The organism is Duganella sp. GW822-FHT06D06 (assembly GCF_058799615.1).
Genome location: NZ_JBXALQ010000002.1, coordinates 141,132 through 198,221 on the forward strand (window position 1 = coordinate 141,132; position 57,090 = coordinate 198,221).

Annotated in this window: 51 protein-coding genes, 1 pseudogene and 1 riboswitch (2 of these 53 running past the window's edge); of the genes and pseudogenes, 24 read left to right on the forward strand and 28 right to left on the reverse strand. The window is 64.1% G+C overall.

The window, feature by feature from the left end; genetic code table 11:
• Both AC1RMD_RS03855 and AC1RMD_RS03860 read left to right on the forward strand, forming a co-directional pair.
• Nucleotides 1-650, forward strand: partial view of an aminotransferase-like domain-containing protein gene (locus tag AC1RMD_RS03855; protein WP_492923810.1) — the 3' portion only. It extends 544 nt beyond the left edge of the window; 650 of the gene's 1,194 nt are visible here — the last part of the coding sequence; its start codon lies off the left edge, out of view; it ends in the stop codon at nt 648-650.
• A 265-nt stretch (nt 651-915) separates the two neighbouring features.
• A complete protein-coding gene (locus AC1RMD_RS03860) occupies nt 916-2,280 on the forward strand; it encodes a diguanylate cyclase domain-containing protein (protein ID WP_492923812.1) in 1,365 nt (454 codons plus the stop codon).
• Here the strand turns inward: AC1RMD_RS03860 and AC1RMD_RS03865 are convergent.
• Nucleotides 2,258-3,421: a hypothetical protein gene (locus AC1RMD_RS03865; RefSeq protein WP_492923814.1), complete on the reverse strand. Its 1,164-nt coding sequence runs from the start codon at nt 3,419-3,421 to the stop codon at nt 2,258-2,260. The two genes, AC1RMD_RS03860 and AC1RMD_RS03865, sit on opposite strands and share 23 nt — an antisense overlap.
• Before the next feature lie 173 nt (nt 3,422-3,594).
• Here AC1RMD_RS03865 and AC1RMD_RS03870 point away from each other — a divergent pair, with 173 nt between their 5' ends.
• Nucleotides 3,595-4,650, forward strand: coding sequence for an AraC family transcriptional regulator (locus AC1RMD_RS03870; RefSeq protein ID WP_492923816.1), 1,056 nt, complete (start codon nt 3,595-3,597; stop codon nt 4,648-4,650).
• A 7-nt stretch (nt 4,651-4,657) separates the two neighbouring features.
• On the opposite strand, the gene AC1RMD_RS03875 is transcribed toward AC1RMD_RS03870, so the two are convergent.
• From AC1RMD_RS03875 to AC1RMD_RS03885, 3 genes are read right to left on the reverse strand one after another with little or no spacing between them, the layout of a single operon-like run.
• Nucleotides 4,658-5,524: an SDR family NAD(P)-dependent oxidoreductase gene (locus AC1RMD_RS03875; protein ID WP_492923818.1), complete on the reverse strand. Its 867-nt coding sequence runs from the start codon at nt 5,522-5,524 to the stop codon at nt 4,658-4,660.
• A gap of 11 nt (nt 5,525-5,535) precedes the next feature.
• The gene (locus tag AC1RMD_RS03880; RefSeq protein ID WP_492923820.1) at nt 5,536-7,053 is read right to left on the reverse strand and encodes an aldehyde dehydrogenase; all 1,518 of its coding nucleotides are present in this window, start codon (nt 7,051-7,053) and stop codon (nt 5,536-5,538) included.
• Between the two features lie 11 nt (nt 7,054-7,064).
• Nucleotides 7,065-8,462 carry a flavin-containing monooxygenase gene (locus AC1RMD_RS03885; protein WP_492923822.1) on the reverse strand — a complete coding sequence of 466 codons (1,398 nt, stop codon included), beginning with the start codon at nt 8,460-8,462 and terminating at the stop codon, nt 7,065-7,067.
• A 251-nt stretch (nt 8,463-8,713) separates the two neighbouring features.
• Between AC1RMD_RS03885 and AC1RMD_RS03890 the strand changes: the two genes are divergently transcribed.
• Complete coding sequence (locus AC1RMD_RS03890; RefSeq protein WP_492923824.1) at nt 8,714-11,140, forward strand: TonB-dependent receptor; 2,427 nt, start codon at nt 8,714-8,716, stop codon at nt 11,138-11,140.
• On the opposite strand, the gene AC1RMD_RS03895 is transcribed toward AC1RMD_RS03890, so the two are convergent.
• The gene (locus AC1RMD_RS03895; protein WP_492924683.1) at nt 11,141-11,458 is read right to left on the reverse strand and encodes an ester cyclase; all 318 of its coding nucleotides are present in this window, start codon (nt 11,456-11,458) and stop codon (nt 11,141-11,143) included.
• Between AC1RMD_RS03895 and AC1RMD_RS03900 the strand changes: the two are divergent.
• Together AC1RMD_RS03900 and AC1RMD_RS03905 are read left to right on the forward strand one after the other, a co-directional pair.
• A pseudogene (locus AC1RMD_RS03900) lies at nt 11,447-11,494 on the forward strand (hypothetical protein); the annotation flags it as partial. The gene AC1RMD_RS03895 and the pseudogene AC1RMD_RS03900 overlap by 12 nt on opposite strands.
• Nucleotides 11,495-12,160: a LysR substrate-binding domain-containing protein gene (locus tag AC1RMD_RS03905; RefSeq protein WP_492924685.1), complete on the forward strand. Its 666-nt coding sequence runs from the start codon at nt 11,495-11,497 to the stop codon at nt 12,158-12,160.
• A gap of 172 nt (nt 12,161-12,332) precedes the next feature.
• Here the strand turns inward: AC1RMD_RS03905 and AC1RMD_RS03910 are convergent, their stop codons facing one another.
• The 8 genes from AC1RMD_RS03910 to AC1RMD_RS03945 all read right to left on the reverse strand — a co-directional run bounded on the left by AC1RMD_RS03910 (nt 12,333) and on the right by AC1RMD_RS03945 (nt 19,906).
• A complete protein-coding gene (locus tag AC1RMD_RS03910; protein WP_492923826.1) occupies nt 12,333-12,686 on the reverse strand; it encodes a hypothetical protein in 354 nt (117 codons plus the stop codon).
• 63 nt (nt 12,687-12,749) lie between these two features.
• Nucleotides 12,750-13,178 (reverse strand): hypothetical protein, encoded by a 429-nt coding sequence (locus AC1RMD_RS03915; protein WP_492923828.1) that lies wholly within the window; start codon nt 13,176-13,178, stop codon nt 12,750-12,752.
• A gap of 186 nt (nt 13,179-13,364) precedes the next feature.
• Complete coding sequence (locus AC1RMD_RS03920) at nt 13,365-13,601, reverse strand: type II toxin-antitoxin system Phd/YefM family antitoxin (protein WP_492923830.1); 237 nt, start codon at nt 13,599-13,601, stop codon at nt 13,365-13,367.
• Nucleotides 13,602-13,682: 81 nt separating this feature from the next.
• Nucleotides 13,683-13,892: a hypothetical protein gene (locus tag AC1RMD_RS03925; RefSeq protein WP_492923832.1), complete on the reverse strand. Its 210-nt coding sequence runs from the start codon at nt 13,890-13,892 to the stop codon at nt 13,683-13,685.
• Between the two features lie 93 nt (nt 13,893-13,985).
• Nucleotides 13,986-15,095 (reverse strand): DUF5694 domain-containing protein, encoded by a 1,110-nt coding sequence (locus tag AC1RMD_RS03930; protein WP_492923834.1) that lies wholly within the window; start codon nt 15,093-15,095, stop codon nt 13,986-13,988.
• A gap of 14 nt (nt 15,096-15,109) precedes the next feature.
• Nucleotides 15,110-16,672: an FGGY-family carbohydrate kinase gene (locus AC1RMD_RS03935; protein WP_492923836.1), complete on the reverse strand. Its 1,563-nt coding sequence runs from the start codon at nt 16,670-16,672 to the stop codon at nt 15,110-15,112.
• 31 nt (nt 16,673-16,703) lie between these two features.
• Nucleotides 16,704-18,305, reverse strand: a complete 1,602-nt coding sequence (locus AC1RMD_RS03940; protein ID WP_492923838.1) for a glycerol-3-phosphate dehydrogenase/oxidase — start codon at nt 18,303-18,305, stop codon at nt 16,704-16,706.
• Nucleotides 18,302-19,906, reverse strand: coding sequence for an FAD-binding oxidoreductase (locus AC1RMD_RS03945; RefSeq protein WP_492923840.1), 1,605 nt, complete (start codon nt 19,904-19,906; stop codon nt 18,302-18,304). The genes AC1RMD_RS03940 and AC1RMD_RS03945 overlap by 4 nt, the downstream gene beginning before the upstream one ends.
• A gap of 122 nt (nt 19,907-20,028) precedes the next feature.
• Here AC1RMD_RS03945 and AC1RMD_RS03950 point away from each other — a divergent pair, with 122 nt between their 5' ends.
• Nucleotides 20,029-21,048 (forward strand): AraC family transcriptional regulator, encoded by a 1,020-nt coding sequence (locus AC1RMD_RS03950; protein WP_492923842.1) that lies wholly within the window; start codon nt 20,029-20,031, stop codon nt 21,046-21,048.
• Here AC1RMD_RS03950 and AC1RMD_RS03955 read toward each other — a convergent pair.
• From AC1RMD_RS03955 to AC1RMD_RS03965, 3 genes are read right to left on the reverse strand one after another with little or no spacing between them, the layout of a single operon-like run.
• On the reverse strand, nt 21,045-21,485 hold the full coding sequence (locus AC1RMD_RS03955) for a hypothetical protein (RefSeq protein WP_492923844.1): 441 nt from the start codon (nt 21,483-21,485) through the stop codon (nt 21,045-21,047). The two genes, AC1RMD_RS03950 and AC1RMD_RS03955, sit on opposite strands and share 4 nt — an antisense overlap.
• 18 nt (nt 21,486-21,503) lie before the next feature.
• Entirely contained in the window at nt 21,504-22,028 is a 525-nt protein-coding gene (locus AC1RMD_RS03960; protein ID WP_492923846.1) for an SRPBCC family protein, read from the reverse strand.
• Nucleotides 22,029-22,061: 33 nt separating this feature from the next.
• Entirely contained in the window at nt 22,062-23,498 is a 1,437-nt protein-coding gene (locus AC1RMD_RS03965; RefSeq protein ID WP_492923848.1) for a cytochrome P450, read from the reverse strand.
• A gap of 81 nt (nt 23,499-23,579) precedes the next feature.
• Between AC1RMD_RS03965 and AC1RMD_RS03970 the strand changes: the two genes are divergently transcribed.
• Nucleotides 23,580-23,972: a VOC family protein gene (locus AC1RMD_RS03970; protein WP_492923850.1), complete on the forward strand. Its 393-nt coding sequence runs from the start codon at nt 23,580-23,582 to the stop codon at nt 23,970-23,972.
• Between the two features lie 132 nt (nt 23,973-24,104).
• On the forward strand, nt 24,105-26,141 hold the full coding sequence (locus AC1RMD_RS03975) for a M13 family metallopeptidase (protein WP_492923852.1): 2,037 nt from the start codon (nt 24,105-24,107) through the stop codon (nt 26,139-26,141).
• 67 nt (nt 26,142-26,208) lie between these two features.
• Here AC1RMD_RS03975 and AC1RMD_RS03980 read toward each other — a convergent pair whose 3' ends face one another.
• Nucleotides 26,209-27,057: a hypothetical protein gene (locus tag AC1RMD_RS03980; protein WP_492923854.1), complete on the reverse strand. Its 849-nt coding sequence runs from the start codon at nt 27,055-27,057 to the stop codon at nt 26,209-26,211.
• A gap of 804 nt (nt 27,058-27,861) precedes the next feature.
• On the opposite strand from AC1RMD_RS03980, the gene AC1RMD_RS03985 reads away from it, so the two are divergent.
• Nucleotides 27,862-28,641 (forward strand): EAL domain-containing protein, encoded by a 780-nt coding sequence (locus tag AC1RMD_RS03985; protein WP_492923856.1) that lies wholly within the window; start codon nt 27,862-27,864, stop codon nt 28,639-28,641.
• A gap of 3 nt (nt 28,642-28,644) precedes the next feature.
• Here the strand turns inward: AC1RMD_RS03985 and AC1RMD_RS03990 are convergent, their stop codons facing one another.
• Together AC1RMD_RS03990 and AC1RMD_RS03995 are read right to left on the reverse strand one after the other, a co-directional pair.
• Entirely contained in the window at nt 28,645-28,845 is a 201-nt protein-coding gene (locus tag AC1RMD_RS03990; protein ID WP_492923858.1) for a hypothetical protein, read from the reverse strand.
• Nucleotides 28,846-28,899: 54 nt separating this feature from the next.
• Complete coding sequence (locus AC1RMD_RS03995; protein WP_492923860.1) at nt 28,900-31,725, reverse strand: M16 family metallopeptidase; 2,826 nt, start codon at nt 31,723-31,725, stop codon at nt 28,900-28,902.
• A 95-nt stretch (nt 31,726-31,820) separates the two neighbouring features.
• Nucleotides 31,821-31,962, forward strand: a riboswitch (FMN riboswitch).
• A gap of 96 nt (nt 31,963-32,058) precedes the next feature.
• Here AC1RMD_RS03995 and ribB point away from each other — a divergent pair.
• Nucleotides 32,059-32,721 carry a 3,4-dihydroxy-2-butanone-4-phosphate synthase gene (gene ribB / locus AC1RMD_RS04000; protein ID WP_492923862.1) on the forward strand — a complete coding sequence of 221 codons (663 nt, stop codon included), beginning with the start codon at nt 32,059-32,061 and terminating at the stop codon, nt 32,719-32,721.
• Here ribB and AC1RMD_RS04005 read toward each other — a convergent pair.
• Nucleotides 32,718-34,106, reverse strand: coding sequence for an MFS transporter (locus tag AC1RMD_RS04005; protein ID WP_492923864.1), 1,389 nt, complete (start codon nt 34,104-34,106; stop codon nt 32,718-32,720). The two genes, ribB and AC1RMD_RS04005, sit on opposite strands and share 4 nt — an antisense overlap.
• 110 nt (nt 34,107-34,216) lie before the next feature.
• Between AC1RMD_RS04005 and AC1RMD_RS04010 the strand changes: the two genes are divergently transcribed.
• The 5 genes from AC1RMD_RS04010 (at nt 34,217) to AC1RMD_RS04030 (ending at nt 38,072) form a co-directional block, all read left to right on the forward strand.
• Nucleotides 34,217-35,083: a LysR family transcriptional regulator gene (locus tag AC1RMD_RS04010; protein WP_492923866.1), complete on the forward strand. Its 867-nt coding sequence runs from the start codon at nt 34,217-34,219 to the stop codon at nt 35,081-35,083.
• A 50-nt stretch (nt 35,084-35,133) separates the two neighbouring features.
• Nucleotides 35,134-35,922 (forward strand): MlaE family ABC transporter permease, encoded by a 789-nt coding sequence (locus tag AC1RMD_RS04015; RefSeq protein ID WP_492923868.1) that lies wholly within the window; start codon nt 35,134-35,136, stop codon nt 35,920-35,922.
• Nucleotides 35,923-35,935: 13 nt separating this feature from the next.
• Entirely contained in the window at nt 35,936-36,904 is a 969-nt protein-coding gene (locus tag AC1RMD_RS04020) for an MlaD family protein (RefSeq protein WP_492923870.1), read from the forward strand.
• Nucleotides 36,901-37,584, forward strand: coding sequence for a hypothetical protein (locus tag AC1RMD_RS04025; protein WP_492923872.1), 684 nt, complete (start codon nt 36,901-36,903; stop codon nt 37,582-37,584). Before AC1RMD_RS04020 ends, AC1RMD_RS04025 begins: the two co-directional genes overlap by 4 nt.
• A 137-nt stretch (nt 37,585-37,721) precedes the next feature.
• Nucleotides 37,722-38,072, forward strand: a complete 351-nt coding sequence (locus tag AC1RMD_RS04030) for a translation initiation factor Sui1 (protein WP_492923874.1) — start codon at nt 37,722-37,724, stop codon at nt 38,070-38,072.
• Here the strand turns inward: AC1RMD_RS04030 and AC1RMD_RS04035 are convergent.
• A complete protein-coding gene (locus tag AC1RMD_RS04035) occupies nt 38,069-38,686 on the reverse strand; it encodes a cysteine hydrolase family protein (RefSeq protein WP_492923876.1) in 618 nt (205 codons plus the stop codon). The genes AC1RMD_RS04030 and AC1RMD_RS04035 overlap by 4 nt on opposite strands.
• Before the next feature lie 107 nt (nt 38,687-38,793).
• Here AC1RMD_RS04035 and AC1RMD_RS04040 point away from each other — a divergent pair, with 107 nt between their 5' ends.
• Nucleotides 38,794-39,783 carry a GlxA family transcriptional regulator gene (locus AC1RMD_RS04040; protein ID WP_492924687.1) on the forward strand — a complete coding sequence of 330 codons (990 nt, stop codon included), beginning with the start codon at nt 38,794-38,796 and terminating at the stop codon, nt 39,781-39,783.
• A gap of 12 nt (nt 39,784-39,795) precedes the next feature.
• Here AC1RMD_RS04040 and AC1RMD_RS04045 read toward each other — a convergent pair whose 3' ends face one another.
• Nucleotides 39,796-41,049 (reverse strand): DEAD/DEAH box helicase, encoded by a 1,254-nt coding sequence (locus tag AC1RMD_RS04045; protein WP_492923878.1) that lies wholly within the window; start codon nt 41,047-41,049, stop codon nt 39,796-39,798.
• 119 nt (nt 41,050-41,168) lie between these two features.
• Between AC1RMD_RS04045 and AC1RMD_RS04050 the strand changes: the two genes are divergently transcribed.
• The 3 genes from AC1RMD_RS04050 (at nt 41,169) to AC1RMD_RS04060 (ending at nt 44,967) form a co-directional block, all read left to right on the forward strand.
• Nucleotides 41,169-42,158, forward strand: coding sequence for a dipeptidase (locus AC1RMD_RS04050; protein ID WP_492923880.1), 990 nt, complete (start codon nt 41,169-41,171; stop codon nt 42,156-42,158).
• A 180-nt stretch (nt 42,159-42,338) separates the two neighbouring features.
• Entirely contained in the window at nt 42,339-42,713 is a 375-nt protein-coding gene (locus tag AC1RMD_RS04055) for a DUF2946 domain-containing protein (protein WP_492923882.1), read from the forward strand.
• A 145-nt stretch (nt 42,714-42,858) separates the two neighbouring features.
• Nucleotides 42,859-44,967 carry a TonB-dependent receptor plug domain-containing protein gene (locus AC1RMD_RS04060; RefSeq protein WP_492923884.1) on the forward strand — a complete coding sequence of 703 codons (2,109 nt, stop codon included), beginning with the start codon at nt 42,859-42,861 and terminating at the stop codon, nt 44,965-44,967.
• On the opposite strand, the gene AC1RMD_RS04065 is transcribed toward AC1RMD_RS04060, so the two are convergent.
• On the reverse strand, nt 44,951-45,364 hold the full coding sequence (locus AC1RMD_RS04065) for a hypothetical protein (protein ID WP_492923886.1): 414 nt from the start codon (nt 45,362-45,364) through the stop codon (nt 44,951-44,953). The genes AC1RMD_RS04060 and AC1RMD_RS04065 overlap by 17 nt on opposite strands.
• Nucleotides 45,365-45,442: 78 nt before the next feature.
• Here AC1RMD_RS04065 and AC1RMD_RS04070 point away from each other — a divergent pair, with 78 nt between their 5' ends.
• On the forward strand, nt 45,443-45,811 hold the full coding sequence (locus tag AC1RMD_RS04070; RefSeq protein ID WP_492923888.1) for a MerR family transcriptional regulator: 369 nt from the start codon (nt 45,443-45,445) through the stop codon (nt 45,809-45,811).
• Here AC1RMD_RS04070 and AC1RMD_RS04075 read toward each other — a convergent pair.
• From AC1RMD_RS04075 to AC1RMD_RS04085, 3 genes are all read right to left on the reverse strand, one after another.
• Complete coding sequence (locus AC1RMD_RS04075; protein ID WP_492923890.1) at nt 45,798-48,740, reverse strand: hybrid sensor histidine kinase/response regulator; 2,943 nt, start codon at nt 48,738-48,740, stop codon at nt 45,798-45,800. The two genes, AC1RMD_RS04070 and AC1RMD_RS04075, sit on opposite strands and share 14 nt — an antisense overlap.
• Nucleotides 48,741-49,094: 354 nt before the next feature.
• Nucleotides 49,095-49,556 (reverse strand): DUF3806 domain-containing protein, encoded by a 462-nt coding sequence (locus tag AC1RMD_RS04080; RefSeq protein ID WP_492923892.1) that lies wholly within the window; start codon nt 49,554-49,556, stop codon nt 49,095-49,097.
• Nucleotides 49,557-49,644: 88 nt separating this feature from the next.
• Nucleotides 49,645-51,462, reverse strand: coding sequence for a DUF4153 domain-containing protein (locus AC1RMD_RS04085; protein ID WP_492923894.1), 1,818 nt, complete (start codon nt 51,460-51,462; stop codon nt 49,645-49,647).
• 160 nt (nt 51,463-51,622) lie between these two features.
• Between AC1RMD_RS04085 and dapC the strand changes: the two genes are divergently transcribed.
• The 3 genes from dapC to AC1RMD_RS04100 all read left to right on the forward strand — a co-directional run bounded on the left by dapC (nt 51,623) and on the right by AC1RMD_RS04100 (nt 54,882).
• Nucleotides 51,623-52,837 (forward strand): succinyldiaminopimelate transaminase, encoded by a 1,215-nt coding sequence (dapC, locus tag AC1RMD_RS04090; protein WP_492923896.1) that lies wholly within the window; start codon nt 51,623-51,625, stop codon nt 52,835-52,837.
• An 11-nt stretch (nt 52,838-52,848) separates the two neighbouring features.
• Nucleotides 52,849-53,676 (forward strand): 2,3,4,5-tetrahydropyridine-2,6-dicarboxylate N-succinyltransferase, encoded by an 828-nt coding sequence (dapD, locus tag AC1RMD_RS04095; RefSeq protein ID WP_020702223.1) that lies wholly within the window; start codon nt 52,849-52,851, stop codon nt 53,674-53,676.
• Between the two features lie 63 nt (nt 53,677-53,739).
• Nucleotides 53,740-54,882, forward strand: a complete 1,143-nt coding sequence (locus AC1RMD_RS04100; protein WP_492923898.1) for a PilT/PilU family type 4a pilus ATPase — start codon at nt 53,740-53,742, stop codon at nt 54,880-54,882.
• 6 nt (nt 54,883-54,888) lie between these two features.
• On the opposite strand, the gene AC1RMD_RS04105 is transcribed toward AC1RMD_RS04100, so the two are convergent.
• Nucleotides 54,889-55,407, reverse strand: a complete 519-nt coding sequence (locus tag AC1RMD_RS04105; protein WP_492923900.1) for a YfiR family protein — start codon at nt 55,405-55,407, stop codon at nt 54,889-54,891.
• On the reverse strand, nt 55,404-57,090 hold the 3' portion of the coding sequence (locus tag AC1RMD_RS04110) for a TonB-dependent receptor plug domain-containing protein (protein WP_492923902.1). It continues 272 nt past the right edge of the window; 1,687 of the gene's 1,959 nt are visible here — the last part of the coding sequence; the start codon falls outside the window, past its right edge — the gene reads right to left on this strand; its stop codon occupies nt 55,404-55,406. The genes AC1RMD_RS04105 and AC1RMD_RS04110 overlap by 4 nt, the downstream gene beginning before the upstream one ends.

Genomic DNA, 57,090 nt, shown 5'->3' on the forward strand with positions numbered 1-57,090 from the left:
CCGGCCGCACCCTGTCCGTCGAGCGCCGCCTGGAGCTGGTGGAAACCTGCGCCCGCCTCGGCCTGCCGCTGATCGAGGACGACCCGTACGGCGCCCTGAGCTACAAGGGCGACCCGCTGCCGAAGATGGTGGCGATGAACCCGGACGGCGTGATCTACATGGGCTCCTTCTCCAAGGTGCTGACCCCCGGCATCCGCCTGGGCTACGTGGTCGCCCCGCTGCCGCTGGTGCGCCGCCTGGAGCTGGCCAAGCAGGCCGCCGACCTGCACACCTCGCAGCTGACCCAGATGGTCGTGCACGAAGTGATCAAGGACGGCTTCCTGGAGCGCCACATCCCGAAAATCCGCACCCTGTACGGCGACCAGTGCCAGGTCATGCTGGACGCCATGGCCCAGCACTTCCCGGCCGGCGTCGAATGGACCAAGCCGGAAGGCGGCATGTTCGTCTGGGTCACGCTGCCCAAGCACATCGACGCCATGAAGCTGCTGGACGAAGCGATCGCCCAGAAGGTCGCCTTCGTGCCGGGCTCGCCGTTCTACGCCAACGAGCCGGAGACCAACACGCTGCGCCTGTCCTTCGTCACCGTGGCGCCGGACCGCATCCGCACCGGCATCGAGATCCTGGGCAAGCTGATCGCCGCCAAGATCTAAGTCATCATACCTTTCGTGGGCGGCGTTCGCCGCCCACGCCCCCGCCGCGAATACAACACCGCCCCGCCAGCTTTATCACCAAAAGTAACGAAAACCGGGCAAAGCAGTAACATCCCATCAACAATAAGCAAGCCAGTCCCCGGTTGGTGTCGCATCGCCGTCACTTCCGAAGAAATCCTCAAATATCGGCATATTTTTTTTCACCCACAGCCGAGCTGAAGCGTTATGATTTGAACGGATAGTCACTCTCAGATCAGGCCAGCCTTTGTTCAACCCAGTTCCCCATCCCATCCTTGCCACGCGGCGCGATGCCGCGATACTCATAGTGGACGACGCGCCGGAGAACCTGAGCGCACTGCGCAAGCTGATGGTCCAGCAGGGCTACCAGACCTTCGTCGCCACCTCCGGCGAACGGGCGCTGAAGATCGCCCGCCGGGTCCATCCCGACCTGATCCTGCTCGACGTCATGATGCCCGGCATGGACGGCTTCGAGACCTGCCGCCAGCTCAAGAGCCACGCCGCCACCCAGCGCATCCCGGTCATCTTCATGAGCGCGCGCACCGAGACCGAGGACGTGGTGGCCGGCTTCGACATCGGCGCGGTCGACTACATCGGCAAGCCGCTGCGCATGGCCGAAGTGTGCGCCCGCGTGCGCACCCAGCTGCAGATCCGCAGCAAGAGCGAGACCCAGGAAGAACAGGCCGAGCGCCTGCGCACCATCGTCAACAACATGGCCGAGGGCCTGCTGATCATCGAAGCGGACGGCCGCATCCAGTTCACCAACCCGGCCTGCGACAAATACCTGGGCTACCAGGAAAACGAACTGGCCGGCCGCGCCATCGCCGACCTGCTCAACCCCATGGTGGCGCAGGAATACCTGGACTACTTCGACCGCTACGCCGCCGCGCCGGAGACGGCGCACAGCCACGGCACGCGCGAAGTGATCATCCGCCACCGCAACGGCAGCTCGGTGTGCATGGACCTGACCTTGACGCCGATGTACCTGCGCCAGCCGCTGTTCATCGGCCTGCTGCACGACATCACCCACCACAAGCAGTCGGAGGACGCGCTGCAGCGGGCCGCCATGGTCGATCCGCTGACCATGATCGCCAACCGCCGCCACTTCGACACCTTCCTCGAAAAGGAATGGCAGCGCGCCATGCGCAGCGGCCAGCCGCTGTCGCTGGTGGTGCTGGACGTCGACCACTTCAAGCTGTACAACGACACCCTGGGCCACCCGGCCGGCGACGCCTGCCTGCAGCAGGTGGCGCAGGCGATCGCCTCGCACGCGCTGCGCCCGACCGACCTGGCGGCGCGCTACGGCGGCGAGGAGTTCGTGCTGCTGTTCGCCGAGACCGACGGCGACTCGGCCCACCTGCTGGCCGAATCGATCCGCGCCCACGTCGAATCGCTGCAGATCCCGCATCCGCGCTCGACCACCTCGGCCTGGCTGACGGTGAGCATCGGCGTGGCCACCATCGTCCCGCACCAGCTCGACAACACCGAATCGCTGTTCGTCGCCGCCGACCGCGCCATGTACGTCGCCAAGGAAGGCGGCCGCAACCAGGTGCAGGCCACCCGGACCGGCAGCGCCGCGATGGAGGCGGTCAAGGCGCTGGTGATGCGCTGATCCGGCCGTGGCCGCGCAGGGCCTTGAGCCCGAGCGGCACGCTGGCCGCCAGCGCCAGCAGCGAAAACAGGATCACGCCCCAGCCGCCCAAGCCCTGGAACAGCGCCCCGGCGCCGACCGTGCCCAGCGCCACCGCAGCAAACGTCACCACCACCGATTGCGACAGCAGCGTGCCGTTGCTGTCGCGCGCCGAAATAAAACTGTTCAGCACCGCCATCACGGTATAGAAGGCGGCGTTCAGCGCCAGCTGGGCGATGAAGAAAGCCGCCGCGCCGTGCGCGGTGAAGAAACCGGCCACCGACGCCGACATCACCGCCAGCGCCGCCATCACCGTCAAGCCACGTCGCGCCGCCAGCGCCGGTATCGCCGGCACCACCGCGCCGAAGAAACCCAGCAGCGACGACAGCGACAACAACATCCCCGTGGTCGGCAAGGACAGGCCGATACGCTCGCCCTGCAAGGCCGACACCGCCCACACGCCCGCTTGCACGCTGTAGACGCCGACGAACACGCCCCACGCCAGCCAGATCTCCGCCCGGCCGCGCCGCCGGCCCGCATACACCTCCGGCAGCGGCGCCGGCATCAGCACCGGCACGCGCACCGCCCCTGCTCCCAGCACCGCCGCCAGCAGCGCCAGGCCGTACCAGATCCCGCTGCCATCGGCCACGCCGGGCAGCAGCGACAGCAGCGTGAACACCCCCGCCACCGCCAGCCCGGAAAGCAGCAGCACCACGCCCCACAAACGTTCCGCATCGCGATGGCAGGCCAGGCAGATGCCGACCATGACGATCATCTGCGCCTCGCAGAACCCGGCCGCGAAGCGCGCCGCCGCGAACGCCGGCGCCGACACGATCAACGCCGACAGCACCTGGCTCCACACCAGCAGCACCAGCGCGGCGGCCGTGAGCCGGGACGGCCAGCGCCGGGCCAGCGCCGGCAGCACGATGCAGCCGGCCAGCATGCCCAACATCTCCGCCCCGGCCAGCATGGTGGCCTGGCCCTCGTCCAGCCGCAGGCGCGCCATCGCATTGGTCACCAGCAGCGGCATCATGGTGGTGCCGCCTATGCCCAGCGCCCAGCAGCAGGCCAGGATCAAGGTGGGGCGGGCAGGTCGCGCGGGCTGCGCTGGCGTGATGATCATCGGTTCTCCAAGGTATGCGGCGACTCCGCGCGCCGTAACCAAGCATACGACGGCGCCGCGCCGTGGCAGGTCCAAAACGGCCAGAAAGAGACATCCAAACGGCCATTTCCGCCCGGGACGCCCCACGCGCGGCGATCCATACTATGCTGGCTGCATCTTCAAAAGGAGCACCCGTGAAGGCGAAGTCCCACCACCCCGATGCCGATGCCGACGTACCGCCCCACGTGATCCGCCAGGTGCTGCAACTGGTGGCCAGCCGCGGACACTCGCCCGAACGCCTGTGCAAGGGCCTGGGCTTCACGCCCGAGAACCTGTGCGACGCCAACTTCCGCGTCTCGTATCGCCAGACCAGCCAGCTGGTCAAGCGCGCCATGCAGCGCTGGGGCGACCCGGCCATCGGCATCGCCACCGGCGCCCGCCAGACCGTGGTCTGTTTCGGCCTGCCGGGCCTGGGCATGCTGACCTGCGCCACGCTGGGCGAGGCGTTCCACTACCTGATCCGGCACCAGCGCGCGGCCGGCGCCTTCACCGTCAATGAACTCGGAGTCCTCGACGAGCACCACTTCGTCGCCGAGGTCACGACCCGCTTTCACGATCCCGAGCTGGAGCCATTTTTCATCGAGGAGATTTTCGTCAGCAGCGTCGAAGTCTCGCGCGCGCTGGTCGGCTCGCACTTCCGCCCGGCGCGGCTGGAGCTGCGCTACCCGCGCCCCGCCTATGCCAGCGCCTACAACGAGTACTTCCGCTGCCCGGTGGTGTTCAACGCGCCGTTGAACCGCTTGATCTGCGACATGGCCTGGTTCCACTGCCCGCTGCCCACCCACGACCGCTACATGCAAGCCACGCTGCAAGCGCAGATCGACCAGCTGCTGGCCGTCGACCAGCCGCGCAACGACCTGGTGGAATCGATCATGAACCTGCTGCGGGCCTCGGTCGACGAAGTGCCCGGCCTGGCCGCGATCGGCGCAGCGCTCAATCTCAGCGAACGCACGCTGCGCCGCCGTCTGTCGGACCTGAACACGTCCTACCAGCGCCTGGTCGACCAGGTGCGCTACGAATGCGCGCTCGACCTGCTCAAGCGCAGCGACATGCCGCTGGTGGAAATCGCCATGGCCACCGGCTTCACCGACGCGCGCAACTTCCGCCGCGCGTTCAAGCGCTGGTCCGGCATGCTGCCGAACCAGGTACGGCAAGGCGCCGTCGCGCCACGCCTGAACGCCTGGGCCTAGGCCCTCGTCAGGACAACTCCCACTTCCCTTCCCGGGACACCGCCAGCCCGCGCTTGCGCAGCGACTCCAGGTAGCGCGCATGGCCGCGCACTCCCTTCTTGCGGAACATCGGTATCAATCGCGGCAGAAAATTCGGCGCCAGCATCGCCAGCCGCACCGACCATGACTCGCTCCAGCGCGGATAGCGCTCCAGGCAGGGCCGGTCCAGCATCAGCATCACCTGCCGCGCCACGTCCGCCGGCTGCTGCGGCGGATCCATGAACTGCAAGGTGTTGCCGCCTTCGACCGCCTCGCGCATCAGCATCGGCGTCTCCGTGGCCGAGGGCAGCACGTTGCCGACATGGACCCCGTGCCGCTCGCGGTCCATGCCCAGGCACAGCATGGCGCCGCGCAGGCCGAACTTGGTGGCCGAATAGACTCCGGTCTCCGGCAGCGGGAAGATGCCGCCCAGGGACACGGTGTTGATCACGCGACCGTCGCCGCTGCGTTGCAAGGCGGCGAAGGCCAGCCGCGTCAGCACGATCGGCGACAGCAGGTTGATGTTCAGCTCCGCCAGGATGTTATCCACCGGCCTATCCTCGAAGTGCCCGGTGCCGGTGATGGCGGCGTTGTTGACCAGGATGTCGAGCCGCCCATAGCGCGCCTGCACGAAGGCCAGCAAGGCGGCCAGCTTGTCGAAATCGGTCAGGTCGACCGCCACGCCCACCGCCGCCGCCCCCAGCTCGGCGGTGGCGCGGTCCAGCGCCGCCTGGTTATGATCGGCCAGCACGCAGATGATGCCGCGCTCGATGAAGCCACGGCAGATCTCGCGGCCGATGCCGCCGGCGCCGCCCGTGATGAGGGCGATCCGGCCGCCCTTCGATGTTGTAGCCATGTGTATTCCTCTCAAATGTTGATGCCGCCGGCCGCGCCCAGCTGCATCCAGATGGTCTTGGTCTCGGTGTACTGGTCGTGCGCCATCAGCGACTTTTCGCGTCCGCCGAAGCCGGACTCCTTGTAGCCGCCGAACGGCACGCCGGTGTCGCCCTCGGAGAAGCAGTTGACCGACACGGTGCCGGCCCGTATCGCCCGCGCCACGCCGTGCGCCGCATCCAGGTTGCTGGTGTAGACCGAGGACGCCAGGCCGTAGTTGGTGTCGTTGGCCATCGCCACGCCCTCGGCCAACGTATCGAAGCCCAGCACCGACAGCACCGGCCCGAAGATCTCCTCGCGGGCAATGTTCATCCCCGGCTGCACATTGTCGAAGATGGTCGGCTCGACAAAGCTGCCGCCAGACTCGCGCCGCACCTGCGCACCGCCGTGCACCAGCGCCGCGCCCTGCGCCTTGCCGCCGTCGATGTAGGCCAGCACGCGCTGCATATGGCCAGGTTCGATCAACGCCCCCACCCGCGTGGCCGGATCGAGCGGATCGCCGACCCGCCACTCGTCGAACGCGCCCTTCACCAGCTCCAGCAGCTCATCCTTGCGCGAACGGTGCACGATCAGGCGCGAACCGGCGCTGCAGTTTTCGCCCTGGCAGAACAGCGCCCCGGTGGCCACCTGCTGCGCCACGCGCGGCAGGTCGGCGGCGTCGGCCAGCACCAGCGCCGGGCTCTTGCCGCCGCATTCGAGCACCACCCGCTTCAGGTTCGACTCGGCCGAGTATTTCAGGAACAGCCGCCCCACCTCGCCCGAACCGGTGAAGCTGATGCAGTCGATGGCGCGGTGCCGGCCCATCGCCTGCCCCACCGTCTCGCCGTAGCCCGGCACGATATTCAGCACGCCCTCCGGCAGGCCCGCCTCCAGCGCCAGGCGGCCCAGCATCAGCGCCGTCAGCGAGGTCTGCTCGGCGGGCTTGATCACCATCGAATTGCCGCTGGCGAGCGCCGGGCCGATCTTCCAGCCGGCCAGATACAACGGGAAATTCCACGGCAGGACCGCGCCCACCACGCCGATCGGCTCGCGCACGATCATCGCCACCACATCGGGCGCGGTCGGCGCCACCTGGTCGTACAGCTTGTCGGCCGCCTCGGCATGCCAGCGCAGGCTCTCGATCATGTCCGGCAGGTCGGCCCCCAGCGCATCGCGTATCGGCTTGCCGGAATCGAGGCTCTCCATCAAGGCCAGCGTTTCCAGGTTGGCCTCGACTAGGTCGGCCAGCCGCAGCAACACCTTCTTGCGATGCTTGGGCGAGGCCCCCGACCAGTGTCCGCGTTCGAAGGCCAGGCGCGCCGCGCTGACCGCGTCGTCCACCTCGACCGCGCCGCAGCGGGCGATGCCGGCCAGCCGCCGCCCGGTGGCGGGATTGATGGAGTCGAACTCCTCGGCCGATACGGCGTTGACGAAACGGCCGCCGATCAGCGCGCGGGTTTCAAAATCCAGCTGCGTCGCCTGTTGCTGGTAGTACTGCACTGTCTTGTCCACGGGTGTTCCTCTCAAGCTGCCGCGCGCAGCGCAGGCGATGGTTGCGCCGCCGCCTTGGTGCGCAAATGGTCGTAATAGGTTTCGCTCAGTTCCGGCCAGCCCATCTTCTTGCGCAGCTGCTTCAGGTAGGACTTGAGCGCATGCGCCTCCAGATACACCTCGTGCCGCTGCGACTTGACGAATTTCAGGCCGCCCGACAGGTCCGGATCATCCTCGGCGATCAGCGCGTCGAAGCGGCTGGCGCCACCGGGGTTGTCCAGCTGGTCGCGCAGATAGGCGGCGATCATGAAGGCTTCCGTGTCGAACAGCTTGTAGGCGCTGGAATTGGTTTCGACATAGCCGATGCCGAACAGGTTGTGGTGGTCGCGGCTGAACATCGACAGGTAAAGCTGCGGCCTGCCACCGCGCCACTCGAAATAATCGGCCGCGTATTTGCAGCTCCACTTGTAGCCGGTGGCGTAGATCACCAGGTCCAGCTGCTCGCGGCTGCCGTCCTTGAAGACCACGTCGTCGCCGTCGTAGTAGGCGATGTCCGGCTTGACGGCGATGTTGCCGTGCTGGAGATTGTGCAGCAGCTGTGAGTTGAGCAGCGGATGGCTCTCGAACAGGCGGTGGTCCGGCTTGGGCAGGCCGAAGCGGGTCAGGTCGCCGGTGAACATCTTCAGCAGCAGGCCCATGACCGGCCGCGCGATCCACATCGGCAGGTGCGGGCCGCTCTCGCTCACCTGGTCGGCCGGCAGGCCAAACAGATGCTTGGGGATGAAGTGGTAGCCGCGCCGCAGGCTGATGAAAGCCTGGTCGGCGCGCGCCGCCGCGTCGCAGCCGATGTCCGCGCCCGAGTTGCCGGCGCCGACGATCATCACCCGTTTGCCGGCGAATTCGTCGCTGCTCTTGTAGGTGACGGAGTGGCGGATCTCGCCGTTGAACTGGCCCTTCAGCTCCGGCATATTGGGGTCCCAGTTGCAGCCGGTGGCGCAGATGACGGCGCGATATCGGCGCCGGCTGCCGTCGCCCAGCGTTACCAGCCAGGTGCCGCCGTCTTCCTTGTGCACGTTGCGCACCGCCGTGTTGAAACGGATCGCGCCGCGCAGGCCGAAGGCGTCGGCATAGCTGCGCACATAGCTCAGTATCTGCTGGTTGGTCGGATAGTCGGGGAAGGACTTCGGCATCGGGAAGCCGATGAATCCCGACAAATCGCGCGACGAAATGAAGTGGGCCGATTCATAGATCGGGCTGCCGGGATTGCTCATGTCCCAGATCCCGCCCACGTCCGAATGGCGCTCGAACTGCTCGTACGCCAGCTTCATGCCCTTCAACGCCCGCGCCGCCGACAGGCCGCCGGGCCCCGCCCCCACCACGCACACCGCGTTGCCGCAATCGATAATTTTATCCGTCTGTTGGTCCGCCATGTTCACTCTCCCATTTTATGAAATTACAGGATTCATTGTGCAAACAAAGGCGGCGGTGCACGGGGGCCAAAAGGACAGGCAGGGAGCAATTCCGGCCAAGGCGGCCCCACGGGCGGCCCAGCAACACCGGGGCCGGCTTGGCCTCGCCGGCATCCCCGGCTGTCCGATCCAGCCCCCCTCGCCGTCCGGCGCGCGTCTACAGTCCGTTCGCAAGCCAGCAAAAAAACACATCCATTAACCCGGGAGATATCGTGAAGACACCAGCAACACAGCCACCGTCCAGCCGCATGCGCATCCTCGCGCGCCACATCGCCATTGCCTTCGCCGGCGGCGCGACGCTCGCCGCGCACGCCGCCAGCGACGACATACAGAAAGTGGTCGTCACCGCGCAATCGCGCTCGCAGTCGGCGCAGGACGTGCCGATCTCGATGGAGGTCGTCACGGCCAAGGATATCCAGAACCTGGGCGCCAAAAACCTCGGCGACCTGACCGGCTACCTGCCCGGCCTCCAGGTGGACGCCACCCAGGCCACGCAACCGGTGTTCGGCATACGCGGCGTGCAGCCGGGCGATTTCGGCATCGGCACCGACACCCCGGTCGGCATCTACGTGGACGGCGTCTACACCGGCAAGACCGGAGGCGCCCTGATGAACTTCATCGACATCCAACGGGTCGAGGTGCTGAAAGGGCCGCAAGGGACTCTGTTTGGCCGCAACAGCGCCGCCGGCGCGATCTCCGTCGTCACCAATGAGCCGGACGAAAATTTCGACATGGCCGGCCACATCAAGGTCGGCAACGACAACCGCGTCAACCTGGACGCGATGCTCAATCTCCCGTTGGGGAAGGACACGGCGGCGCGCCTGGTGGTGGTGCGTGCAGCGAGCGATGGCTGGGTGCGCAACGCCACCACCGGCACCCGCACCGGCGGCGACAACTCGTGGGCCACCCGACTGTCGCTGAAGCAGAAGATCAAGGACGCCACGCTCAACCTCTCATGGGAACACGAGCAACTGCGCCAGCACGGCTGGCCGGCGTTCGGCGTGATCAAGGACCCTGCGCTGCCACAGGGCGGCTACACCGGCGTCTATGATGCCGCCTACATCGCCAACTTCGTCGATCCGCGCAAGGCGCCGCTGGAGAACGACACCGACGGCCGCGAGCGGCGCGTGTTCGACGGCGTCACCCTGCGCGCCGAAGTGCCGCTGGGCGGCGTGACGCTGCGTTCGACCACCGCCTTCCGCACCTTCTCCTCATCCAACCTGACCGACAACGACGGCGCCAGCCGGGCCGACTTCCGGCTGTCCACCGACGATCACAAGAACGCTTACAACTGGCAGCAGGAGTTCAAACTGTCCGGCAAGACCGATAAGCTGGATTGGATCGCCGGCGTCAGCTTCTACGACAACCGTGAGCGCCAGACCTCTTCCGCCATCGTCAATACGGCGACGCTGGACACCATCAGCCGGATGCAAGGAGGCGCCGCCGATTTCGCCACGCTGTACGCCGGCCTGGAGCAAGCCGGCGTGCCCGGTATCGACGGCTCGTCGAATTTTTCATGGGGCGAGAACACCTACCCCAAGCTGCGCAGCCGCGCCGTGTCGGTCTACGAGGACATCATCTGGCACGTGACGCCGAGCACCAACCTGACCACCGGCGTGCGCTGGAGCCGGGACCGCAAGACAATGCAGTGGTACGTGCCAGCGCGCCAGTCGCCGGAACTCGACGCCCTGCTCAACACCTACGGCCCAGCTGCAGGGCTGGACGCGACATCGCTACCGGCCAACGTGGTGTTCGGCGCGGCGGGACAACTGGCCGCCGCGCCGGTCAACGCCTCGCACAGCTGGAGCGACTGGAGTCCGCGCGTGGTGCTGGACCATAAGCTGACTGGCGATCTGCTGTTGTTTGCATCGCTGTCGCAAGGCTACCAGGCCGGTGGCTTCAACGTCTTCACCCCGCCGAATCCGGCGTCGGCCGATGCCAAGGCGCGCGATCCGAGCTTCGCGCCCGAGAAGATGACCAACCTGGAGCTGGGTTTCAAGCTCTACCTCCCGAGCATCCGGGCCACGCTGAACGGCTCCCTGTTCGCCTACCGCTTCAAGAACCTGCAAGACATCAAGCTAGGAGGCACCGGCGCCATCTCGACCTACAACATCGTCAGCAGCGACCAGCAGGCCAAAGGGCTGGACCTCGACGGCCGCATCCGCGTCGCTCCCAACGTCACGCTGTTCGCCGGACTTGAGCTGATCGACCAGACCTATCATCGCTACCAAACCACCGGCAGCGACGGCACCACGCTGAACCTGTCCGGCCAGCCGGTCGGCACGCCCGTCTTCAGCGGCATGGCCGGCGTGAACGGCAGCTGGGAAGCGCCCGGCGGCAGGATCAGCGCGACGCTGCAAGGCAGCTACCACAGCAAATCGCGCTGCAACGACGACACCCGCGCGCTGCAATGCATGAACGCCCCGGCCTTCCGCACCGGCACAGCGGTCAGCAAGACGGACCTGCGGCTGGCCTGGGACGACGCCAGCGGCAAGATCGGCGTGGCGCTACTGGTCAACAACCTGTTCGACAAACGCTACGTCTACAACCTCGACGGCCAGACCAAGCCGCTCGGCATGCCGTTCGCCAGCATCACCCCGCCGCGCATGATCGGACTGGAGTTGCGGGGCAGCCTGTAGTTATTGCGCGGGGAGCCCGCCGATCTGCTGGAGCAGGCCAAGCAGATCCGGCTGCCCCAGTTCCTCGAGAATCTGGCCATTGGACATGCGATAGATATTCAACGCTTGCACGGCAATCTTCTTGCCGGTGGGCGGCACTCCCATAAAAGCGCCTTGATGAGTGCCGCGCATGGTGTAGCGGGCCACAATATTGTCGCCTTCTACTATCGGTTCCTCCAACGTCCATTGGATGTCGGGGAAAACGGAACGCATCATGTTGATGATCTCCAGATAGGCTCGTTCTCCGCAGCCGCCGACGCGCTGCGCATGTCGCCACAGCTGGTCGGCAAGCACATTCAAACGCTTGAGCAGCACATGGGGGTTCGCCTTCTGAACCGGACCACCAGGCGCCAGAGCCTGACCGATATCGGGCAGTCGTTCTACGAACGGGCCAGGATCATTCTGGCGGAAGTGGAAGCGGTGGATAGTCTGGTCGCAGAAACCCGTTCAGTGCCACGAGGCCGGCTGAAGATCAATGCGCCGGCCACGTTCGCCATTCACGCATTGGCGCCGAGGCTGCACGAATACCTGAGCGCCAATCGCGAGGTGTCGATCGACTTGACGATGACGAATCGCTTTGTCGATCTGATCGACGAGGGATACGACGCCGTTTTCAGAGTCGGCGAGCTATCCGATAGCGGCCTGATCGCGCGCCCCTTGGCCCCCTATCGACTGGTCCTCTGCGCTGCCCCCGCGTACCTGGCTACGCACAATCCCATCAGGACGCCGATGGATCTGCAGCAGCATGAGTGCCTCGGTTTTTCACACACCACGTTGCGAACCCATTGGCCATTCGACGGGCCGGAAGGACGCGTTTCGGTGCCGATTTCCGGGCGCCTCATGGTGAATAACGGTGAAGCGCTGCTTCCTGCCGCCGTTGCCGGCTTGGGGGTAATGCTACAGCCAGCGGAACTGGTGGAGGCAGAGTTGGAATCCGGGCGTCTGGTGCCGGTCTTACCGGAGTACAGCATTCCCACCTAGCCGATGCATATACTCTATGCGCCAGATCGGCGTCTCACCCCGAAATTACGGAGCTTCATAGACTTCGCGGTTGAAGTCTTTGGACCCAAGGTGTACTAGCTCCGACCTGACCTGACACAACGCGTCAGATAAGAGGCGGCTTCCGCCCCGTTGCTGCCAGTGAGCCCTACCGTCAAAAGTCGACAAATTTTGCCCAAATCATGCCTAAATACCCAAGCACAGCACCAATAAGGCTTGCGAGTGCAACGCCTTCAAGCGGCCAGCGCCATAAAGCGGACAAGATTAACGAGGCTATGACTCCGAATGATACCCGACCGATTGCGCAAGACTTGATCTTCAAGTCGGATTCCGGATCGAACGCGAGGATACCTCCGAGTAAAAACCCGAAACAGCCAAAGGAACCAATACCAAGCAATGCGCGCCGCCACGATATGTCCGTCCATGGTGCCGCATATGACAGCGCTGCGACAGCGCTTGTCATCGCAAAAAAGAGTGCCAGAATAAATGCTTTACGCAATGTGGTCATGATCGGGCTGTGCGAAAAAGTTCTTTGAGGAGCTGGTCAACGTCCGGAAGTGGCCGGATTCGGCTATTGGATTTTCTTCAAGTTGAAGTAGCCAAGTTTGCGGCTAGCGCCGATGCTTACTGCATTGTAAGTACCTTCGATATTTGATGCCTTTGACTTGCCAGACAAGAACAGATATCCATCGCATATTGTTGTTCGACCGAGTGTCAAGTTACCCCCAACAAGCGCATAGGCTAGCTGCCCAGCCAACGGAAAGAACGTCTCATCCTGAGCAGCCTTTTCCTCAACAATGACGCGCTTCCATGTACCACTCATGCAAGATTCGGTAGCAGCTTCCCCAACGAATCGAATCATTGCTTCGACCTTAATTTCGTGTTTCAGATCCTCTACCTGCAATCGCCACCGAGTATCCATTCCCTGCGCTTGGCCCAAAGCCATCACACCGAACGTAAGTACACTAACGAAAAATGTGTACGAAGAATAATTGCGCATTGGACTGACTCTTCAAGTTAGCTTGTGGCCGTTTTGGAATGGTGACTTTGATCGAACGTCGTCAATTTCCGAAAATTTTTCGAAGCACGAATAACAGTGCCGCACCAGCAAAAGCGCCGGCTAAGGCCATGCCGATATATTGCATCGCCAGTGCGTCAACCACACCAAACCATGCACAACCTCCGTTTAGCGGCGACCTTTGACACGCATCGCGACGAATTCGGCATCCGTGATTTTTCCCGTACGCGCGTTCTTGATCGCCGTGATCGCGTCCAACGTCTGCTGTTCAGTACCACTGGCGCTGGGCACCAGATCCGCAACCGGGGTGCCCCGGTTTGTGATCGTAATACGCTCCCCTTGCTGGGCCCGCTTAATCAGGTCTGCAAATTTCGTCTTCGCCTCATAGACTCCATATACGCGCATGACGCCATCCGATGCATTTCATGCAATACAATCTAGTCTATACACCCGACCAACTCCATGCAAGGCGATTTTAAAGCCAGGTCAATCGGGGTTATCGGCCCGCAGCCGTGCCACGAAAACCTGGGCGGCGCTGCGCAACATCGGCATGGCATCCTTTTGCGCCGGCGTCGTCGAACTGATCACCATCGCGACGCGTCCGTTCACGTTGAGCAGTTCGGTGTAAGCCTCGTCGTTCCACGTCGTATTCAGTTCACCGGCGAGACGACGAGCTTGTAGTGCACCTCGCCGCAAGTGCCCGCATAGTCCATCTCCAACTGCGTAGTCTGCGGAATATACGACGCAGTAACAGTCCGTAAGCGCTACTCATCGGCGTAGCGATGCAGTTTACTTCAGCACGCCGATCGTATCGACGATATCCACGCCTGCCAGCTGCCCCAGCCAGTTGTCGAACCAGGGTTTGTGCGACTCCCCCACGATAGAGAGCACGCGTGCGCCAGGACGCTCACGGAACGCCTCCCGGATGTTGGCAATCATGCGAAAGTTGCGGATTTCCCAGCCGGCCACCCACATCTGCGGGTAGCCTTCCATCGACCTGGCGCGCAATTGCGACCCCACATTGGCATCGGCATCCAGGCGCAACTGTTGCGGGTCGTTGATGAATCGATACAGCGGCAAAAGGTCTGCTTCCTTCCGCAGCGCCTGCACCCGTTTTTCCCACTGCGTCCATTGCGCCCCTCTTTGCGCCCAGGCCGCCTTGAGAGACCCGGCGAACGCTTTTCCGTCCACCACATCAATGTTGTCGCCGGTGTGGTCGTCTATGGCAACCACACCGGACAAGCCCAGTCGTGCCGCCAGGCGAGCGCCCACTTGAAAACCCTCTTCCTTGCGGGCGGCCAGCGATCCCAGTATGTCAACCAGTGCAGCATTCAAGTTGTCGTCCGTGCGGCGCTCGGCCTCGGGCAACTGCAACCATTGCACATAGGCCGAGGCGTGGTTGCCAGCGGCCAGATACAGGGCCGCCAGTTGACGCCTTTGCGCCGCAGTCGGTTGAACCGGCCACGTCTTGAGCGTCTTGTCCACGCGCGCAATGGCGGTGGGCAGATCCAGTCCGGTGGCGGCTTTCGCCACGTCCGTCGGGTCGCAGTTATAGGCAGAACCGAGTTTATCCGGGTGGCGCGCCAGCAAATCACACGCGAGGCCGGGTTCCTGTTCGATCGTGATGATCTGCGGCTTGAACGCCGCCAGCCGATCCAGCAAGTTGTTCAGCGAAGCAGGGTTGAAGTCATCCGGCATGAACCGCAGATGCACCGAGCCCAGTACGAGCACCTGCGCGCGTGGCCCTGTCATGTCACGATCAAGTGCCTTCAAGTCGACCTGCGCGTGCGCCAACAAGGGCAACGCCGCGGCCCATCCCCAGAACCATGTCTTCAATTTGCCCACGCTGTACCGCTTTCTGTATTGTGAAAGTTCGTCAAAGAGGCAATTGTAGGGCATACGGCGTCCGGAGTTCAGAGCTGTTCCGGATAACCCGTGATGTCGGCGATCTCCTGGTACATCGGCTGCAGTTGCTTGTACATGTTCAGGTACACGCGCCGATACAGCTTGTCGTAGATCTGCCGGTTGGCCTCGATCGGATGGAACACCCGGCCCGGCCGCGTCATCGCGCGCGTGGCGCTGTCGAAGTCCTTGTGCAGCCCCAGTCCCGCAGCCACCGCGATGGCCGCTCCCAGTCCCGACGTCTCATACACATGCGCGCGCGCCGCCGGCAGGCCGAAGATATCGGCCGTCAGCTGCATCGCCGCGTCGCTCTGCGAACCGCCTCCGGCCACGCGCAATTCCGTCACCGGCACGCCGCTGCGCTTCTCGATCCGCTCTCTTCCTTCGCGCAGCGCGTAGGCCAGGCCTTCGAGGATCGCCCGGTACATATGGGCGCGAGTGTGGACGTCGCCGAAACCGATCATCGCCCCCTTGGCCTCCGGGCCCGGCGTCTTGATGCCGGGACTCCAGTACGGTTGCAGCATCAGCCCCATCGAACCGGGCGGCACCTCGTTCACCAGCAAATCGAACATCGCCTCCGGCGACCTGCCCTGCTCCGCGCCGGCCATCTGCTCGAAATGTCCGAACTGCTCCTTGAACCAGTTCACCATCCAGTAGCCACGGAAGATCTGCACCTCCGTGCTGTAGGCGCCGGGAATGGCCGCCGGATAGGGCGGTATCAACGGCGTGACTTCGACATACTTCTTGGTCGTGGTGTTGATGGTCGCCGTGGTGCCGTAGCTCAGGCAGGCGATGTGCGGCTCCAGTGCGCCGGCGCCGATCACCTCGCAGGCCTTGTCGGCGGCCGCCGCCACCAGCGGCGTGCCTTCCGGGATGCCGGTCGCCTCGGCGGCGGCGGCGGTGATCGCGCCGATCACCGTGCCCGGCGCCACCAGCTCCGGCAGCATCTCCGGCTTCACCGCCAGCGCTTCCCATTTCCAGTCGCGCGCGCCGGCCCACTTGTGGCGCTTGTAGTCGAACGGCAGATACGCCACCTGCGAACCAACCGAATCGACATGCCGCCCGCACAAACGGAAATTGAGGAAGCCCGACAGCAGCAGATACTTGTCGGTCTTGGCCCATATCTCCGGCTGATTCTCCGCGATCCAGTTGATCTCGGCCTCGCGGCGAAAGTACTCGATGGTGCCGGAAACGCGCGCCAGCTTGAACGCGGTGCGCCACAAAAAGCTCAGCGGTTTCTGCTTGCCCACGCGGCGCTGGTCCAGCCACGTGATCGCCGGCCGCAGCACCTTGCCGTCGCGATCCAGGTTGACCACCGTGCCGCGCTGCGTCGTCACCGCCACGCCCTTGACGGCCGAACGCGGAATATCGGTCGAAGCCCACAGCTGCTGGCACGCCTGGCCTACCGCCTTCCAGTAGCCGTCGGCATCGTGCTCCGCCCAGCCGGGATAATCGGAGAAGTAAGCCTGCAAATGCACCTGCGCCTTGGCGGCCAGGTTGCCATTCAAGTCGAACAACAGCGCGCGCACACTCTGCGTGCCGTTGTCGATGGAAAGAAGGTATTGATCGGCCATGTCGCTCTAGTCTCGTAGTGAGTGCCCGTACTTATGCGGGCAAACTGTAGTGGGTATTCCATAATGCCAGATAGGCCGCCTGCTCGACATGCCAGCGCTCGTCGCTCCAGCCCAGTTCCGGCTGGCAGATGGCGCGTATGCGGCCGAGGATCTCGACGCCGCCGCCGCGCAACTGGATGCCGATGCGGCTGCGGCGCAGCAGCAGGTCCTCCAGCTTCTGCACCGACTCGCAACGGGCAGCCCAGCGCAACTGCGCCCAGATGGTCTCCGTGCCCGCGATCAGCGACAGTTCGCCCGGCTGCGCAGCCTCGATCAAGTGCTGCGCCCAGGCGCCGTAACGCCCTTGCAATCGCAGCGCCTGGCCCGCCGGCAAATGGCGCTGGTAGCGCAAGCGGGTCCTCGTGCCGTTGCCAAAGACCGGTTGCGGCTCCAGCTTGTCGCGCCAGTCCGGCAGCAAGGTGGCCGCCAGCTTGAGCGCATCCAGCGCGATCACGCGGAACGTGGTCAGCTTGCCGCCGGTGACGGTCAACAAGCCATCCTCCAGCCACAACGCATGATCGCGCCCTTCCTTCGACGGATCGGCCTTGCCGCTATCGATCACGGGACGCACGCCCGCATAGCTGGCAATCACATCGCTCTCCTGCAAGCCCAATTGCGGGAACTGGTCGTGCAAGGCCGCCATCAGGTAATCGACTTCGGCGCGCGTGATCGCCGCCTCGTGCGACAGATCGCCCTTGTGGTCCACATCCGTCGTGCCAACCAGTGTCACGCCTTCCCACGGAAAAGCGAACACCGGCCGGCCGTCCTGCGGATGCATCAAACTGATCGCCTGCGCCAGCGGCAAGCGCCAGGCCGGCAGCACCAGATGGCTGCCGCGCAAAGGCCGCAAGCGCGGCTTGGCGCCGCGCGCCGCCGCATCGCCCTGCAAGCGCAAGCCATCCGCCCACGCGCCGGTCGCGCTGATGACCAGCCGCGCGCGCACCTCATGCTGCGCGCCGTTCAATCCATCGCGTAGCCGCACTCCGCGCACACCGCCACCGGCTCGCAGCAACGACTCCACCGCCATATAGTTGATCGCGACGCCACCATGCTGCTGCGCCTCCTGCAGCACGCGCATGACCAGCCGCGCATCGTCCGTCTTGGCGTCGGTGTAGACCATGCCGCCCTTCAGCCCCTTGGTGGACACGTTCGGCGCCAGCGCCTCGAACTCGTCGCGGCCGAAATAATGGCGCGCCTTCAGCCCCGCCATGCGATCGTAGATCGCCAGCCCAAGCAGGAACATGCGCTTGCCCGGCTTGCGGCCTTCAAACTCGCCGAACGCGAAACTCTGCGGCTCCACCAAGCCCGCCGCCTGCTGCAGCAAATGCTGCCGCTCATGCACCGATTCGCGGGTCAGCGCAAACTGGCCTTCCTTCAGATACCGCAAGCCGCCATGCACCAGCTTCGACGAGCGGCTCGACGTACCCCAGGCGAAATCCCGCTGCTCCACCAGCAGCGCCTTCAAGCCGCGCCGCGACGCCTCCAGCAAAATCCCCGCGCCGGTGATGCCGCCACCGACCACGATCAGATCCCATTCGCGCCCCAGCACCTCCGTCAAGCCGGAACGCCCGCCGCTGCGCCACAGCGCCGTCATGGCAGCAGCTTCCCGGGATTCATGATCTGCTGCGGATCGAAGTGCGCAAACAAGGCCCGCATCGCCGACAAACCCAACTCGCCCTTCTCCGCCACCAGATACGGAGCGTGATCGCTGCCCACGCCATGCTGGTGGCTGATGGTGCCGCCGTTTTCCACGATGGCCATGCTCACCGCATGCTTGAGCGTGCGCCAGCGCGCCAGGTCCTGCTCATAGTCGCCGGACAGCCGGTACACAAAGGTCGAATAAACGCTCGCGCCCTGCGCATACAGGTGCGACAAGTGCGTGTAGGCGTGCACCTTCTCGCCATGCTGCGCCAGCGCTCCGGTGGCGGCCGCTTCCAGCGCCCGCATCATCGTGCCCACGCGCGGCCAGTCCACCGCCGTCTCCACCGTATCGATCGCATAGCCATGCTGCCAGGCCGCGTTGCGCAGGTAGACATTGCGGTAGCGGTTCTGCTTCCACTTGTCGCCCATCTTGCGGCCGATATGCACGCCGCCCTGCGTCGCCGTCAGCGCCAGCGCATCGCCCAGCGACGCCTTGGCCGCGGCCTTGCGGCCGCTCACGCCTATCATCAGCATGCACTTGCCGTCCTTGCAGCCGCGCCAGGACAGATAGCCTTCCAGCACGCCGATCAGCTTCTTGTGGCCGGCCAGCGCCAGCATGGTGGTCGTCTCCAAGGGATTCGACAAGCGCAGCATCGACAGCGACAACCCCGCCTGCACCACCTGCCGCACCGCCGTCTCCGCCGCCTCCCAGCTCGGGAAGAACACCGCATGGAAGGCCTCGTACTCCGGCAACGGCGTCACGCGCACCGTGGCCTCGGTCAGGATGCCCAGCCGGCCCTCGGAGCCCAGTACCATTTCGCGCAGATCGGTACCCGCCGCCGATGCCGGGAAGGTCGGAATATCCAGCGTACCGGCCGGCGTCTCCACCTTGCCGCCCTTGAACATCTGCTCGATGCGGCCATAGCGCAGCGACTGCTGGCCGGACGACCGCGTCACTACCCAGCCGCCCAGCGTCGAATACTCGAACGACTGCGGGAAGTGGCCCAGCGTGTAGCCGCGCGCGCGCAATTGCGCCTCCAGGTCCGGCCCGAACACGCCGGCGCCGAAGGTCGCCAGCTGCGATTCCGTATCCAGGTAATACATCTGCCGCAAGCGCGTCAGGTTCACCGCCAGCACCGGCTGTGCGCCGGCCGGCGCGGTCAAGTGCCCGGCCACGCTGGTGCCGCCGCCTTGCGGTATCAGCGCCACGCCGAACTGCTGCGCATAATCGATCAGCGCCCGCACCTGCTCGGCGCTCTCCGGATAGGCCACGCCATCCGGCGCCGTCTCGATCACGCCGTAGCGCAGGCGCAGCCAGTCCGGCAGGCTCTGGCCCAGCGCATTGCGCAAGCGTACCTCGGCCGAGGTATCGATCAACCCATCGATCAACGCATGCGGCGGCAACCGCGATGCCGCGATCCGCGCACAAGCCTGCTCGAACGCCGCATCCACCACCGGCGTGCCGGCGCCGACGCGCTGCGCCAGAAAGCCCAGCGCATCCTCGCTCAGCGCAAACTCTATCGTATCGTCACCCCAACCGTTCCAGCGTCTCATTGTTTTCCTGTCTGCGTAGCGGAGCGCTTGCTATACTGGCGCGCACCGAGTTTGAATGACAACAGAATAAGATAAGGAACCAACCTGGTATTGCGCTTTTATGACACACGCCTTGTTCGATCATGCCAAGTACGCCCGCTGACCTGTCGCGCCGCGTGGCCGGCTCCTACCTGCAGCCCCTGCTCGAAGCGGCGGCCGCGCGCGGCGTCACGGCCGCGGCATTGGAGCGCGCCGCCGGCATGGCGGCGGGCGCCCTGCATCCGCTGCCCGACTCGCTGCACGCCGACGACTACGTGCGCCTGCTCGACATCGGCGCCCAACTGGCGGCCGATCCGCATTTCGGCCTGCACGTGGGCGAACGGGTCAAACTGGGCACCTACAGCGTGTATGGCCTGATCCTGCTCAGCTGCCGCGACTTCGGCCAGGCCTTCGAGCAGACCATGCGCTACGAGCAGCTGGCGCACGACCTGGGCCGCTCCACGCTGACGGTGGCGGACGGCGTCGCCCACTACACCTGGCACAGCAACTACGGCCCGGCCCAGCGCCACCTGGCCGACAGCGTGTTCGCCGGCATCCGCGTGTTCGGCAACTGGCTGGCCGGAATCACGCTGCCGGCCGCGCAGCTGGCGCTGATGCACGATGGCGGCGCCGCCGAAGCCCGCGACGAATATCTGCGCGTGCTGGGCGCGATGCCCAGCTTCGGCGCGCCGGCCAACGTCGCCAGCTTCGACGCCGCCCTGCTGGCCTTCCCGGTGCCGAACGCCGACGTCAGCCTCTACCCGGTGCTGCAACAGCACGCCGAGCAGCTACTGCGCCAACGCGCGCAGACCGACAACTCGATCGCCCAGCAGGTGCACGCGGCCATTGTCCGCAACCTCGCGCACGGCCAGGTGCGGCTGGCGTCCATCGCCGATGAATTGAAGCTGTCGCCGCGCACGCTGCAACGCAAGTTGAGCGACGCCGGCGCGACCTTCCAGCAGATACTGGACCAGGCCCGCTTCGCGCTGGCCAAGGACTATCTGCGCCAGCCGGAACTGAGCCTGGTGGACATCGCCTTCCTGCTGGGTTATCAGGAACAGAGCGCCTTCAACCACGCCTTCAAGGAATGGGCCGGCGTCAATCCCGGCGCGTATCGAAGCTAGATCGCATTGCCCTTGACCCGCACGAACGGGCCTATGCACTTGTCCGTGCGCCGCTCCACGCACATCAGGAACATGTCGCCGCTGGGGTGGAACAGCAGATAGCTGGTGACGGCGCGTCCGACCTCGGTCACATCGCCGAGGCAATCGCGCTTGCCGTTATCCTTGACGACGGTGTCGACTTCCTTGTAGAAGCCCTGCTGGTCCGGCTGGTCGCTGATGGCGAAGGTGGACTCGGCCACCTCCTCATTGCTGAACACCAGCGTGGTGCCGTCGGCGCGGATGCGATAGGTTTCGCTACAGGAGCCGTCCGGCAGCGTGATGCGCCAGGTGCCGATGACAGGGTGGCTCTGGCGCAGCGCAGGCGCGGCGCCGGCCGGCGCCATCAAGACCGCCGGCATCGCCAGCATCGCCACCGCCCGCCTCAGACGCTTGTTCATGGCCCGCCTCCGCTCATGCTATTTTTCAGCCACCGCCTTCATGTTCGCCAGGCCGGCTTCGAAGTCCTTGCCGATCATGCTGTCCATGCTGACTACGAGGCCCATCAGCTTGGTCATGAAGTCGCTCGGGCCGGACATGGTCCAGCTCACGGTGGTCAGCTCGCCCTTGGTTTCCAGCGCAAACTCGGTCTGGCAGTGCGATTCGAACGGCTTCAGGAAATCGAGCTTGATGTCGACCTTGGCGGGCGCCAGGCCGGTGATCTCCATCCGCCCCGCGCCGACCTTGTCGTCGCCTTCCCATGCATAGATGGCGCCCTGGTCCTTGGGCGCGCCGCTGAAGGTGCGCTTCATGGCCGGATCCAGCTTTTCCCAGGGAGACCACGACGTCCAGTTGTGGAAATCGCTGATCAAAGGCAGGATCTTCTCCGCCGGCGCCTTGATGGCGATGGTGCGCTGCACGCGGTAACTGTCCGGCTGCATCGCGGCCAGGCCCAGCACGATCAATACCAGAACGACGACACCGATGGCGATCTTCTTCAGCATGACTTCTCCCTTTTTTTAAGATGCGGGTCTAGACTAGCATGTTTTTTTGATCAGTCGCACCGGCAATGCGCTCGGCGTCATCGTAAAGGTGAAGCGCTCCTCGACCGGCGCCGCACCCGGCACGCGCTCGATCGCGAAGTTCTTGACCAGCATCGACATCGCCATCTTGATCTCGGCCATCGCCAGATAACGGCCGGGACAGAAGCGCGGCCCGCCGCCAAACGGGAACAGCTTGCGCGCGGGATCGTCGCCGCCGCCGTGGGCGCCTTCCAGCCAACGCTCCGGCTGGAAGCTTTCCGGCTGCGCCAGGTCGCAATCGCGCTCGGACGACTGCCGCAGCAGCAGGAAGATCACCGTACCGGCCGGCACCAGCAGGTCGCCCACCACCGCATCGTCGTTCGGCTGCGCCGCCATGAAGGGCGCCACCGGTTTCAGGCGCATCGCTTCGCGGGTGGCGGCGTCGATGTATTTCAGGCGCTCCAGCAGATGGTAGTCGTCCAGCACGGCCTTGGAACCGAGGACCTGCTCCGTCTCGTCCGCCATGCTTTGCGCGGCCTGCGGATGGGTCGACAGAAAATCGATCAGCCAGGCCGTCGTGTTCGACGTCGTGTCCTCGCCGGCGAACACCATGGTGATCGCATTGCCCACCACCGCCTCGTCGGTCAGGCCGGAATCCGGCTCGTCGCGGGCGACAATCAGCGCTTCCAGCATATTGGATGGCTTCTGCCGCAGGGCCGGATTGTCCTCGATGCGCTTGCGGGCCTCGGCGATGAAGCCGAAGATGGCGCGCTGGATGCGCGCGGCGGCGTCGATGGCCTCGCGGTCGTCGGCCCGCTTCAGCATCGAGATACGCCAGTAGGCAAACGGCGACGTCAAGCGCTTGGCGACCAGCTTGAACAGGAATTCGATATCGCGCTGCAGCGGATGCGCCTCCAGCTCCAGCGTGTTGATGTCCTGCCCCATCGCCAGGCCGATGGTCACGTCCAGCGTGTAGGCCTTCAGGTCGCGCAACACATCGACCGGCTGGCCGGCGGCGATGGCGGCGTCCCAGCGCAGGCGCAGGCGTTCGGTCAACGCCGTCAGCGTGGGGAAGAAGTTGTGGATCACTTCCGGCGTCAGCGCCCGCATCACCAGCTTGCGCTGGCGGCGCCAATCGTCGCCCTCCGCCGTGAACAGCCCGCGCGTGCCGACCTCGTTCAGCATCTCGGCCGTGCGGCTGGAGCGGCGCATCGCGTCGGGCCGGTCGCGCAGCAGGCTGGCGATCAGCTCACGGTCCGACGTGACGATCAGCTCCTTGCGCATGATGCGGAACTTGTACATGGTGCCGAACTCGCGGCCCCAGTCCTCCAACGCCAGGTGCAAGGGGCGGCGATTGATATCGCGGACATTGCCCAGCAGCGGCCGGCCTTTCGGCCCCGGCAAATCGGCGAGGCTGCGCAGCTGCGGCGGTGCGACGGACGTCAGTTCCATGGTGTTCCCCCATTTGATTAAGTCTCCGCGTACACTATACCCCGAAATGTTGACGATATACTCACTTAAACGAGGAAACCGATGCTATCGCATATCTACGTGGGGATTAACGACTTTGAACCGGCGTTCGCCTTCTACAGCGCGGTGATGGCGGACCTGGGCACGCGCCTGCGCTTCAGCGACGCCGCCAAGCCGTGGGCCGCGTGGCAGCCGGCCGAAGGCGCGCGGCCCTTGTTCATTATCGGCAAGCCATATGACGGTGAGCCTGCGGCCTGCGGCAACGGCCAGATGGTGGCCCTGATGGCGCCGACGCGCGCCGCGGTCGACCGCGCCCATGCCTCCGCGCTGGCCCATGGCGGCGTGTGCGAAGGCGCGCCGGCGCTGCGTCCCCACTACCACGCCAACTACTACGGCGCCTACTTCCGCGACCCGGAAGGGAACAAACTCTGCGTGGTCTGCCACGACGCCGAATAGGCAGCACGCGGCGTCGCGCCGGCCTCCCATTTTGCTGCAATGCGGCAAGTTTTCGGCGGGTATAATCTTGCTTCGCAGGCTGGGGCACAACCACTTCACCAGCATGCACCAATCAAAATTAAAGGACTCCTCGTGAATCGTTCGCTGATCAGCGCCGCCTGCTGCGCCCTACTCGTCTGCGCCACCCCATCGTTGTACGCCCAGGCCGCAGCGCCGGTATCCGGCATCGATCTGAAAACCCTGGACCCGGCGGTACGTCCGCAGGATGACTTCTACGGTTACGTCAACGGCGTCTGGACCCGCAATACCGAGATCCCGGCCGACAAATCGACCTGGGGCACCTACATCGAATTGCGCGAAACCGCGCAAGGCCAGCTGCGCGCGGTGATCGACGCCACGTTGAAGAACCCCGGCAAGCCAGGCAGCGACGCCCACAAGATCGCCGACCTGTACACCAGCTACATGAACGACAAGGCGCGCAACGCCGCCGGTTTCAAGCCATTGAAGGCCGATTTGGCCCACGTGGCCGCGATCAAGGACAAGAAGGACCTGCCGGCGCTGTTCGCCTACCTGCAACGCAATGGCATCCAGACGCCGTTCTCGGCCTTCATTGCGGCCGACGCGCAGGATCCCGAGCACTACACCGTCAGCATCAGCCAGTCCGGCCTGGGCCTGCCGGACCGCGACTACTACCTCAAGGACGACGACGCCAAGCTCAAAGGCGTGCGCGCCAAATACCAGCAGCACATCGAGACCATGCTGACCATGAGCGGCGACAAGGATGCCGCAGCCCACGCCGTCCAGGTGCTCGACATCGAGACCCGCCTGGCCTCGGCGCAATGGACCCGCGTGCAGATGCGCGATCCGGTCAAATCCTACAACCGCGTCGCGTTCGACAAGTTCGACGCGCTGGCGCCGGCCTTTGACTGGAAGGCTTACTTCACCGCCGCCGGCCTGGCGCCGAAAGAATCGTCGGCCGTGGTGCGTCAGCCGAGCTTCTTCGGCGGCTTCTCCGAGACCGTGGCCAACGTGCCGCTGGACTCGTGGAAGAGCTATTTCAACTGGCGCATCATCGAAAGCTATGCGTCCTATCTGAACGAAGCCGCCGTCAAGGAGCGCTTCGCCTTCGAAGGCACGGTGCTGCGCGGCGTCCCGCAAAGCGAACCGCGTTGGCAGCTGGCCTTGCGCTTTACCGATGGCGCCCTGGGCGACGCGGTCGGCAAGCTGTATGTGGAAAAGTACCTGCCGGCCGAAACCAAGCCGCGCGTGATGGCCATGTTTAACAACTTCGTGGCCTCGTTCAAGGACGGCATCGAAAAACTGGACTGGATGGGCCCGGAGACCAAGAAGGAAGCCCAGCTCAAGCTGGCGGCCTTGAAGCCGAACATCGCCTACCCGGACAAATGGCGCGACTACAGCGCCATGAAAACCCAGAAGAACGACCTGGTCGCCAACGTACGCGCAGCGCGCAGCTGGAGCCGCCAGCGCAACCTGGAGAAGCTGGGTAAAACCGTCGACCGCGATGAATGGTCGATGACGCCGCAAACCGTCAACGCCAGCTACAGCCCATCGCTGAACGCGATCACGATTCCGGCCGCGATCCTGCAGCCGCCGTTCTTCAACGTGAAGGCCGAAGATGCGGTCAACTACGGCCTGCTCGGCATCACGTTCGGCCACGAGATCAGCCACGCCTTCGACGATTCCGGCAGCCAGTACGACGCCAAGGGCCGCCTGCGCAACTGGTGGACCGCTGAAGACCGCACCGCCTTCAAGGCGCGTGCCACCGGTCTGGTCAAACAATACGGCGCCTACAGCCCGGTGCCGGGCTACTTCATCAACGGCGAGCTGACCCTGGGTGAGAACATCGGCGACAATTCGGGTCTGTCGATCACCTACCAGGCGTATCAGCGTTCGCTGCAAGGCAAGCCGTCGCCGGTGCTGGACGGCCTGACCGGCGAGCAGCGCCTGTACATCGGCTTCGCGATGAAATGGCGCGCCAAGCTGCGCCCGGAAGCGGCGATCGCCCAGATCAAGAGCGATCCGCATTCGCCGGGTGAATTCCGTGCCAAGGGCACCGTGATGAACCAGCCGGGCTTCTACCAGGCCTTCGACATCAAGCCGGGCGATCCGATGTATCTGCCGCCCGAGCAGCGCGTGATCATGTGGTAAGCAGGTAAGTGGTGTCCGTCATGCCTTGGCCGCACGCGGTCCAAGGCATGAGCAGTATCGGGCGAGTTTATTGAGAAACTCCAATCTGAATCGGAACGCCTGATGCCCGAAGGTGCTGCTCGACCGTGAAAGTATTTCTTTTCGTCCAGCGTGGGTCACTGGACGGCGGTTTTCCGAATTCTCTCATTGCGAAAAATCCATCTGTCCATACTCTTGGCAAAAAAGAATCCCCATCGCGCTGCGAAGAAAGATCAGGCTTGTCGATGCTATCCGCCGTACTCGAAATTGCCACATTTTTTTCATTCGCGTAGAACCAGTCGACGGCCCCCTTTTGGAGATTGAGTTCAGCCTCGATAATTACTGTATCGCTCATTCCAGGAACCTTCCATTCCATCGTCTTGGAAAGAAGACGAGACATCACACCAGCATGATAAGTACAAGCATTCAATTGTATTGCTGGCCAAGTCCGCAACTCCTCAAGGAAGGCTGCCGCGTTCCTTACGGGATCAGCGGCAGGGATGCAATCTTTCGGCAACATTTGAGGCCGTTGTGCGGCCCACCACAAAGCCGCCGCCGGATCATTCAAATTCACGGCATAGAGAGCAATCAATCGCGCCACCGCTGATGGCGCACCTGCCTTCGCTGCTTTTTGATAGAACGACGTGGCTTTTTCCCAGTCAGGATTAACGCAGGTACCATATTCATGGATATTTCCCGCGTACATTAGAACATCGGCGTTGCCATCAACCGCTCGCTCATTGATAGTTTTCACCAACTCATCACAGTGGCCATCAGTAGACATCGTGATTAAATTTAATATTTCCCGGGGACTGGCTTGTGCGGTTGAAGCAAAGCCTGCAACAAGAAAAGCAGCAATTAAATTCATCGAAAAATAAGGGGTTCGCAGCAACCGCATTGGATTCCTTCATGTATAACCGATCACAGATATGACCAAGGCGACTAGAATAGCATCTTGCCTATGTAAGAAAGTCCACCAAATGTCACGCAAAGCCGGCAATGGCGTCGGCGACGCCATCTGCGGGCGCGCTTGGGGTCAGACCGGCAAAGTGCCTTTTGGCTGGTAGCTGGAACTGAGCCCATTCCGCATGCACTCCCAAATGCCTATGACCATTCTTTGCTCAACTTCTCCAGGAGCAAAGCAGCACGGGTATATGGAACACCAATCACTTCCTGAATTGCGGACTTGGGTTGCGCTGATGCTCCCACAAGAAGCTCGCGCAAAGAACCAATCACAACAAGTGCGGCAATCTCCTCATCACCTTTCTCAATATCCGGCCATTGGCGAAGTACTTGGTCGAATTCCGCAAAATCGATCCCAAAGAGTGTCGGACATTCCCAATCCCTGCATGCGTGTCAGTATTCCATTGCCAGGCGTGCGGCGTCTCTTTCTTCGCACGAAAGCCCTTCGATGCGTATGTTTGATAGCATGGAAAAATCATCCAGAGAGAAAATTTCGACCTTCCGGTCTTGGCCGGAACCGGCCGTCGGCGTTTAGGACAGCACCTGGCTCAAGGAGCCAAGAAGGACCCAAGGGCCAATTCCGGCGTTCAGCCATTCCTGCCACAAACTTGACCGATTGCCGACGCTCGCGCTGGATGAGCGTACCATGGCTTACCGAAGCACTTGTTGAGCAGAGGTCACGCCGCAATTGCAGCGACAATGATTTCCAGATGCATTCCTTACAAAGAATAGGTCTCACATGACTTCGACTTCCCCTTCGCAGAGCGACACGCCTCCCGTCAAGTGCCAGAAATGCAAAGACGAGCGGGAGCTGGGATTTGACATCGTGTTCGCCAATCAGCCTATCGTTGAGCTGAGCGCCCGCTCGATTTACGCGCACGAGGCCTTGGTGCGAGGTCCGAACGGCGAGTCTGCCTATTCGGTCCTGTCGCAGGTGACCGACACCAATCGCTACCAGTTCGACCAGGCGTGCCGGGTGCAGGCAATCAAGGGAGCGGCGGAACTCGGTTTGAAGGGATTATTGTCGATCAATTTTCTGCCGAACGCGGTCTACCAGCCAGCCGCCTGCATACGCAGCACCTTCGAGGCGGCGCAACGCTACCACTTTCCGATCGAGCGCATCATTTTCGAGGTCACCGAAGGCGAGCGGGTGCAGGACAGGCCGCATCTGGTCAACATCTTCCAGGAATACAGTCGTTTTGGTTTCCGCACAGCGATCGACGACTTCGGGGCCGGCTATGCGGGCCTGAACCTGTTGTCCGAGTACCAGCCCGACATCATCAAGATCGACATGGAACTGGTGCGCGACATCGACACCAGCAAACCGAAACAGGCGATCGTCAACGGCATCATGGCAATCTGCGCCGCGCTTGATATACGCGTGCTCGCCGAAGGCATTGAAACCAAGGCTGAACGCGACTTCCTGCGCGAGGCGGGCATCGACCTGATGCAAGGGTATCTGTTCTGCAAGCCCGCATTCCGGGCGGAAGGCGTCATCGCCCCCTCCGCGTGGGACTGACTATCAGGCCAGCGCTTCCTTCGCCGCCTGCTCCGGCGTCAAGCCATCGTAGAACAGGTCCGTAAACCACTCGACCTGTTCTTCGATATGCTCCTGCGCCTGTTCCTGCGTGGCGCCGCCCTTCACCAGGAAGCCCTCCACTTCGATGCACCAGTGGATCAATTCCAGGGTTTCCGGGTCCAGCTCTTCGTTTTTCTTTGCCATGATAGTTCTCTACATCGTGATGGATACAAGCCGCCAGTGTAACAGGCGGCCCGATTACTTAGCCGGATACAGCACCACCTGCACATAATTGTTGGTGTCGAAGTAGCGCTTGGCCGCGTCTTTCAACTCGGCCGCCGTCAACGCGCCAACGCGCGCTTCATAGGTCAGCACATCGGCCGGATCGGTCTTGTTGAAGAAGGCGTTCATCAGCACCGCCATCCAGTAACCGTTCTCGCGCAAGCCCTTGCGGTAGTTCTCGATCCACGACGCCTTCACCTTGGCCAGGTCCGCATCTTCCGCGCCATTCTCCTTGATCCTGTCAATCTCCGCGAACGTCGCCGCCAGCACCTTGTCGACATTCTCCGGCGCGCATGGCAGGTTGGCCGTGATCGAGTAATTCTGGTACGGGATACGCTCCATATTACCGCGCACGCCGCCGCTGTACATCGCGCCCATTTTCTCGCGCAGCACCTCGATCAGTTTAATGTTCAACACCTCGATCAGCGCCTGCAAGCGCATGCGCTCCTGCGCCGAGAACGACGCCTCGCCGGTGAAGGACAGCGAGATCGTGCTCTTGGGCTCAGAACCCGCATGCACTTCCTTCTTGATCACCCCGCGCACCGGACGCACGCCCTCGTCCTTGAACGCCACCGGAATCTCGCCCACCGGCAGGCTGCCCAGATAGGTGGCGATCAACGGTTTGATCGTCGCCACATCGAAGCTGCCCGCCATGAAGAAGGTAAAGCCCTTGGCGCTGGACATGCGGCTGTTGTAGATGTCGACCACGCGGTCCATGCCCAACTGGTCGAAGTCGGCCGGCTTCGGCGCCCGCTGCACACGCGGGTTGTTGTTGTACAGCGTGGCCGTGATGGTGTCGCTGAAAACCGACTCAGGCCGCGCCATATTGTTCTTCGCCAGTTCGCGCTGACGGTCCACGTAAGCGCTGTAGATCGCCGCATCCTTGCGCGGCTGCGTCATGTTCAGGTACACCAGCTGCAGCATGGCCTCGACGTCGCCGCTGCCGGAGCCGCCGCTGACGGTCTCGTTGATCGAACTGACACTGGCGTTGGCGCCCGCCGTCTTCCCGGCCAACACCTTCACCAGATCGCTCGGCGTGTAATCGCGCACGCCCATCTGGTGCACGATGTTGCTGGCATAGCGCGCGTTGAACAGGTCCTGGTCGCCGAACAGCGACCAGCCGCCGTAACGCAGGCCGGCCAGTATCACCTGGTCGTTATTGAAGTCGGTAGGCTTCAGCACCACCTTGACGCCGTTGCTCAGCGTGAGCTCCGTCAGTCCCAGCTTGGCGTTGACGCTCTCGCCGACGATGCTGCCGGCCTTGGGCGGCGCCGCCATCAGCTGGCTGGAATAGACCTTCTCCTCCTGCGCCTTGACGCTGATCTTCTCCGCCGCGCTGGCGGTGGCCAGCAGCTCGTCGGCCTTCGGCGCCGGCACGCCCGCCGCCTCGGACCCCGTGTAGATCACCAGCTTGTTCTGGCTATCCGGGATCGCCGCCCGCACGGCGGCATTCACCTCGGACAGCGCGATGCCCGGTATCAGCTCATTGGCGTAGCGGTACTCCATCGCGATGCCGGGGATGGCCTCCTTGTCGAGGAAGTTGCGGATGTACTCCGCCGCATAGCCGGCCGAATCGGATTTATCGCGCTCGTTGTACATGCGCTCGTAGTTGCGCAGTATGCCCTTCTTGGCGCGCTCCACTTCGGACGCGGTAAAACCGTACTGGCGCGCGCGCTGGTCTTCCTGCACCAAGGCGTTGATGGCCGGCGTGGCGCCGCCCTTGCCCAGCACCGCGCCGGCGCCGAACGAACGGTAGCCGCGCATCACGGAACTCATGCCGCTGCCGCCTTGCAGGAACGGCGGATTGACTTGCTGCGTCAGCTCGTACATGCGCTGGCTGAGAATGAAGCTGTACATATTCTCGATCAGCTTCTGGCGATAGTCGGCGATGGTGGCGCCGGCCGGCCATTCCTGGATCGGGTAGCGGATGAAGACCGAGTTCGCGCCGATCTCCTTGTCCGTGAACACCACGCCTTCGGATTCCGCGCGCTCGGGTATCTTGGCGTAGTCGCGCGGACGCTCGTTCTGCGGATTTTTCAGGCCGCCGAAATGCTGGGCTATCAGCTTTTCCGCTTCGGCCGGCTCGATATCGCCGACCACCACCACCGCCATCAGGTCCGGACGATACCAGTCGCGGTAAAAGCGCTTGACGGCGTCGTGCTTGAAGTTCTTGAGGATGTCCTCTTTACCGATCGGCATGCGCTGCGCATAGCGCGAGCCGTTCAGCACCTTCGGCAGCAGCACCTTGTTCATGCGGTCGTCCACGCCTTTGCCCATCCGCAGCTCCTCCAGCACGATACCGCGCTCGCTGTCGATGTCGGCGTCGTTGAACGACAGGCCGTGCGCCCAGTCCTCCAGCACCTGGAAGCCCTGCTTCACCACTTCCGGCTTGTCGGTCGGTATCGGCAGGATGTAGACGGTTTCGTTGAAGGTGGTGTAGGCATTCAGGTCGGCGCCGAACTTCACGCCTATCGACTGCAGATAGGACACCAGCTCGTTGCGCTTGAAATGGGTCGAACCGTTGAAGGCCATATGCTCGGTGAAGTGCGCCAGGCCTTGCTGGTCGTCGTCTTCCAGGATCGAGCCGGCCTTCACCACCAGCCGCAGCTCCAGCTTCTTCTCGGGACGGGTGTTCTTCTGCACGTAGTAAGTGAGGCCGTTGGCCAGCCGGCCCACCTTGACCTGCGGCCCGACCGGTATCGGATCGCTCAATTTCAACGGCGGCTGATCGACGGCTTGCGCCATGAAGGAACACGCCAGAAGAACGGCGGCGGTGGCGCTACGCATTGTCATCAGCTTCATACCCGTTGCATAAATAAGAAGAAAAAAGCTACCTTACACTGAAATTCTTAATTTGGGCTAGAATCATTCCTCGCCTGCCAGCCGGCAGGATTTAACGACGTCTTCGGGGCGGGGTGCGATTCCCCACCGGCGGTAAAGCCAGCAATGGCCAAGCCCGCGAGCGCCTTCTCACGAAGGGTCAGCAGATTTGGTGTGATTCCAAAGCCGACGGTATAGTCCGGATGAAAGAAGATGTGCGGTGACGCGGCCTCCTGCCCGAGCGATCGGTGCGGCTGGCCGCGCGTATTCGCTTGCCCTGTCGCGTTTTTCGCCTATTAGCGAGGAGCGTTTCACATGTTAGACCAACAATCCGCAGTATCCCCCTACTCCCTGGTTTCGGACGATCTGGAAGGCCGCATCGCCGCGGCGCTGGAAGCCATGCGCACCGGCGTGCCAGTGATCCTGCTCGACGATTTCGACCGCGAGAACGAAGCTGACCTGATCGTCGCCGCCGAAAAAATCACCGTGCCATCGATGGCCATGATGATCCGCGAATGCAGCGGCATCGTCTGCCTTTGCCTGAGCGCCGACAAGGTGCGCGCGCTCGAACTGCCGATGATGGCCGCCGATAACGGCAGCCGTTACGGCACGCCGTTCACGGTATCGATCGAAGCGCGCGAAGGCGTAACCACCGGCGTCTCGGCGGCGGACCGCGTCACCACCATCCGCACCGCCATCGCGGCGGACGCGCAGCCGCGTGACCTGGTCCATCCAGGCCACGTGTTCCCGCTGCGCGCCACGCCGGGCGGCGTGCTGGCCCGCAAAGGCCACACCGAAGGCTCGGTGGACCTGGCGACCATGGCCGGCCTCAAGCCGGCCGCCGTGCTGTGCGAACTGATGAACCCCGACGGCACCATGATGCGCGGCGCCGACATCGAGCAATTCGCCGAACTGCACGGCATGCCCATCCTGACCATCGCCGAGATGATCGAATGGCGCACCATGCACGGGATCTAAACCGGCTTGCCCAGCTTGATGTGGCGGTACACCAGCGCCAGCGCGCCCGCGTAGGCCGCCGCAATCAGGCCAAAAGCCAGCGGCAAACGCCACGCCCACTCGGGCACCATATGCATCACGGTGCCCATCATCGCCACGCCGACCAGGGCGCCGATCTGACGATTGGCGTTCAACGCGGCGGCGGCGCTGTTGGCGTGCGCCTTGCCCGCCACCAGCATCACCGTGGTCGTCATGCCCGGAATCGCGACGCCGATGGCGACGTTCATGATCGCAGCCGTCAGCGCTAGCAGCCAGTATGGCGTTTGCGGGGTCAGGCCGATCAGCATCAGCACGGCCATGCCCAGCCCCACCATCAAACCAAGCAGCATCGGCGGTCTGGTGCCGACCCGCGCCGCGATGCGTCCCGAGATCAGGTTGCCGACCGCGAAAGCGGCCATCATCGGTATCAGCTTCAAGCCGGTGTGCAGCGCATCGGCGCCGGACTGCTGGATGTATAGGCTGATCAGGAACAACTGGCCGAACACGGAAAAATTGATCAGGAAGCCCACGCCGTTGGCCGCGGCAAACACCGGCGTATCGAATAGCGCCCGTGGCAACAGGGGATGCGCACCGGTGCGCTCCCGCCGCACCAGCAGGAAAATCGCAGCCACGGTCACCGCAAAGGCGATCAGCACCGGAGCCGATCCCCAGCCAAGCGCTGGGCCTTCGATCAGCACAAAGCTCAGCGCCGCCAGCGCGGCCATGCCCAGCAGATGGCTCAACATCGACAGCGCGCGCTCCATGCGCGGCGTGGCCGGCGCCACCACCTGCGTCAATACGATGCCAAGCAGGCCAATCGGCACGTTCACCCAGAACACGCTGCGCCAGCCGAATTCGTGCACCAGCAGACCACCCACCAACGGACCGGAGGCCGACGAACAGCCGACGATCGCCGACCACGTGGCCAGCATACGCGCGCGCGTGGCCTGGTCTTCATACGCATGCGTCAACAAGCTCAGTGAGCTTGGCATGAACAGCGCCGCACCCGCGCCTTGCAGCAAGCGCGCGGCGATCAGCGCGTTGCCGCTTGGGGCCACGGCACACAGCACCGACCCCAGAATGAACACGCTCAAGCCGCCCTGATAGACGTTCTTCGGGCCATAGCGGTCGGCCAGTGCGCCGCCGGCCATCAGCAGCGCGGCGAAGGTCAGCGTGTAGCCGTCCACCACCCACACCAGGCCGGTGAGCGGCACGCCCAGGCTGAGCGAGATATCGGATAGGGCGGTATTGACGGCGGTGACATCGATCATCGCCATCACGAAGCCGATGGCCAGTGTCATCAACACCAGCAAGGCGGGAATCTGGCGCGGCTGGATCGCCGGCGCCACGGTGCCAGGGTTATTCATGATGCTTCCTTCAGAGAGAGTGGTCCGATGGTAGCCCCCTTGCCTGATGCAGTAAATACGCATAACATCGGCACTCCGATGCAAAACTGCATCAACCACCGGAAACCCGCATGGATTGGGACAACGCCAGGATTTTCCTCGCCATCTACCGCAAAGGCACGCTGCGCTCGGCCGCCGCCGCCCTCGACATCGACCAGGCCACCGTCGGCCGGCGCCTCAACGCGCTGGAAAAATCGCTGGGCGCGCGCCTGTTCCTGCGCACGCCGTCCGGCTACCTGGCCACGCCCGCCGGCGAACTGGCCGTCACCGCCGCCGAATTGATGGAGCACGCGGCCCTGCAGTTCCAGCGCGAAATGCAGGGCATCGACAACCGCCTGTCCGGCAACGTGCGCGTCAACACCTCGGACACCATCGCCAGCCACTCGGTGCTGGGCGCCATGCAGCGGCTGCACGCCATACATCCGGAAATACGCATCATCCTGAGCACCAGCACCGAGATCAGCAACCTGACCCGGCGTGAGGCCGACCTGGCGGTGCGCACGCTCAAGCCCACCAGCCCAGACCTGATCTCGCGCCAGCTGAGCCGGCGCAGCATGGGCCTGTACGCCACGCCGGCCTACCTGGCTGAACGCGGCGTGCCGGTCCGGGGCAACGGCATGCAAGGCCACGACATCATTATTTACCAGGGAGCGGTGGCGCCGCGCCACAAGGAAAAACTGTGCATGGAACCGATCGCCAATGCCCGCGTGGCGATTGAAGTCAACAGCGGCATGGTGATGCTGGACGCCGCCCGGCGCGGCATGGGCGTGGCCGAACTGCCCTGCCACATGGCCGACGGCGATGCGCAGCTGACCCGCATCTGGCCCGAGCGCGTCGACCACTACGATGTCTGGCTGGTGATGCACAGCGACCTGAGTCGCAGCGCCCGCGTGCGCGCCGCCGCCGACGCCATCATCGCCACCTTCGCCGAAGAATAGGCGCCCGTGGCGGACGTACGCCGGCGCTGCCACAGTGCTAAGATGCCAACATGAACTTAGAAGCAGCTATCCCGCCTGCGCTGAAGCGCACGATCCTCGCAACCGTCAACTGGCTGAACAGCTGGTGGCGGCTGCTGCAGTTCGCGGTGCTGATGCTGTCGCTGGCGTTCAGCCCCGCCAGCTACGTCGGCGCCAACCGCAACCTGCTGGCGCGCCACATCGTGCGCGACACCGCGCCCAACCTGGCCTGGTATGGCGTGTTGTCGGCGCTGGTCAGCCTGGTGCTGATCCGCATCGTGGTGGTCACGTCGCAGAGTTACGGCCTGTCGCGCTTCGCGCTGGAGATGGTGGTGCGCGTGCTGGTGCTGGAACTGATCCCGCTGACCGCCGCCGCCTTCGTCGCGCTGCGCACCACCCTGCCCGCCGGGCTGGAGTTCTCGCAAAGCCGCAGCAACGTCGCCAACACCAGCGACGACGAACTGCACCAGGAATTCTTCCCGCGCGTGGCGGCGGGAGTGTTCGCCGTCTGGATGCTGGCCGCCGTCAGCTGCGTGATGACGCTGATCCTGGCCTACCTGTCGCTGTACGGCTTCACGCCGTGGGCGCTGCCCGGTTACACCCGCGTGGTCGGCCAGGTCTTCAATCCGGCGGTAGCGCTGATCCTGACGCTGAAGATCGTCTTCTTCAGCTTCGCGGTCGGACTGATACCGATGGCCTCCTCCTTCTACTTCGGCGCCAGCTACCGCGCCAAGGTCACGCACGGCCTGTACGACATGGTGCGGCTGTTCGCCGTGATGCTGCTGATCGAAATCGCCTCGTTGATGGGCAACTACTACTAAGCGGAATGGACCAATGACCGAACAAACAAACGAAGCGACGCCCGTGCGCAACGCGGAATTCAAGGCGGCCCTGCTGCTGGTGCTGATGGTGGTGCTGGTGGCAGGTTCCGCGCTGTACCTGATGTACGCGCGCGGCGCCTTCGAATCGACGCAGACGCTGGTGCTGCAGGCGGACGACTCGGAAGGCGTCACCGTCGGCATGGACGTCACCTTCGCCGGCTTCCCGATAGGCAGGGTGCGCCGCATAGAACTGGGCAAGGACGGCAAGGCGCGCGTGATCGTCGATGTGCCGCGCAACGATGCGCACTGGCTGCGCAGCTCCAGCATCTTCACGCTGGAACGCGGCCTGGTGGGCGGCGCCAAGCTGCGCGCCTTCAGCGGCATTCCGACCGATCCGCCGTTGGAGGACGGCGCCGCCCGCTCGCTGCTGGTCGGCGACGCCGGCGCGGAAATTCCGCGCCTGCTGGCCGCCGCCAAGGACCTGCTGGAAAACCTCAACGCGCTGACGGCGGAAAACTCCGCACTGGCCGCAAGCCTGGCCAACGTCCAGGGCGTTACCGGCAAACTGAATGGCCCCAACGGCGCCATGGGCCTGATCGCCGGCGACGACAAGAACGCCCAACAGCTGACGGAGCGCGCCAACAAGCTGCTGATCACCGTGAACGCGCTGGCCACCAAGGCCGATAGCCTGATCGGCCACGCCGACACCCAAGTCTTCGGCAAACAAGGCGTGATGACGGACGCCCAAGCGACCATCGTGCAGCTCAACGGCCTGCTGGCGGACGCCCGCAACAGCCTGAAGAAAATGGACGCGGTGCTGATCGAAGCGCAGGCCGTCGGCGCCAACGCCAGGGAGGCCACGGCCGATCTGGGCACGCTGCGCGGCGAAGTGGAAAGCAGCTTGCGCCGGGTCGAACAACTGGTCAATGAGATCAACCGCAAATGGCCGTTCAAGCGCGACACGGAGATCAAACTGCCATGAAGACCAACGCCCCGCTGATCGCGACACTGCTCGCCACGCTGCTTGCCACTTCGCTGCTGGCCGCCTGCGGCAACAACCCGCCGGTGCCGGACTGGCAAATGAACGCGCAAAGCTCCATCGAACGCTCGACCGCCGCCTACATGTCCGGCAACGCCCGCGTGGAAGCGGCCGAGTACAAGCGCGCCCGCGAAGCGCTGGCCAGCACCGGCAAGGTCGACCTGATGATACGCGCCGAGTTGATACGTTGCGCCGCCCGCGTCGCCTCGCTGGTGTTCGAGGATTGCACCGGCTACGACAAGCTGTCGCAAGACGCCGGCCCGGCCGACCGCGCCTACGCCGCCTACCTGTCCGGCCGCGCCACCGCCGCCGATGCGGCGCTGCTGCCGGCGCAGCATCAGCCGGTGGCCTCGGCGTCCGGCGACACCGCCGCCGCCAGCGCCGCGCAAGCCATCGCCGATCCGTTCTCCAAGCTGGTGGCCAGCGGCGTGCTGCTGCGCGCCGGCAAAGCCACGCCGCAAGTCCTCGGCGGAGCCGTGGACACCGCCTCCGCCCAAGGCTGGCGCCGACCGCTGCTGGCATGGCTGGGCGTACAAGCCATGCGCGCCACGCAAGCCGGCGACACCGCCGAAGCCCAGCGCATCCAGCGCCGCATCAACCTGATCACCGAAAAGCCGTTATGACCTCCACGATATCCGCCATCGACATCCCAGGGCGCGTCTACATGCTGTTCGTCACGCCCATGCACCGGCTCATCGTTCCCGCATCGCTGAGGAACGCCCGTTTTCTGTAGGCCGGCTTCTGCTAGAATCTCGTCCCTATGAACACCCGACTCGTCTACTCCACTGAGACCGGCCGCATGTGCCCCGATTGCGGGCAGCCGGTCGCCGATTGCCGCTGCAAGGCCGCAGCCAAATCCAAGCCCGCCGGCGACGGCGTCGTACGCGTGTCGCGCGAATCGAAGGGCCGCGGCGGCAAGACCGTCACCCTGGTGAAAGGCCTGGCGCTGGACGCCATCGCCCTCGCCCTGCTGGGCAAGCAGCTGCGCAGCGCCTGCGGTTCCGGCGGCACCGTCAAGGACGGCGTCATCGAAATCCAGGGCGACCACTGCGACCTGGTGATGGAAGCCCTGAAAAAACAGGGCCACCAACCCAAGCGCACCGGCGCTTAGCGGGTGCGCTGGTTCGACAGATAGATATTGTCGGGTTCCAGCTTGCTGCCGTCACGCACGGCGGCCTGCCACGTTTCAGTACTCACCACTGCGCCGAAATTGGAATGAAACACCGTGTTGAACACGCGGTGAATCTCTTCCGCAGTGACCTTGCCGGCCGCGTTCTCGTACGGCAGCGCGCCGGTGGCGTCCTCCAGCACTTCCACTTGCAAGCCGCGATGCTTCGCCTCGTAGATGGTGGACGCATTGCAGTTGTGCGTCATGTAGCCGGCGATGGTCAAGGTATCGATGGCGTGTTCCTTCAACCACTCAGCCAGGTCCGTCCCGGCGAACACGCTCGCCATTTTCTTGTTGATAAAATGGTCGTGCGCGCGCTGCGCCACCACGGGATGCACCTTCCAGCCGTCCGAGCCAAGACCGAAGATTGGTGAGTTTTCCGGCGCATCGTGCTGCACCACCACCACCGGAATGCCCGCCTCGCGCGCCGCGTCCATGGCGCGGCCGATATTCGGCAGCGAGGTCTCAACCGGTGGATATTCAATCCTCATCTGGCCGGTGAAGTATTCGTTCTGTACGTCGATGACGATCAATGCGCGGCGTGGGGTTGCGGTCATGATTTTCTCCTGTAGGATAAGGCGGAAGCGCCCGGTGAGTGACATTGTCCGTCGCCGTGCCGTTATTCAAAAGTGGCCCGAAGGCCACCATGCGATATAATCAGGCCATGTCCGCACGCACCTCGCCCATCCAGAAATTCCGCATCGCCGTCATCGCTTTCGACGGCATCAACCCTTTTCACCTATCGGTACCGTGCCAGGTATTCGGCGCCCAGCGCGCCGATTGCGAGAGCGCCACCTTCGACGTCAAGGTATGCGCGGAGGATCACGGGGCACCGCTGACCACCACGGCCGGCTTCGAGATCGTCGCGCCCCACAGCCTTGCCGCCCTGGCCCGCGCCGACATCGTCATCCTGCCATCGTGGCATTCCGACTGCCGTCCGGCGCCCGCCAGCCTGCTGCAAGCTTTGCGCCGCGCCCATCAGCGCGGCGCGCAGGTGGTGGGCCTGTGCATAGGCGCGTTTCCGCTGGCGGAAGCGGGCCTGCTGGACGGCCGCACGGCCACCACGCACTGGGCCAACGCCGACACCATGGCCGAGCGCTACCCCAAGGTCCGGGTCGACCGCGAAGTCCTGTATGTCGATGAAGGGAAAGTGGTGACGTCGGCCGGCGTGGCGGCCGGCCTTGATTGCTGCCTGCACTTGCTGCGGCAGCTGTGCGGCGCGGAAATCGCCAATCGCGTGGCGCGGCAAATGGTGGTCGCACCGCACCGCCAAGGTGGGCAAGCGCAGTTCATCGAACGTCCGCTGCCCGTCAACGGCAGCGACGACCGTTTCGCGCAGGTGCTGGCATGGGTCGGCGAGGATTTGACGCAGAACCACAGCATCGACGCGCTGGCAGAACGGGCCTTGATGAGCCGCCGGAATTTCACCCGCCACTTCCGCCAGGCCACCGGCACCTCGGTCAAGCAATGGCTGCTCAACCAGCGGCTGGCCCATGCCCAGCATCTGCTGGAAAGCAGCGAAGTGTCGATCGAGATGGTGGCGCAGCAGGCGGGATTTGGTTCCGCGCTGTCGCTGCGCCAGCATTTCCGGACGGCCTTGCGGACCTCGCCGTCCGAGTACCGCAAGCTGTACCGCTCCTCCGCACTGGATTGACGGCGCGCGAGCTTACTCCCCGGCCGCCGCGGCGGCTTCGCGCAGCTTGTCCTTCTTGCTCTTGCGCTTGCCCTTGATGCCGCCATTGACGGTGTCCGTCACCGAATCGGCGGCGACCGGCGGCAGCGTCTCCACCGGCTCGAAGCCGGCGATCTCCTCGCGCGGCAGCAGAATCTCCTGACGCTTTTCGATCAGGCGGAAATGCTGTTCCGTCTCCGCGCTGACAAAACTGATCGCCACGCCGCTCTCGCCGGCGCGGCCGGTGCGGCCGATACGGTGGGTGTAATCCACCGCCGAACGCGGCAGGTCGTAGTTGACCACCGCCGGCAGACGGGCGATGTCGATACCGCGCGCCGCCACATCGGTCGCCACCAGCACCTGCAAGCGGCTGGCCTTGAAATCGCCCAGCACCTCGGTGCGCGCGCCCTGGCTGAACTCACCATGGAAGGCGCCGGCGCGGATGCCGTTGCGGTTCAGTTTATCGGCCACATGCTCGGCCGCGTACTTGGTCGCGACGAACACCAGCACCCTGCTCCACTGGTGCTCCTGGATCAGATGCTTGAGCAGCATGGTACGGCGCGGCACGTCGACCATGATCGCGCGCTGCTCGATATCGGGCTTGCTCAGTGGTTCGGACAGCACCTCGATGCGCGTCGGCTGGTGCAGCATGCCGTCGGCCAGCGCCTGCACCGCCGGCGGAAAGGTCGCCGAGAAAAACAGGTTCTGGCGCTGCTTGGGCAGCAGCTCCAGGATGCGGTTCAATTCTTCGCTGAAGCCCAGGTCCAGCAGGCGGTCCGCCTCGTCCAGCACCAGCATCGCCGTGCGCGAAATCTTCAACGCATTGTGGTCGATCAGGTCCAGCAGCCGGCCCGGCGTGGCGACCACGATGTCGACGCCGCCGCGCAGCGCCATCATCTGCGGGTTGATCGACACGCCGCCGAACACGATCGACACCTTGACCTGCATCGGCAAATGCGCCACCAGCTTGCGGATCGACTCGCCCACCTGCGCCGCCAGCTCGCGCGTCGGCACCAGGATCAGGCCATGCAGCTGGCGCGGGCCGTTGCGGTTGTCCAGCAGCGATTGCAGCAGCGGCAGCGCGAAGGCGGCGGTCTTGCCGGACCCGGTCTGCGCCGCGCCCAGCACGTCTTCCCCGCGCAGGATGGCGGGAATGGCGGCGCTCTGGATGGCGGTCGGCTCCTGGTAACCGATTTCGGTGACGGCGTTAATCAGTGAGGGAGCAAGGCCCAGCGAAGAAAAAGACATGTTGGCCTTAATAGTGTGAATCCCTCCAGTATAAAGCATGCGCGCCACACCCCGGCCGCGCAGATTTGCCCTGGACACGCATTCGTGGGAACATAGCATTTTTGACAAAGCCAACAAACATGATCAACTGGGACGCCCACGCTTGCTTGCCGCAGCATCCGCAGGCCGACTTCACGCCCGTCCAACGGCTGCACGCCGCCGGGGTGAACTACGTCTCGCTCAACGTCGGGGGCGACATGAACCCGATCTCGCAAGTGATGTCCGTGATCGCCGGCTACCGCGCCACCATCGCCTCCGACCCGGACCGCTATGTCCTCATTTCCAGTGTAGACGACGTGATCCAGGCCGCCGCCGACGGCCGCATCGCCATCAGCTTCGACCTGGAAGGCGCGATGCCGCTGCTCGACCAGCCGGAAATGATCGCCCTGTACGCCCAGCTGGGCGTGCGCCAGATCCACTTCGCCTACAACCGCAACAACAACGTCGCCGACGGCTGCCACGACCTGCCGCGCGGCCTGACGCCGCTCGGCCACAGCATGGTGAACGCCGTGAACGACGCCGGCATCCTGATGGACTGTTCGCATACGGGCCGCATGTGCAGCCTTGATATCATGGCCGCGTCGTCGCAGCCGGTGATCTTCAGCCACGCCAATCCGTATGCGCTGGTGCAGCATGGCCGCAACGTCACCGACGAACAGATCCGCGCCTGCGCCGCCACCGGCGGCGTGGTGTGCGTCTCCGGCCTGTCGTGGTTCTTGGGCAAGGAGCATCCCGGCGTCGACGACGTCGCGCGCCACGCGGCCTATGTCGCGGACCTGGCGGGCGTATCGCACGTCGGCATCGGCCTCGATATCTGCTTCCAGCAGCCAGGCCTGGACGACACGCCGCCCGGCGATTTCGATCCGGGCTACTGGTGGCCCGCCTCCGCCGGCTACAGCGCCAGCCGCCCGCCGACCTTCACGCCGCCGGAAGTCTGGCGCCAGCTGGCCGCCGCGCTGCGCAAGGTCGGCATGACAGACAGCGAGACCGAACTTGTCATGGGCCGCAACATGATGCGCGTGGCGCAGCAGGTCTGGAGCAAGCCGCAGGCGCTGTTGAAGGCTGCCTGACAGCGATCAGGCGCTGAGCGCCTTCATCGCCGCATCCTGCACCGCCAGAACAACGGTACCCACAGCGCCTGGAAGCTGGGCAAAGGCCGGCCCGCGTGCGCGTCTTCATCGACTTCCTCGTGGAGAGCATCCCGGCAACGGCAGACAAACGGCATCGGATATAATGACAACATGATCGAAATGGCAAAACGACAAACGCTGCACATCTGGATAGCCTTGCTGGCAGTCCTGTTCAGCGCACTCGCGCCTTCGATCTCCCACGCACTGGCCGCCGCCGGAGCCGACACCGTGGAAGTCTGCACGGTGAGCGGCTACAAACTGGTCAAGCTGCCCGCCGGCGACGGCGGCAAAGCCCCTGCATCCGCCAAGCGCGGCATGGAGCATTGCGCGTTTTGCGCCACCCATGGCGGCTCCGACGCCGTCCCCGCCACACCGGCCGCCGCGCTGCTTGCGGACGCCGGCCGCGATATCTATCCCTCCCTCTTTTACGCCGCACCGCAGCCGCTGCACGCCTGGTCTTCGGCCCACGCGCGCGCACCGCCTCTCCTGGCCTGATCCCTGCCCACGGGCGCGATTTTGTGCGCCAGGTCAAATTACGCATCCAGTTCCAATCCTGAGCGCCGGCTCTCGGCGCCAGCTGCCGCATGCGCACAAATTTTCAATATCGGTAACGTCAACCACAGCAACGTAAGGACACACCATGAAGCAGTACTACATGACCGCGTGCCTGGCCATCGCCAGCGCCGCCGCCACAACCGCCAGCGCGCAAACCGGCGGCGCAGCGGCCGCCGAACCGATCGTCAAAGTCATCGTCTCGGCCATCGGCGAAGGTTGGCTGCAGCGCCCGCACGGCGTCAGCGATTCCGCATTGCTGCTCAGCGCCACGCCCGGCTACAGCGCGGCGCGGGCTGGCGGCGTCTCCGCCCTGCCGTTCGTCAACGGCCTGGGCGACGACCGCCTCAAGATCCGCATCGACGGCATGGAAGTCACAGCCGCCTGCGCCAACCACATGAACGCGCCGCTGTCGTACATCGACCCGAGCCAGGTCGGCCGCATCGAAGTGCTGGCCGGGGTAACGCCGGTCAGCGTCGGCGGCGACAGCATAGGCGGTACCGTCACCGTCAAATCCGCCGCACCTGTCTTCGCCGAGACGGCGCAAGCGCTGCGCAGCACCGGCCGCATCACCCTGAATGCCGGCAGCAACGGCGAAACGCTCAACAGCGGCATCTCGGCCGGCATCGCCAGCGACAGCATGAGCCTGGCCTACAACGCAGCCTATGCGCGCGGCCACAGCTACAACGACGGCAACGGCCAGCGCGTGCTGGCCAGCCTGTACCAAAGCATCAACCAGTCGGCGCAGCTGGCCCTGCGCGGCACAGACCGGCAACTGACGCTGCGCGCCGGCATCCAGCACATTCCCTACCAGGGCTTCCCCAACCAGTACATGGACATGACCGACAACGACGGCAAGTTCGCCAACCTGGGCTACGTCGGCCGGTTTGGCTGGGGCGAGCTCGATGGCAGCGCCTACTGGCAAACCACCAACCACGATATGGGCTTCTTCACGCCGGAGCGGCGCGGCATGATGCCGATGGTGACGCGCGGCCGCAACGCCGGCTACGCGCTCAAGGCCTCGCTGCCCTGGGGCGACGCCGGCAAGCTGCGCGTCGGCCACGAGTACCACAGCTTCCGCCTGGACGACTACTGGCCCGCCATCCCCGGTTCGATGATGATGGGACCGCAGACCTATGTGAACATCAACGACGGCCGGCGCGACCGCGTCGCGCTGTACGGCGAAGCGGAGACCGCGCACAACGCGCAATGGACCTCGCTGCTTGGCGCCCGCTGGGAGGCGGTGCGCATGGACGCCGGCGACGTGCGGCCCTATGCCAACAACATGATGAACGCGGCCGACGCCGCCGCCGCCGCGGCATTCAACGCCCGCGCGCGCCGTCAGCGCGACGGCAATCTGGACTTGACAGCGCTGGCGCGCTTCGAAGCCGACGCATCCACCACGTACGAACTGGCGGCGGCCCGCAAGACCCGTTCGCCCAACCTGTACGAGCGCTACTCCTGGGGACGCGGCAGCATGGCGATGACCATGACCAACTGGTTCGGCGACGGCAACGGTTATGTGGGCAATATCGACCTGAAGCCGGAGACCGCGTATACGCTGGGCTTCACCGCCCATTGGCATGGCGCCGGGCCTGCGGGATGGTTCGTCAAGCTCAATCCCTACTACAACCGGGTGCGCGACTATATCGACGTGGATGTACTTGGACAGTTCCATCCCTACATGCGCATGGGTGCGAACGGCGCGCTGCTGCGCTTTGCCAACCACGACGCCAAACTGTACGGCGCCAACCTGTCCTGGCGCGCGCCGCTGGCCGGCTATCCCGCGATCGGTTCGTTCGCCTTTACCGGCAATGCCGCGTACGCGCGCGGGCAGCGCACGGATGGCGGCGACCTGTATCGCATCATGCCGTTCAACGCCTTGCTGGCGTTGGAACACACGAGCGGCGCCTGGCACAGCCAGATCGAAACCAAACTGGTGGCCCGCAAGGACCGGGTCGATGCGCGCCGGCTGGAGCCGGAAACCGCAGGCTATGCCCTGCTCAACGCGCGCACCGCCTACCAGCTACGGAAGAATGTGCGCCTGTCGGCAGGCGTCGGCAATTTGCTGGACAAGGCCTATGCCGATCCTCTGGGCGGCGTCTACCTGTCCGGCCTGCGGGCCGACGGCGGCGCGCTGCGTCCCCTGCCCGGCCACGGCCGCTCCATCGACCTGGGCCTCAGCATCGACCTGTAACTTCCGCCCTCCGCACCGGCAGCCACTGCGCCACGCAGAAAGCCAGCTCCGGCACGATAAACAGCCAAAGCAGCGGCGCGCCGGTGACGGCCAGGGTCCAGATCATCCAGGTCGAGAACAGCAGCCGCGCCATGCCGTCGAAGCGGCCGAAGCGCTGCTGCGGATCGCTGATGCGCAGCAGCGACCACACCAGCACCACGCTGCCGAGCAGGCAGGCGAACAGCACGTGGAACGGCTCGAACGCCGGCAACGCGGCGCCGCCCAAGCCCTGGTTGATGGCGTCCAGTTGCGCGCGGGCCAAGGCGAAGCTCCACGGCGTGGCGAACGGCGCGGTCACGATCAGATCGTAGATGGCGCTGCCGAGGACAATTTTGCGGAAGGTGGATGATGCGAGCATGACGTCTCCTGGAATATGGTGGAGCCATGCTAAAGCCTGGAGTACACTCCAAGGTCAAACGATATTTGGAGCCTGCACATGCAAATCGGAGAAATCGCCAGCGCCACGGGGCTGAGCCGCGACACCTTGCGCTTCTACGAGAAGCGCGGCCTGCTGCGCGCGCGCCGCAGCGCCAACGGCTACCGCGACTATCCGCCGGAAGCGGTGGACTGGCTGCGCTACATCCGGCTGGCGCAGACCCTGGGCTTCACGCTGGCCGAAATCGAAGCCGACCTGCCGCTGCTGGCCGAGCCGGAATCGTCCGCGCCGCAACTGCGCGCGGCGCTGGAGCGCAAGCTGGAAGACATCGACCAGCGCATCGAAGGCCTGCACGCCCTGCGCGGCGAACTGGCGCGCAGGCTGGGCGAGAATATGCAGGCCTGCCCGTTGCAGGCTACTCCGAAGTAACGGGGTTGGCGTGCACCGCCGCATTGATCTCAGCGAAATGCTGGAGCGCCACATCCAGCGCATCCATGAACTCGCGCACCATGATGGGCTTGGTCAGATAATTGAAGAACCCGGCTTCAATGCCTTTTTCTATGTCACGCGGTATGGCATTGGCCGACAAGGCGATCACCGGGATATGCGAGGTGGCCGGATCATCGCGCAATATTTTCAGCGCGCCGTAGCCGCTCATACCCGGCAGGTTAATATCCATCAGTATCACATCGGGTAGATGTTGTTTGGCCAGCAAAATGCCGAGATGCCCCGTCACCGCGGTCATCAACTGCAGATCGTCTCGGCGCGCGATCAACTGCGCCACCAGCGCCAGATTGGCCGGATTGTCTTCGACGTACAGCAGCGTACGGCGATGGTCCATGTCCGTCCGGGCGACCTTGTCGTCGCCGCGGGCCGGCGCCATGCCCAGCATTTCCGTTTCCAGTCCGGGCGCATCCGCCTCCAATAAGTCGAACCAGAATTCACTCCCCACGCCGACGGTACTGTCCACACCGATGGATCCGCCCATCAGTTCGATCAATTTCTTGGTCACCACCAGTCCGATCCCGGTGCCTTCCTCGGTGCTGGCTTCCTGCCCCAGCCGGTTAAACGGCTGGAACAGATGGGCCAGCTTGTCAGCCTGCAGCCCCACGCCGGTATCCGTCACGCTGACGCGTACGCGGCCGTCGGCTTCACGCTCGCAGCTCACCGTCACGGCGCCGCCGGGGCGATTGTATTTGATGGCGTTCGACATCAGGTTCACGATGACCTGCTTGACCCGGGTCCGGTCCGCGTGCACGAAGAATGGATGTTCGAAGCTCGGGAAATTCATGGCGATGCCACGTTGCTCTGCCTGCGGCGCCATCATGGCGTTGCAATCGAGCAGCACCTCGGTCAACGACATCGTCTCCTTGGAAAGGCTGACCTTGCCAGATTCGATCATCGCCAGGTCGAGTATCTCGTTAATCAGACGTAGCAGGTACCAGCCGGCCTGCAGGATCTGGTCGATCGAACTTTTTTGCGCGCTGGACGGCGGCGGTATATCCGACGCCATCAGCTGCGCGAAGCCAAGCACGGCGTTCAGCGGTGTGCGCAATTCATGGCTCATGTTCGACAGGAACTCGGATTTCGCCAGGTTGGCTATTTCCGCCGCCGCCTTGGCAGTTTCCAATTCGATATTGTTTTCCTGCAGCCTGTGCTCGAACTGCTTGCGGTCGGTAACATCGCGCGCGGCCGCGAACACCCCCTGCAGCTTGCGGTCGCGATCGTGGAAGGTCGAGGCGTTGAACGACACCACGGTCTCGGAGCCTTCGCGCGACAGCGCGGTCAGTTCATAGTTGGTGAGCTTGCCTTCGCGCAGTACGCGTGAGATGCCCGCTTGCGCCCGTTCCGGGTCGGTGAAGTAGTTCTTGAATGGCGCCCCGATCAGTTCGTCACGGGTACAGCCGGTCAGCGATTCCATCTGTTGGTTGACGTCGGTGATGATGCCGCGCGGATCGGTCGCCATCAGCGCATCGATATTCGACTCGATCAGCGAACGGGTGTAGAACTGCTGATCGCGCAGGCGCTGATCGAGCACCGCCTGTTCGGCCTCGACCTGCTTGCGGACGGTGTTGTCGGTACCGATCAGCAGGTAGCCGATGATCTGCTCCTCGTCATCGCGCAGGGCCGTCACCGACACCATCGCCGGGAAGCGGCTGCCGTCCTGGCGGATGTAAGTCAGCTCATAGATGTCCTCAATGCCGCGCGAGGCCTTGAACACCAGCGCTTCGAAGCCCGGCGTGATCGACGTACCCAGTTCGATGCTCAGCGTACGGGCGCGTGCCACCACCTCCAGCGGATCGGAAATATCGGCCGGCGTGATCTTGTTCATGACGTCCGAGGCCTTGTAGCCCAGCATGCGCTCGGCGCCGACATTGAAAATCTGGATCACGCCCTGGGCGTCCGTGGCGATGCTGGAGAAGTTGGCGCTGTTGAAGATGGCGTTCTGCAGCGCACCGGCCTTCTGCAACGCCTCCTCGGCGCGCTTGCGCGCGGTATTGTCGGTGCCGATCAGCAGATAGCCGATGATGGTTTCCTGATCGTCGCGCAGCGCCGTGACCGATACCATCGCCGGGAAACGGCTGCCGTCCTGGCGGATATAGGTCAGCTCGTAGATGTCCTCGATGCCGCGCGACGCCTTGAACACCAGCGCCTCGAAGCCCGGCGTGATCGAGGTACCCAATTCCAGGCTGAGGGCGTTGGCGCGCACGATCAGTTCGCGCGGATCGGAAATGTCGGCCGGCGTGATCTTGTTCATCACGTCGGCCGCCTTGTAGCCCAGCATGCGCTCGGCGCCGACATTGAAAATCTGGATCACACCCTGCGCGTCGGTGGCAATGCTGGAGAAGTTGGCGCTGTTGAAGATGGCGTTTTGCAGCGCGCCGGCCTTCAGCAACGCCTCCTCGGCACGCTTGCGCGCGGTGTTGTCGGTGCCGATCAGCAGATAGCCGATGATGGCGTCCTTGTCGTCACGCAGCGCGGTGACCGACACCATCGCCGGGAAGCGGCTGCCGTCCTGGCGGATATAGGTCAGCTCATAGATGTCCTCAATCCCGCGCGAGGCCTTGAACACCAGCGCTTCGAAGCCCGGCGTGATCGAGGTACCCAATTCCAGGCTGAGCGCAGTGGCGCGCGCAATCAGCTCGCGCGGATCGGAGATATCGGCCGGCGTGATCTTGTCCATCACGTCGACTGCCTTATAGCCCAGCATGCGCTCGGCGCCGACGTTAAAGATCTGGATCACGCCCTGGGCGTCGGTGGCGATGCTGGAAAAATTGGCGCTGTTGAAGATGGCGTCCTGCAGCGCGCCCGCCTTCAATAGCAGTTGTCCATCGTACAGCGAGCGGTCTACGATCAAGATATTCTCCCGGTTGTCACATTGAATTGGCACGTGTGTCCACTGCCCGTCGCGATGCGCGGTGGGTGTCATGGACGAAGCGCGTTATGAGCGACAGCTAGGCGGTGGGAGGTCGAGGCAACTCACGGATATGCGTGGGCTGGATGATGGGACTTCGCGAAGTGTGGTGATAAAACCTGTAACCTGTTCACACAATAGCACGGCGGGCACCCGGCATGTCAGCATCCTCTCGCCGCGAAAGGGAATAGTGTCTCAATGACCATGAGATAACGGGGAATGCAGCCAAAACGGCCACAATCGCCGTTACGTCCGGCGACTCACTTTGCTGCATTGAATTGCAAAGCCCTTTGCAGGCTACTCCGAAGTCTTGAGATTTACGGCCGGCTCGTCGTCAAAGTTCGCTACTATTGACCTTATTTCGTAAGCAAGATGAACAACATCGATGGTCTCGCCGCGCTCTACTCGCTTCCAGAAAATTGTTAATACAGCAATCGACAATCCGGACTGCAGGTAACGTAGCGCAGCATTTGTGCCGTACTGGTCGGACTCCATGCACCAGGCAAGTCCGGGCATGAATTTCGTTAATGCATCTCCGAATGCAACGCCAACCGCGACCCAAGCTCCGTAGTTGGCGATGCGCATTGCGTCCACGTCACAAAGGCGCTGTAAGGTATCGAAGTCGTCGGATGTTTGAGACAGCTCGCGACCAGGCAAGAAACGCGTCACGAGACCGGACACAAATGATCGGAGATCCGCCAACTCAGATAGCGCATCTTCAGTGATCGGCTTGAACTTTTCGTGGAGGCGATGATCCATACATTTAGTTCGCATTAATTAATTCTTGACGTTCGGACCAGTCGACTACGCGCCTTGCAAAAGCAAGTGAAGCAGCTGCGCGACGCGGCTACTTCCCAGCCTTGATCAATTTGCAGTCGTCCGCGCCGAACTCCGATTGGAACTGCAATAACTGCCCCGCCACTTCCAGCGCCTTCATGCGCGGCGCCACCAGCGTGTACTGGCCCGCTTTCAGCTTCTCGATCAGCGGTGCGCACTCGCTGCCGCTGGCGTCGAGATGGCCGGCCACCACCCACTTGCCGTCGGCGCGTTCGGTGTAGAGCGGCGCCGCCGAGTAGCGGCCTGCATTGAACAGCAGGACTTCCGACTTGCCGTCGCCATCGACGTCGAGCACCAAGGCATCGCAACGGCTACCGCGGCTCAACAGGCATGGCAGGACTGCCGCGTCTTCGATCGGACTCCACTTCTGGGCCGCAAAACTGGCCGGCAGCCTGGTGGTCGCTGGCCACACCTTGACGTTGTCGGTGATCGACATCGACGCCAACGGCGATCCCGCTTGCCAGCGGTTCGTCTCTTTCAACGCCTTGCCGGCCAGCTCGCGTATCAGGGCCGCATCGGGGCCGGTGCTTTGCTGCGACAGGCGCGTCAACGCCTCGTGCCCGTAGCGCTGCCCTTCGAATCGCAGATAGTGGTAATCGAATTGCGCCGCCTTGGTGCGGCCCTTCTCCAGCCGCGCCATCTGGTTGTTCACCGATAGCCGCGCCGGATCGGCGATCGGCGTGAACAAGGCAAGCAGCACCGCCAGCACCACGAAGGCCGCCGCCACGTTGACGTTGGCGATGGGGCACAGCCAGGTCTCGTAGCGATGCGCCGCCCACGCATAACCCAGCGCATAGCAACTGGCGACCGCCAGGCAGGCGGCGGCGATCACCCGGTCCGAGGTCCAGCCATAGTCGTACACCCGCAAACCCAGCGCATAAATCGCGATCGCCGTCAGCGGCAGTATCAACAACGAAGCCACGCGCGCGCTCACCCGTACCGCCAGCGCCGCCTTGGCGTGGCCGTTCTGGAAGGCGGCGTTAATCAGCACGATCAGCACCGCGTCCGCCGCCAGCAGCAGCGACGTCGCGTGCCGCGTCGCCCACAGCACATCCAGCCCGGTGAACGGCAAGGCGCACAGGAAGCCGCTGATGATCAGCGCCGCCACCGGCAGTATCCACGACAGCAGCACCAGCAGCAGGCTGCGGATGCCGCGCACGATGGCCGGCCGCACGTCCGTGATGTGCATCGCGCACGACCAGGCGAAGCAGATCACCGGCACCACAAACCACGACTCTTCCATCATCTGCTTGAGGAAGCCCAGCTTCACCATCGAGAACAGGCCGCTGCCCATCAACAGCACCAGCCACAGCGCCCCGACGAAGAAGGCCGAGAACATCAGCTGCACCGCCAGCTTCCAGGCCAACTCAAAATAGGTGTCGTAACTGGCGATGCGGCGCTGGTCCGCGGCCCCCGCCATCACCAGCGAGTGCGCGATGTACATGAAGACCGCGCCGAACACCATCATCGGCCCCGACATCGACGTGAACGCGCCCTTGCCCAGCTCGCCGGCGACCCGCACCACGCCGGTCTCACGGCTGACCGCATGCAGCGCCATGATCAGCACCACGCCGGCGGCAGCCGCCATCCACTGCGCCACCTTCTTCGGCGCCATGTGGCCCATGGCCGATATCAGCATCGCCGGCAGCAGCGCGCAGGCCATTAGCAGCGGCGTCATCACATACGGCGTCCCGGCCGGCCACCAGCCGCCCCGGTCGGCCTGGTACAGCCAATACAGCAGCGCGCCCTGCGCCAGCCCGGTCGCCAGCCGCAGCGCCATCACCTGCCGGCTGACGTCCACTTCCATCGTCGTTTCGTCCTGTTCCATGCCTGACCTCTTTGTGAACCGTGGGCCGAAGTATCTCACATGTTTATTATTTGGCATTGATAGCAACCCTGCTCACCGTCGTATGACGAGCCCTGCGCAGAGGCGCTATAATGGTTGTCTACGCTGCTCTTTTTTCAACGTTCCGCACCCGGTCCGCCAAGTGAATCCACATCTCGACAAGCTGCAACCCTATCCGTTCGAAAAACTGCGCCAGCTGTTCGCGCAGGTGACCGCCAGCCCACAGCACAAAGCCATCAGCCTGGGCATGGGCGAACCCAAACATCCTACGCCGCGGTTCATCCAGCAGGCGCTGATCGACAATGTGGACGGCCTGGCCAGCTACCCTACCACCATCGGCTCGGACGCGCTGCGCGGCGCCATCGCCGGCTGGCTGGAACGCCGCTACGGCATCCCCAAGCTCAATCCAGCCACCCAGGTGCTGCCGGTGAACGGCTCGCGCGAGGCGCTGTTCGCGCTGGCGCAGACCGTGATCGACCCGGCCGCCAAGTCGCTGGTGATCAGCCCGAATCCGTTCTACCAGATCTACGAAGGCGCGGCCTACCTGGCCGGCGCCGAGCCGTACTTCGTCAATTCCGACCCGGCCCGCAACTTCGGCTGCGACTACGACAGCATCCCGACTTCGGTGTGGGAGCGCGTAGCGCTGCTGTTCCTGTGCTCCCCCGGCAATCCGACCGGCGCCGTGCTGACGCTGACCGACTGGGAGAACCTGTTCGCCCTGTCGGAGCGCTACAACTTCGTCATCGCCGCCGACGAGTGCTACTCCGAGATCTACCACGGCGACAAGGCGCCTTTGGGCGCGCTGGAAGCGGCCCACATGCTGGGCCTGTCCACGATAGACCGGCCATACGCGCGCCTGGTGGTGTTCAGCAGCCTGTCGAAACGCTCCAACGTGCCGGGCATGCGCTCCGGCTTCGTGGCCGGCGACGCCGACGTCCTGAAAAAATTCCTGTTGTACCGCACCTATCACGGCGGAGCCATGAGCCCTACCGTGCAAGCTGCTTCGATCGCGGCCTGGAACGACGAAACCCACGTCGAACAGAACCGCGAAAAATACCGCGCCAAATTCGCCGCCATCACCCCGTTGCTGCAGGAAGTGCTGCAAGTGGAACTGCCGGACGCCGGCTTCTACCTGTGGGCCGACGTCAGCCGGACCGGCTTGTCGGACACCGAATTCGCCCAGCGCCTGTACGCCGAATATAATGTCACGGTACTGCCGGGCAGCTACCTGGCGCGCGACGCCCACGGCGCCAATCCGGGCCGCAACCGCATCCGCATGGCGCTGGTCGCCGAGACGGAAGAAGGCCTGGAAGCTGCGCAGCGCATCGTCCAATTCTGCAAGTCCCTTAACAAATAATTGAGTAAATCATGAGCCAACAACTCCAGCAAATCATCGACCAGGCATGGGAAGACCGCGCCAACATCAACCCGGGTAACGGCACCGCCGAACTGCGCGACGCGGTTTCGCACGTGATCGCGGGCCTGGACGCCGGCACCATCCGCGTGGCCGAAAAAACCACCGGCGACTGGGTTGTGAATCAGTGGGTCAAGAAAGCGGTGCTGCTGTCCTTCCGCCTGGAGAACAACGTGCAGATGCCGTCCGACGGCACCATGCAGTTCTACGACAAGGTTCCGACCAAGTTCGCCAACTACACCGCCGAAGACTTCATCAAAGGCGGCTTCCGCGTGGTGCCGCCCGCGGTTGCGCGCCGCGGCTCCTTCATCGCCAAGAACGTGGTGCTGATGCCTTCCTACGTCAACATCGGCGCCTACGTCGATGAAGGCGCGATGGTCGACACCTGGGCCACCGTCGGTTCGTGCGCGCAGATCGGCAAGAACGTCCACCTGTCCGGCGGCGTCGGCATCGGCGGCGTGCTGGAACCTATGCAAGCCAATCCGACCATCATCGAAGACAACTGCTTCATCGGCGCCCGTTCGGAGATCGTCGAAGGCGTGATCGTCGAAGAGAACTCGGTGATCTCGATGGGCGTGTACATCGGCCAGTCGACCAAGATCTACGACCGCGCCACCGGCGAAGTGACCTACGGCCGCGTGCCTGCGGGCTCGGTGGTCGTTTCGGGCAACCTGCCTTCGGAAGACGGCAAGTACTCGCTGTACTGCGCGGTCATCGTCAAGCGCGTGGATGCCAAAACCCGCGCCAAGACCGGCATCAACGAACTGCTGCGCGGTATCTAAGCAGGCAACAAGAACCGGGGACTGATTGCAGTCCCCGTTTTTTTTGATACTGAGGAGAGTGCCATGGCCATGGAACGCCTGTTCCAGCTGATGAAGGAAAAGAACGCGTCGGACATGTTCTTTGCGGTGAATTCGCCGGTACACATCAAGATCAACGGCAACCTGATCCCCATCAATCAGCAAAAGCTCGAGCCGGACAACATCCATTCGCTGCTGGCGGAAATCGCCACGCCCGCGCAGATGGACGAACTGGCCGCGACCAATGAACTGAACATGGGCGTGTCGGTGCCGAACATGGGCCGCTTCCGCCTCTCCGCGTTCAAGCAGCGCGGCACCATCTCCGCCGTATTCCGCTTCGTGCCGGCCACCATTCCGCTGCTGGACGACCTGCAACTGCCGCCGGTGTTGGCGGACCTGATCATGGAAAAACGCGGCCTGCTGCTGCTGGTAGGCTCGACCGGCTCCGGCAAGTCCACCACCATCGCCTCGATGCTGGACCACCGCAACGAACTGCGCTCCGGCCATATCCTGACGCTGGAAGATCCGATCGAGTACCTGTTCAAGAACAAGAAGTCGATCGTCAACCAGCGCGAGATCGGCAGCGACGCCAAGGACTTCTACACCGCGCTGCGCAACTCCATGCGCCAGGCGCCGGACTGCATCCTGATCGGCGAGATCCGCGACAAGGAAACCATGGCCGCCGCGCTGGCCTACGCGCAGTCGGGCCATCTGGTGCTGGCGACCCTGCACGCCAACAACAGCTATAACGCGCTAAACCGTATTATCAGTTTCTACCCGATCGAAAACCGCGCCGCGCTGTTGCAGGATCTGTCGTCGACGGTGAAGGCGATCGTCTCGCAGCGACTGGTCCGCTCGATCAACGGCGGCACCCGCACGGCGGCGGTGGAAGTGATGGTCAACACCCGCTACATCTCGGACCTGATCGAAAAAGGCGAAATCGGCCAGATCAAGGAAGCGATGGAGAAGAGCATGTCGCCCGGCTCGCAGTCGTTCGAGCTGGCCTTGCTCAAGCTGGTGCAGGACGGCTTGATCAGCCAGGACGAAGCCCTGGCCAACGCCGATTCCGCCACCAACCTGCTGTGGCTATTGAATAATGGCCCGAACAGCAAGAGCGCCCAGGCCGAGCCGGAAGCCAAGCCGCCGCCGGACGAAGCGTCGTTCACCGAGTTCACGCTCAACTCCTGAAGCGCCCTACTTCACCTCGCGCGCCAGCTTCAGCATCTGGTAGCTGAGCGCGAGGCCGCGCCGCCGGGCTTCCGTTTGATTGATGCGGAAGGCCAGGCCGTTCGGTTCGATCACCAGGCCGATGATGGCGCCGTTGCGGAACGATTCCGCGCTGTCGCCCACCACCAGCACCGGATCATCCGCCAGCACTTCCTGCCAGCGCCGCAGATCGCCGCGCACGCCCGCGCCCAGCACCAGCAGCTGGCATTGCGGCACCCGCTGCGGCTCGTTCAACAACAAGGTATGCACGATCACGCCGTTCGGCGTGGCCAGCATCAGCGTGCGCAGCGCATCCTGCAGGGGCGCGTCGCCCGCCACGCAGTAGGTGAACTCGCGCTGCGGCGGCGGCGGCCATTGGGTCAGCTGGGCGAAGCGGTAGATGAAGGCCGCCTTCAATTGCAGCTGGTCCTGTCCCGCGCGCGCGGGCGCCGCCAGCGCGGCCAGCATCGGCAGCAGCAGCAGCCAGGCCAGACGCAGCGGTCTCATAGGCCGAACTGCCTGGTCAACGAGAAGCGCAGCACGCGCCCCTCCTGCCTGAACTGCTGATCCACGCCGGACGGCGCATCGTAATAGCGCACATTGCCGATGTTGTACAACGAGACCGCGATATCGGTCCCCACGCCTGGACGCCACAACAGGGTACTGTTGAGCAGCGCATAACCCGGCAGGGCCACCGGTCCGATGGAGCGGCGGCTCTGGCCCAGCATCTGCCACGACAGGCGCAGCTTATCGCCTTGCAGCGGTTGACTGTACAGCAGCTTGGCCAGCGCGCGCGGCGAATTGTCCAGGCGCCGTCCTGCCGTGTCGGTGGTCCGCTGCAGGGAGACCGCCGCCTGCAATTGCTGGCCGCCGGACCAGCGCCGCTCCAGCCCCAGCTCGGCGCCGACATTGCGTATGCTGCCGCTGTTGTCGAACACCGAGGTTTCATGGTTGATGCTGATCAGGTCACGCAGGCGCGACGCATACGCCGAGGCCCGGTACTGGAAATTGTGGTTCAGCGCGTGCTCCCACGCCAGTTCCAGCGTGCGTATCCGTTCCGGCGACGGCAGCGGCGCCTCCCACGGCGCGTTCACCTGGAACTCGAACAGGTTGGCCTCGCGGTAGGCGCTGCCGTACATCAGCTTGAGCGACGCATCGGGCACGCCGCTCCAGATCCAGGCGAAGCGCGGATTGGTGTTGGTGCCGCCCACCATGGTGCTGTCGCGGCGCAGACCCAGCGTCACGCGGTGGGCGTCGTTCAGGCGCCACGAGTCCTGCACGAACAGGCCGCGCCGCCGGTTGTCGCCGTAGAAAGCGGCGTCGGGCTGCTCGCCCACCGGCCCGGCGACGATCGACTGCGTGCGGTCATACTGGTATTCGAAGCCCGCCATCAATTCGTGGTCGCGCCAGCGCCGGGTGCTGACGCGCAGGTCCAGGTTGTACCAGCGGCCCACCGCGAGATTGTCGAACTCGAACACCGCTCCGTCCATGCGTACAAAGGGGTAGGCACTCAAATAATCGCTGCGCTTGGACGACACGGCGCCATACAGGCTCCAGTCAGCGCCCAGGTCCCGCTGATACTCGGCCGACAGGAAGTTATTGTTGTAGATGTTGCGGTTCTGGACCACGGGCAAGGGCGCCTCCGGCGGCAGGATGCGCGGTGTACCTTGCTCGCGATGACTCAGGCCCGCGCGCAGCGACCAGCCGCCGTAACGGGCCATAGCCAGCAGGCGCTGGCCGCGGTCCCAATTGTGATCCTTGTAGATTCCCTCGTCCTGCGGCAGCACGGTGAACGGCGCGGCGATGCCGTCCTGCCGGAAGGCGCTCAGCGCCAGCCAAGCTTCCCAGCCCTGCTCCGAGCGCTGGCCGACGCTGGCGCGTACTTCGCGCTTGCGGTCCGAATCCACATTGGCCCGCACCTGCAAGCCATGCAGCTTGTCCGTGCCCTTGGTGATGATGTTGACCACGCCGAAGAAGGCATTGTTGCCATACAGCGCGGAGCCCGGCCCCGGCGCGTATTCGACGCGGTCGATCAGGTCGATGTCGACGAAGAACTCGGCGCCCAGCAAGCCGGCGTCGTAGATGTTCTCGTTGATGCGCATGCCGTCGACCAGGAACAGCAGGCGCGCATTGAAGTCGCCCGGCCGTCCCAGGCCGCGCGCGCCGACGTAGCTGAAATTGCCGTCCCCG

Coding starts and splice junctions, on each gene's coding strand:
- AC1RMD_RS03865 (WP_492923814.1), bottom strand. CDS start 3,421: ATGATCATCACGCCAGCGCAGCCCGCGCGACCTGCCCGCCCCACCTTG.
- AC1RMD_RS03875 (WP_492923818.1), bottom strand. CDS start 5,524: ATGGCTACAACATCGAAGGGCGGCCGGATCGCCCTCATCACGGGCGGC.
- AC1RMD_RS03885 (WP_492923822.1), bottom strand. CDS start 8,462: ATGGCGGACCAACAGACGGATAAAATTATCGATTGCGGCAACGCGGTG.
- AC1RMD_RS03905 (WP_492924685.1), top strand. CDS start 11,495: ATGGGGGTTCGCCTTCTGAACCGGACCACCAGGCGCCAGAGCCTGACC.
- AC1RMD_RS03910 (WP_492923826.1), bottom strand. CDS start 12,686: ATGACCACATTGCGTAAAGCATTTATTCTGGCACTCTTTTTTGCGATG.
- AC1RMD_RS03915 (WP_492923828.1), bottom strand. CDS start 13,178: ATGCGCAATTATTCTTCGTACACATTTTTCGTTAGTGTACTTACGTTC.
- AC1RMD_RS03920 (WP_492923830.1), bottom strand. CDS start 13,601: ATGCGCGTATATGGAGTCTATGAGGCGAAGACGAAATTTGCAGACCTG.
- AC1RMD_RS03930 (WP_492923834.1), bottom strand. CDS start 15,095: ATGCCCTACAATTGCCTCTTTGACGAACTTTCACAATACAGAAAGCGG.
- AC1RMD_RS03935 (WP_492923836.1), bottom strand. CDS start 16,672: ATGGCCGATCAATACCTTCTTTCCATCGACAACGGCACGCAGAGTGTG.
- AC1RMD_RS03940 (WP_492923838.1), bottom strand. CDS start 18,305: ATGACGGCGCTGTGGCGCAGCGGCGGGCGTTCCGGCTTGACGGAGGTG.
- AC1RMD_RS03945 (WP_492923840.1), bottom strand. CDS start 19,906: ATGAGACGCTGGAACGGTTGGGGTGACGATACGATAGAGTTTGCGCTG.
- AC1RMD_RS03950 (WP_492923842.1), top strand. CDS start 20,029: ATGCCAAGTACGCCCGCTGACCTGTCGCGCCGCGTGGCCGGCTCCTAC.
- AC1RMD_RS03955 (WP_492923844.1), bottom strand. CDS start 21,485: ATGAACAAGCGTCTGAGGCGGGCGGTGGCGATGCTGGCGATGCCGGCG.
- AC1RMD_RS03960 (WP_492923846.1), bottom strand. CDS start 22,028: ATGCTGAAGAAGATCGCCATCGGTGTCGTCGTTCTGGTATTGATCGTG.
- AC1RMD_RS03965 (WP_492923848.1), bottom strand. CDS start 23,498: ATGGAACTGACGTCCGTCGCACCGCCGCAGCTGCGCAGCCTCGCCGAT.
- AC1RMD_RS03970 (WP_492923850.1), top strand. CDS start 23,580: ATGCTATCGCATATCTACGTGGGGATTAACGACTTTGAACCGGCGTTC.
- AC1RMD_RS03980 (WP_492923854.1), bottom strand. CDS start 27,057: ATGCGGTTGCTGCGAACCCCTTATTTTTCGATGAATTTAATTGCTGCT.
- AC1RMD_RS03985 (WP_492923856.1), top strand. CDS start 27,862: ATGACTTCGACTTCCCCTTCGCAGAGCGACACGCCTCCCGTCAAGTGC.
- AC1RMD_RS03990 (WP_492923858.1), bottom strand. CDS start 28,845: ATGGCAAAGAAAAACGAAGAGCTGGACCCGGAAACCCTGGAATTGATC.
- AC1RMD_RS03995 (WP_492923860.1), bottom strand. CDS start 31,725: ATGAAGCTGATGACAATGCGTAGCGCCACCGCCGCCGTTCTTCTGGCG.
- ribB (WP_492923862.1), top strand. CDS start 32,059: ATGTTAGACCAACAATCCGCAGTATCCCCCTACTCCCTGGTTTCGGAC.
- AC1RMD_RS04005 (WP_492923864.1), bottom strand. CDS start 34,106: ATGAATAACCCTGGCACCGTGGCGCCGGCGATCCAGCCGCGCCAGATT.
- AC1RMD_RS04010 (WP_492923866.1), top strand. CDS start 34,217: ATGGATTGGGACAACGCCAGGATTTTCCTCGCCATCTACCGCAAAGGC.
- AC1RMD_RS04015 (WP_492923868.1), top strand. CDS start 35,134: ATGAACTTAGAAGCAGCTATCCCGCCTGCGCTGAAGCGCACGATCCTC.
- AC1RMD_RS04020 (WP_492923870.1), top strand. CDS start 35,936: ATGACCGAACAAACAAACGAAGCGACGCCCGTGCGCAACGCGGAATTC.
- AC1RMD_RS04025 (WP_492923872.1), top strand. CDS start 36,901: ATGAAGACCAACGCCCCGCTGATCGCGACACTGCTCGCCACGCTGCTT.
- AC1RMD_RS04030 (WP_492923874.1), top strand. CDS start 37,722: ATGAACACCCGACTCGTCTACTCCACTGAGACCGGCCGCATGTGCCCC.
- AC1RMD_RS04035 (WP_492923876.1), bottom strand. CDS start 38,686: ATGACCGCAACCCCACGCCGCGCATTGATCGTCATCGACGTACAGAAC.
- AC1RMD_RS04040 (WP_492924687.1), top strand. CDS start 38,794: ATGTCCGCACGCACCTCGCCCATCCAGAAATTCCGCATCGCCGTCATC.
- AC1RMD_RS04045 (WP_492923878.1), bottom strand. CDS start 41,049: ATGTCTTTTTCTTCGCTGGGCCTTGCTCCCTCACTGATTAACGCCGTC.
- AC1RMD_RS04050 (WP_492923880.1), top strand. CDS start 41,169: ATGATCAACTGGGACGCCCACGCTTGCTTGCCGCAGCATCCGCAGGCC.
- AC1RMD_RS04055 (WP_492923882.1), top strand. CDS start 42,339: ATGGCAAAACGACAAACGCTGCACATCTGGATAGCCTTGCTGGCAGTC.
- AC1RMD_RS04060 (WP_492923884.1), top strand. CDS start 42,859: ATGAAGCAGTACTACATGACCGCGTGCCTGGCCATCGCCAGCGCCGCC.
- AC1RMD_RS04065 (WP_492923886.1), bottom strand. CDS start 45,364: ATGCTCGCATCATCCACCTTCCGCAAAATTGTCCTCGGCAGCGCCATC.
- AC1RMD_RS04070 (WP_492923888.1), top strand. CDS start 45,443: ATGCAAATCGGAGAAATCGCCAGCGCCACGGGGCTGAGCCGCGACACC.
- AC1RMD_RS04080 (WP_492923892.1), bottom strand. CDS start 49,556: ATGGATCATCGCCTCCACGAAAAGTTCAAGCCGATCACTGAAGATGCG.
- AC1RMD_RS04085 (WP_492923894.1), bottom strand. CDS start 51,462: ATGGAACAGGACGAAACGACGATGGAAGTGGACGTCAGCCGGCAGGTG.
- dapD (WP_020702223.1), top strand. CDS start 52,849: ATGAGCCAACAACTCCAGCAAATCATCGACCAGGCATGGGAAGACCGC.
- AC1RMD_RS04100 (WP_492923898.1), top strand. CDS start 53,740: ATGGCCATGGAACGCCTGTTCCAGCTGATGAAGGAAAAGAACGCGTCG.
- AC1RMD_RS04105 (WP_492923900.1), bottom strand. CDS start 55,407: ATGAGACCGCTGCGTCTGGCCTGGCTGCTGCTGCTGCCGATGCTGGCC.